This is a genomic window from Mesorhizobium sp. B263B2A, assembly GCF_020165775.1.
GTDB lineage: Bacteria > Pseudomonadota > Alphaproteobacteria > Rhizobiales > Rhizobiaceae > Mesorhizobium > Mesorhizobium opportunistum.
In genome coordinates this window covers 1-54,844 of the sequence record NZ_JAIUIU010000032.1, presented here as the reverse complement: position 1 = coordinate 54,844, position 54,844 = coordinate 1, and the positions used below count along the sequence as shown (strand labels likewise).

51 protein-coding genes, 1 pseudogene and 1 riboswitch are annotated in these 54,844 nt (G+C 63.9%); of the genes and pseudogenes, 34 read left to right on the top strand and 18 right to left on the bottom strand.

Translation table 11 applies throughout. The features are described 5' to 3' along the window. Together LB568_RS30045 and LB568_RS30040 are read right to left on the bottom strand one after the other, a co-directional pair. Positions 1 to 119, bottom strand: a pseudogene (locus LB568_RS30045) (DUF680 domain-containing protein); the annotation flags it as partial. Between the two features lie 78 nt (positions 120 to 197). Continuing rightward, positions 198 to 413, bottom strand: a complete 216-nt coding sequence (locus tag LB568_RS30040) for a DUF680 domain-containing protein (protein WP_013891623.1) — start codon at positions 411 to 413, stop codon at positions 198 to 200. 488 nt (positions 414 to 901) lie between these two features. Next, positions 902 to 1,104: riboswitch (cobalamin riboswitch) on the top strand. Positions 1,105 to 1,217: 113 nt separating this feature from the next. Between LB568_RS30040 and LB568_RS30035 the strand changes: the two genes are divergently transcribed. The 7 genes from LB568_RS30035 (at position 1,218) to LB568_RS30005 (ending at position 8,397) form a co-directional block, all read left to right on the top strand. Further along, on the top strand, positions 1,218 to 2,465 hold the full coding sequence (locus LB568_RS30035; protein WP_224732044.1) for an aromatic ring-hydroxylating oxygenase subunit alpha: 1,248 nt from the start codon (positions 1,218 to 1,220) through the stop codon (positions 2,463 to 2,465). Positions 2,466 to 2,521: 56 nt separating this feature from the next. Then, entirely contained in the window at positions 2,522 to 3,622 is a 1,101-nt protein-coding gene (locus LB568_RS30030) for a hybrid-cluster NAD(P)-dependent oxidoreductase (protein ID WP_224732043.1), read from the top strand. A 147-nt stretch (positions 3,623 to 3,769) separates the two neighbouring features. Continuing rightward, entirely contained in the window at positions 3,770 to 4,201 is a 432-nt protein-coding gene (locus LB568_RS30025; protein WP_140573978.1) for a PqqD family peptide modification chaperone, read from the top strand. 51 nt (positions 4,202 to 4,252) lie between these two features. After that, positions 4,253 to 5,302 (top strand): serine kinase, encoded by a 1,050-nt coding sequence (locus tag LB568_RS30020; RefSeq protein ID WP_224732042.1) that lies wholly within the window; start codon positions 4,253 to 4,255, stop codon positions 5,300 to 5,302. A gap of 196 nt (positions 5,303 to 5,498) precedes the next feature. Further along, a complete protein-coding gene (locus LB568_RS30015) occupies positions 5,499 to 6,248 on the top strand; it encodes a glycosyltransferase family 2 protein (RefSeq protein ID WP_224732041.1) in 750 nt (249 codons plus the stop codon). Then, positions 6,233 to 6,925 (top strand): glycosyltransferase family 2 protein, encoded by a 693-nt coding sequence (locus LB568_RS30010; protein WP_224732040.1) that lies wholly within the window; start codon positions 6,233 to 6,235, stop codon positions 6,923 to 6,925. The genes LB568_RS30015 and LB568_RS30010 overlap by 16 nt, the downstream gene beginning before the upstream one ends. Continuing rightward, a complete protein-coding gene (locus tag LB568_RS30005) occupies positions 6,925 to 8,397 on the top strand; it encodes a nucleotidyltransferase family protein (protein ID WP_224732039.1) in 1,473 nt (490 codons plus the stop codon). The genes LB568_RS30010 and LB568_RS30005 overlap by 1 nt, the downstream gene beginning before the upstream one ends. 73 nt (positions 8,398 to 8,470) lie before the next feature. On the opposite strand, the gene LB568_RS30000 is transcribed toward LB568_RS30005, so the two are convergent. Continuing rightward, complete coding sequence (locus LB568_RS30000; RefSeq protein ID WP_224732038.1) at positions 8,471 to 9,100, bottom strand: alpha-ketoglutarate-dependent dioxygenase AlkB family protein; 630 nt, start codon at positions 9,098 to 9,100, stop codon at positions 8,471 to 8,473. A 248-nt stretch (positions 9,101 to 9,348) separates the two neighbouring features. On the opposite strand from LB568_RS30000, the gene LB568_RS29995 reads away from it, so the two are divergent. Then, on the top strand, positions 9,349 to 11,556 hold the full coding sequence (locus LB568_RS29995) for a TonB-dependent siderophore receptor (protein ID WP_224732037.1): 2,208 nt from the start codon (positions 9,349 to 9,351) through the stop codon (positions 11,554 to 11,556). 79 nt (positions 11,557 to 11,635) lie between these two features. Here LB568_RS29995 and lysM read toward each other — a convergent pair whose 3' ends face one another. The 5 genes from lysM to LB568_RS29970 form a co-directional block, all read right to left on the bottom strand. Continuing rightward, complete coding sequence (lysM, locus tag LB568_RS29990; RefSeq protein ID WP_224732036.1) at positions 11,636 to 12,100, bottom strand: peptidoglycan-binding protein LysM; 465 nt, start codon at positions 12,098 to 12,100, stop codon at positions 11,636 to 11,638. Between the two features lie 91 nt (positions 12,101 to 12,191). Further along, the gene (gene arfB, locus LB568_RS29985) at positions 12,192 to 12,629 is read right to left on the bottom strand and encodes an alternative ribosome rescue aminoacyl-tRNA hydrolase ArfB (protein WP_013891634.1); all 438 of its coding nucleotides are present in this window, start codon (positions 12,627 to 12,629) and stop codon (positions 12,192 to 12,194) included. Between the two features lie 155 nt (positions 12,630 to 12,784). Continuing rightward, entirely contained in the window at positions 12,785 to 13,309 is a 525-nt protein-coding gene (locus LB568_RS29980) for a TetR/AcrR family transcriptional regulator (RefSeq protein WP_224732035.1), read from the bottom strand. 56 nt (positions 13,310 to 13,365) lie between these two features. Continuing rightward, positions 13,366 to 13,902, bottom strand: coding sequence for a dihydrofolate reductase family protein (locus tag LB568_RS29975; protein WP_224732034.1), 537 nt, complete (start codon positions 13,900 to 13,902; stop codon positions 13,366 to 13,368). Between the two features lie 258 nt (positions 13,903 to 14,160). Further along, on the bottom strand, positions 14,161 to 15,771 hold the full coding sequence (locus LB568_RS29970) for a phosphoenolpyruvate carboxykinase (protein ID WP_013891637.1): 1,611 nt from the start codon (positions 15,769 to 15,771) through the stop codon (positions 14,161 to 14,163). Between the two features lie 343 nt (positions 15,772 to 16,114). Here LB568_RS29970 and LB568_RS29965 point away from each other — a divergent pair, with 343 nt between their 5' ends. The 13 genes from LB568_RS29965 (at position 16,115) to LB568_RS29905 (ending at position 34,096) form a co-directional block, all read left to right on the top strand. Then, positions 16,115 to 16,816, top strand: a complete 702-nt coding sequence (locus tag LB568_RS29965) for a response regulator transcription factor (protein ID WP_010912942.1) — start codon at positions 16,115 to 16,117, stop codon at positions 16,814 to 16,816. Positions 16,817 to 16,966: 150 nt separating this feature from the next. Further along, positions 16,967 to 18,751 carry a sensor histidine kinase gene (locus tag LB568_RS29960; protein ID WP_013891638.1) on the top strand — a complete coding sequence of 595 codons (1,785 nt, stop codon included), beginning with the start codon at positions 16,967 to 16,969 and terminating at the stop codon, positions 18,749 to 18,751. After that, on the top strand, positions 18,748 to 19,212 hold the full coding sequence (locus LB568_RS29955; protein ID WP_412033937.1) for an HPr kinase/phosphorylase: 465 nt from the start codon (positions 18,748 to 18,750) through the stop codon (positions 19,210 to 19,212). The genes LB568_RS29960 and LB568_RS29955 overlap by 4 nt, the downstream gene beginning before the upstream one ends. Positions 19,213 to 19,376: 164 nt before the next feature. After that, positions 19,377 to 19,778 carry a PTS sugar transporter subunit IIA gene (locus LB568_RS29950; RefSeq protein ID WP_013891640.1) on the top strand — a complete coding sequence of 134 codons (402 nt, stop codon included), beginning with the start codon at positions 19,377 to 19,379 and terminating at the stop codon, positions 19,776 to 19,778. Next, complete coding sequence (locus tag LB568_RS29945) at positions 19,775 to 20,071, top strand: HPr family phosphocarrier protein (RefSeq protein WP_013891641.1); 297 nt, start codon at positions 19,775 to 19,777, stop codon at positions 20,069 to 20,071. Before LB568_RS29950 ends, LB568_RS29945 begins: the two co-directional genes overlap by 4 nt. A 182-nt stretch (positions 20,072 to 20,253) precedes the next feature. After that, on the top strand, positions 20,254 to 21,654 hold the full coding sequence (gene ahcY / locus LB568_RS29940; protein ID WP_224732033.1) for an adenosylhomocysteinase: 1,401 nt from the start codon (positions 20,254 to 20,256) through the stop codon (positions 21,652 to 21,654). A 199-nt stretch (positions 21,655 to 21,853) separates the two neighbouring features. Beyond that, positions 21,854 to 24,409, top strand: a complete 2,556-nt coding sequence (locus LB568_RS29935) for a sensor histidine kinase (RefSeq protein WP_013891643.1) — start codon at positions 21,854 to 21,856, stop codon at positions 24,407 to 24,409. Positions 24,410 to 24,418: 9 nt separating this feature from the next. Beyond that, a complete protein-coding gene (gene tsaE, locus LB568_RS29930; protein WP_224732032.1) occupies positions 24,419 to 25,930 on the top strand; it encodes a tRNA (adenosine(37)-N6)-threonylcarbamoyltransferase complex ATPase subunit type 1 TsaE in 1,512 nt (503 codons plus the stop codon). Next, a complete protein-coding gene (locus tag LB568_RS29925) occupies positions 25,927 to 26,655 on the top strand; it encodes a nucleotidyltransferase family protein (RefSeq protein WP_013891645.1) in 729 nt (242 codons plus the stop codon). Before tsaE ends, LB568_RS29925 begins: the two co-directional genes overlap by 4 nt. Then, a complete protein-coding gene (addB, locus tag LB568_RS29920) occupies positions 26,652 to 29,786 on the top strand; it encodes a double-strand break repair protein AddB (RefSeq protein WP_224732031.1) in 3,135 nt (1,044 codons plus the stop codon). Before LB568_RS29925 ends, addB begins: the two co-directional genes overlap by 4 nt. Continuing rightward, complete coding sequence (gene addA / locus LB568_RS29915) at positions 29,783 to 33,283, top strand: double-strand break repair helicase AddA (protein WP_224732030.1); 3,501 nt, start codon at positions 29,783 to 29,785, stop codon at positions 33,281 to 33,283. Before addB ends, addA begins: the two co-directional genes overlap by 4 nt. Before the next feature lie 75 nt (positions 33,284 to 33,358). After that, a complete protein-coding gene (trxA, locus tag LB568_RS29910; RefSeq protein WP_013891648.1) occupies positions 33,359 to 33,682 on the top strand; it encodes a thioredoxin in 324 nt (107 codons plus the stop codon). Positions 33,683 to 33,814: 132 nt separating this feature from the next. Then, positions 33,815 to 34,096, top strand: a complete 282-nt coding sequence (locus LB568_RS29905) for a cupin domain-containing protein (RefSeq protein ID WP_023765617.1) — start codon at positions 33,815 to 33,817, stop codon at positions 34,094 to 34,096. A gap of 21 nt (positions 34,097 to 34,117) precedes the next feature. Here the strand turns inward: LB568_RS29905 and LB568_RS29900 are convergent, their stop codons facing one another. The 6 genes from LB568_RS29900 to LB568_RS29875 all read right to left on the bottom strand — a co-directional run bounded on the left by LB568_RS29900 (position 34,118) and on the right by LB568_RS29875 (position 39,794). Further along, a complete protein-coding gene (locus LB568_RS29900; protein WP_224732029.1) occupies positions 34,118 to 34,537 on the bottom strand; it encodes a VOC family protein in 420 nt (139 codons plus the stop codon). 25 nt (positions 34,538 to 34,562) lie between these two features. Further along, complete coding sequence (locus LB568_RS29895; protein ID WP_224732028.1) at positions 34,563 to 35,888, bottom strand: bifunctional folylpolyglutamate synthase/dihydrofolate synthase; 1,326 nt, start codon at positions 35,886 to 35,888, stop codon at positions 34,563 to 34,565. A 119-nt stretch (positions 35,889 to 36,007) separates the two neighbouring features. Continuing rightward, positions 36,008 to 36,934 carry an acetyl-CoA carboxylase, carboxyltransferase subunit beta gene (gene accD, locus LB568_RS29890; RefSeq protein ID WP_013891652.1) on the bottom strand — a complete coding sequence of 309 codons (927 nt, stop codon included), beginning with the start codon at positions 36,932 to 36,934 and terminating at the stop codon, positions 36,008 to 36,010. Between the two features lie 79 nt (positions 36,935 to 37,013). Beyond that, entirely contained in the window at positions 37,014 to 37,853 is an 840-nt protein-coding gene (trpA, locus tag LB568_RS29885; RefSeq protein ID WP_224732027.1) for a tryptophan synthase subunit alpha, read from the bottom strand. 2 nt (positions 37,854 to 37,855) lie between these two features. Further along, on the bottom strand, positions 37,856 to 39,106 hold the full coding sequence (gene trpB, locus LB568_RS29880) for a tryptophan synthase subunit beta (RefSeq protein ID WP_013891654.1): 1,251 nt from the start codon (positions 39,104 to 39,106) through the stop codon (positions 37,856 to 37,858). A gap of 28 nt (positions 39,107 to 39,134) precedes the next feature. Then, the gene (locus LB568_RS29875) at positions 39,135 to 39,794 is read right to left on the bottom strand and encodes a phosphoribosylanthranilate isomerase (protein WP_224732026.1); all 660 of its coding nucleotides are present in this window, start codon (positions 39,792 to 39,794) and stop codon (positions 39,135 to 39,137) included. A 112-nt stretch (positions 39,795 to 39,906) separates the two neighbouring features. Between LB568_RS29875 and LB568_RS29870 the strand changes: the two genes are divergently transcribed. The 5 genes from LB568_RS29870 to LB568_RS29850 all read left to right on the top strand — a co-directional run bounded on the left by LB568_RS29870 (position 39,907) and on the right by LB568_RS29850 (position 44,303). Then, on the top strand, positions 39,907 to 40,125 hold the full coding sequence (locus LB568_RS29870; protein WP_224732025.1) for a hypothetical protein: 219 nt from the start codon (positions 39,907 to 39,909) through the stop codon (positions 40,123 to 40,125). Between the two features lie 167 nt (positions 40,126 to 40,292). Further along, positions 40,293 to 41,336, top strand: coding sequence for an ABC transporter substrate-binding protein (locus LB568_RS29865; protein ID WP_224732024.1), 1,044 nt, complete (start codon positions 40,293 to 40,295; stop codon positions 41,334 to 41,336). 206 nt (positions 41,337 to 41,542) lie between these two features. Beyond that, positions 41,543 to 42,229: an ABC transporter permease gene (locus LB568_RS29860; RefSeq protein ID WP_224732023.1), complete on the top strand. Its 687-nt coding sequence runs from the start codon at positions 41,543 to 41,545 to the stop codon at positions 42,227 to 42,229. Continuing rightward, on the top strand, positions 42,226 to 42,954 hold the full coding sequence (locus tag LB568_RS29855) for an ABC transporter ATP-binding protein (protein ID WP_224732022.1): 729 nt from the start codon (positions 42,226 to 42,228) through the stop codon (positions 42,952 to 42,954). Before LB568_RS29860 ends, LB568_RS29855 begins: the two co-directional genes overlap by 4 nt. An 11-nt stretch (positions 42,955 to 42,965) precedes the next feature. After that, positions 42,966 to 44,303 (top strand): LLM class flavin-dependent oxidoreductase, encoded by a 1,338-nt coding sequence (locus LB568_RS29850; RefSeq protein ID WP_013891660.1) that lies wholly within the window; start codon positions 42,966 to 42,968, stop codon positions 44,301 to 44,303. 27 nt (positions 44,304 to 44,330) lie between these two features. Here LB568_RS29850 and LB568_RS29845 read toward each other — a convergent pair whose 3' ends face one another. The 4 genes from LB568_RS29845 to LB568_RS29830 form a co-directional block, all read right to left on the bottom strand. Then, positions 44,331 to 45,089 (bottom strand): M48 family metallopeptidase, encoded by a 759-nt coding sequence (locus tag LB568_RS29845; RefSeq protein ID WP_013891661.1) that lies wholly within the window; start codon positions 45,087 to 45,089, stop codon positions 44,331 to 44,333. Between the two features lie 99 nt (positions 45,090 to 45,188). After that, positions 45,189 to 45,671, bottom strand: coding sequence for a DUF2852 domain-containing protein (locus LB568_RS29840; protein WP_013891662.1), 483 nt, complete (start codon positions 45,669 to 45,671; stop codon positions 45,189 to 45,191). Positions 45,672 to 45,788: 117 nt separating this feature from the next. Beyond that, positions 45,789 to 46,931 (bottom strand): benzoate/H(+) symporter BenE family transporter, encoded by a 1,143-nt coding sequence (locus LB568_RS29835; protein WP_023765625.1) that lies wholly within the window; start codon positions 46,929 to 46,931, stop codon positions 45,789 to 45,791. 5 nt (positions 46,932 to 46,936) lie between these two features. Beyond that, complete coding sequence (locus LB568_RS29830; RefSeq protein ID WP_224732021.1) at positions 46,937 to 47,704, bottom strand: alpha/beta hydrolase; 768 nt, start codon at positions 47,702 to 47,704, stop codon at positions 46,937 to 46,939. Positions 47,705 to 47,923: 219 nt separating this feature from the next. Here LB568_RS29830 and infC point away from each other — a divergent pair, with 219 nt between their 5' ends. The 8 genes from infC to LB568_RS29790 all read left to right on the top strand — a co-directional run bounded on the left by infC (position 47,924) and on the right by LB568_RS29790 (position 54,835). Beyond that, complete coding sequence (gene infC / locus LB568_RS29825; protein WP_010912915.1) at positions 47,924 to 48,460, top strand: translation initiation factor IF-3; 537 nt, start codon at positions 47,924 to 47,926, stop codon at positions 48,458 to 48,460. A gap of 157 nt (positions 48,461 to 48,617) precedes the next feature. Next, a complete protein-coding gene (locus LB568_RS29820; RefSeq protein WP_013891665.1) occupies positions 48,618 to 49,244 on the top strand; it encodes a methyltransferase family protein in 627 nt (208 codons plus the stop codon). A gap of 182 nt (positions 49,245 to 49,426) precedes the next feature. Continuing rightward, positions 49,427 to 49,630, top strand: coding sequence for a 50S ribosomal protein L35 (gene rpmI / locus LB568_RS29815; protein ID WP_006201248.1), 204 nt, complete (start codon positions 49,427 to 49,429; stop codon positions 49,628 to 49,630). Between the two features lie 92 nt (positions 49,631 to 49,722). Then, positions 49,723 to 50,124: a 50S ribosomal protein L20 gene (gene rplT / locus LB568_RS29810; protein ID WP_006201247.1), complete on the top strand. Its 402-nt coding sequence runs from the start codon at positions 49,723 to 49,725 to the stop codon at positions 50,122 to 50,124. A 147-nt stretch (positions 50,125 to 50,271) separates the two neighbouring features. Further along, positions 50,272 to 51,369: a phenylalanine--tRNA ligase subunit alpha gene (pheS, locus tag LB568_RS29805; RefSeq protein WP_140574025.1), complete on the top strand. Its 1,098-nt coding sequence runs from the start codon at positions 50,272 to 50,274 to the stop codon at positions 51,367 to 51,369. After that, on the top strand, positions 51,366 to 51,788 hold the full coding sequence (locus LB568_RS29800) for a GFA family protein (protein ID WP_224732020.1): 423 nt from the start codon (positions 51,366 to 51,368) through the stop codon (positions 51,786 to 51,788). The genes pheS and LB568_RS29800 overlap by 4 nt, the downstream gene beginning before the upstream one ends. Further along, positions 51,785 to 54,193, top strand: coding sequence for a phenylalanine--tRNA ligase subunit beta (gene pheT / locus LB568_RS29795; protein ID WP_224732019.1), 2,409 nt, complete (start codon positions 51,785 to 51,787; stop codon positions 54,191 to 54,193). The genes LB568_RS29800 and pheT overlap by 4 nt, the downstream gene beginning before the upstream one ends. A 39-nt stretch (positions 54,194 to 54,232) precedes the next feature. Next, on the top strand, positions 54,233 to 54,835 hold the full coding sequence (locus LB568_RS29790; RefSeq protein ID WP_013891669.1) for a nucleotidyltransferase family protein: 603 nt from the start codon (positions 54,233 to 54,235) through the stop codon (positions 54,833 to 54,835). Positions 54,836 to 54,844: the final 9 nt, after the last annotated feature.

Sequence of the window (54,844 nt, the reverse complement as noted above, 5' to 3'; positions counted from 1 at the left end):
TTGTCGGTCGAAGTCACGGCAGGCTGGTTGGCGCCATTGGAGCCATAGTTGTCGCTGCCGGCGAAAGCGCCGCCGGAAACGGCCAGGACGGCGGCGGCAGCAAGGATGATCTTCTTCATTTCAAGTCTCCTGAATTTTGATGAATTTTTGAGTTCGCCAGGACGGCGGGCAAGCCGCCGTCAACTGGCGATCAGCCGTTAGTGGTTACCGAAGAGGTTGTGGTCGGCACCCTGGACAGGCGTCTGAGCAGCCGGTTCCGACTTCTTGACCGAAGCGGTGTACGAGCTGTCGACGGCAGTGGCTGCAGGGGTCGCATTCGAACCGTAATGGTCCGAACTATAATGGTCGCTACCAGCGAAGGCGCTGCCGGAAATGGCCAGAAGGGCGGCGGCAGTGAGAATGATCTTTTTCATTTTGGGTACTCCAGTATTTTTCCGTCCGTCTAGCGGCGTGTCTTGGGATGAAATCGCGTCGTTCGGACAGCCCCGATGTGGGAAAGCCAGATGGTCGTTTCCAATCACGAAGTTGTTCCGCGTGGACCATGAATCCACCACTTGAAATTGTACCACCGGCTTCCACATCAATTTTTTTCTTTTTGATATCAATCGATTAGATAAGACCAAGGGAGCCATCACCAACTGTGTCGGAGCCCAGCGTTCACAACATCCTGCACGCACCGTCAACAGAAACGAACCGTTCGGTTCGATTTTAGACTCCGCTAATAGTCACTTTTCGAAACTGTTAACCTTTTTTGGCTCCGGCCAAGGATCGAAAAACAACGTTGGCGTGCTGGCGACGAGCCGGTTTCAAAGTCGCGATCCTTGTCCAGACGACTTGCATGCGTGTCGCGCCGCATGGATGCGATGTCGTTTTCATGCCGACGCCGCGATGCGTGCCGTGATTAGATCACGCCATCTCAGGTGCCGCTTCGTGACGACGGAGTGGAGAATTGGGAAGCCGGTCAGAATCCGGCGCTGCCCCCGCAACGGTGGTGGAGTTCAAGTCGCAACGGGAGACCACTGGGCGAAAGCCTGGGAAGGTGTCGCGATGGTCCGCAAGGACGACTCCAGAGCCCGGAAACCAGCCCGAGATTGCTAGAACTCGACTGATCGCGGTGGGCGGTCAAGGGGCGGATGATGCATGCCCGGTTGTCGCCGGCCTGCGTCCGATCCTTCCTCCATCACCACCAGTTCAGTCCTTGGGTATGAGGACAGGACATGGATGTTCGCAACGACATGCTGAGGCTCTTGAACAGCCGCAGACAGGGCTTTTCGCTGGAACAGCCCTTTTACACCGATCCGGACTACTTCAAGCTCGACATGGAGCTGATCTGGTATCGCGACTGGCTGTTCATCGGCCATGATTGCGAGTTGCCCAAGCCAGGCAGCTTCATCACCGCGCAGATCGGCGACTATCCGGTCGTGCTGGTGCGCGATCAGCAGGGCAAGATCAACGCCTTCCACAATTCCTGCCGCCATCGCGGCAGCCGCGTCTGCAATACCGACAAGGGCATGGCCGCCAAACTGGTCTGCCCCTACCACCAGTGGACCTATGAGCTGGATGGCCGCCTGCTGTTCGCCCGTCAGATGGCCGAGGGTTTCGACAAGAGCCAGTTCGGGCTGAAGCCGGTCGCCTGCGAAAGCGTCGCCGGCTATATCTTCATCTGCCTGGCGAAGGAGCCGGCCGACTTCGCGCCGATGCGGGCGATGATCGAACCCTACCTCAAGCCGCACCGGCTCGGCGAGGCGAAGATCGCCCTCGAGAGCACGATCATCGAGAAGGGCAACTGGAAGCTCGTCTGGGAAAACAACCGCGAGTGCTATCATTGCGCGGGCAATCACCCGGAATTGTGCAAGACATTCCCGGAAGCACCGACCGTGACCGGCGTGCAGGGCGCCGACAGCGATCCGGAGATGCTGGCGCACTGGGCGAAATGCGAGGCGGCCGGCCTGCCGAGCAAGTTCCGCATCGATCCGGCCGGACAGTATCGCGCCACCCGCGCGCCGCTGCTGCGCGATGCCGTCAGCTACACGATGAACGGCAAGCGGGCGGTGAGGAAGAACCTCTCCGACAGCGTCTCGGCCGACCGCATCGGCACCTTGATGCACTATCACTACCCGACGACATGGAACCATATCCTCATCGACCATGCCGTGACCTTCCGCGTGCTGCCGATCAGCGCCACGGAAACCGCCGTGACGACCAAATGGCTGGTCCACAAGGATGCGGTCGAGGGCGTCGACTACGATCTCGCCGAACTCACCCATGTGTGGACCGAGACCAACGACCAGGACCGCCGCATCGTCGAAGAGAACGCCTTCGGCATCCTGTCACCAGCCTATGAGCCCGGCCCTTATTCGGAGTTGCACGAGGGAGGCGTCATCCAGTTCGTCGACTGGTACGCCCGCTTCATCGGTCCGCGCCTTGCCGAAGACGGCAAGCCGGCGCTGCGCAGCGTCGCGTGAGCTCATGTCGCCCAACGCGACATGAGCAGGGCAAGAAGGACCAGAGGATGAATGCGATGACCGATCTTGGCCTCTATCGCCATCTCGACCAGATGGCGCCGTGGAACGACCGGCTCCAGGTGCTGGAAGTGATCGGCGTCAGCGACGAGGCGCCCGACGTGAAGACCTTCACCTTCCGGTCCGACAACCAGACCTGGTTCCGCTACAAGCCGGGCCAGTTCGTGACGCTGGAGCTGCCGACTTCGGACGGGCCGCTGATGCGCACCTACACACTGTCGTCGTCACCGTCGCGGCCATTCTCGATCGCGGTGACGATAAAGGCGCAGGCCGGCAGCATTGGCACGCGCTGGATGTTCGACCATCTGGTGCCCGGCTCGCACGTCAAGGCCTACGGGCCGGCAGGCGATTTCTCGCTGCACAGCCATCCGGCGGCCAAATATCTGTTCATCTCGGCCGGTTCGGGCGTGACACCGATGATGTCGATGCTGCGCTGGCTGAACGACTGCGCGCCCTGGACCGATGTCGGCTTCGTCAATTGCGCGCGGCGCGCGGAAGAGATCATCTTCCGCAAGGAGCTCGAACTGCTCGGCGGCCATATGCCCGGCCTGTCGCTCGGCTTCATGATCGAGGAGCGGTCGAGCCGCGAGGGCTGGTACGGCCATATGGGCCGCATCGACGCGATCCGGCTGCCATTGCTGGCGCCGGATTTCCGCGAGCGCGAAATCTTCTGCTGCGGCCCCGATCCCTTCATGCGCGCCGTGCGCGGCATGCTTGAAGCCGCCGGCTTCGACATGACGCAATACCATCAGGAGAGCTTTGCAGCCCCTGCCGTGGAGGAGGTCCCGGCGCCGTTCGCGGCGCCCGCGGAAGGCGGCACGGTTGTTCCGGTCGAAGCGGCAACGCCAATCCGCTTCTCGCTTTCGGAGGTCGACGCCGAATGCGTCGCCGGCCAGACGGTGCTGCAGACGGCGCGCGCTTCGGGCGTGCGGATTCCCGCCGCCTGCGAATTCGGCCTGTGCGGAACCTGCAAGGTGAAGAAGGTCTCCGGCGATGTCGAGATGAGCCACAATGGCGGCATCCTCGATCATGAGATCGACGACGGCTTCATCCTAGCCTGTTGCTCCAAGCCGCTGTCGGCACTGGAAATCGAGGGGTAACCGGCAGGCAAGGCCTGCGGCTGCGCTCGCCGGGCCTGCGGGCCATCTTGCCAAAAACCCTGCAAATGGTTAGACGCCTCTACAACGGTAGGGTTGACCGTGAGGGCCGACGATCATCTGCGCGGCCTGCTTCGGCGGGGAGCAAACATGCGACAATCCGGCATCTATGCCATAGCGAGCAAGGACATCGTCTTTGAATCCTTCGACGGCGAAGCCGTCGTTCTCGACCTGACGACGGGCAAATATTTCGGCTTCTCGGATTCAGGCAGCAGGCTTTGGGATGCGCTGTCGTCCGGCGTGCCTGCCTCCGAACTGGTCGGCGCCGCGACGGCAGCCGGCGCGCTGGGTGCCGCCGAGATTGACGGCTTTGTTTCACAATTGCTCGAATTCGGCTTGCTGGCGGCCGTGACCGATGCCGCGGCAAGACCGGTTCCCAGCGAATTGCTGGCTCAGCTTGCGGGTGCCAGCGAGCCCCTCAAGGTCGATATCCATGACGACCTTGCCGATCTCATCGTCGTTGACCCCATCCACGAGGTCGAGGAACCCCTCGGTTGGCCCGCGGTGAAGCAGGCCCCCTGAGCACGCGCATCAGGCACTCTCGTCGCTGGACGGCGTCGGAACAGGCAAACCATGCCGAAAGTCACTCTCGAGAACCTGGCGTACTACGCACGTCATGTACTGGCGCAGGCCGAGAGCAGCGCTGCGCATTATCCGCTGACGCGCACGGTGGGCCTGCCGCATCTGGAGCTGACCGCGCATCTGAGCGCCGGCGCGTTGGCGGATGCCGTCGTTCATGGCTTTGTCGCGGCTCCGGGCACCCGAGCGGCTGCCGACACCTGCCGTATCTTCGTCGCACATCCCGGCATGGACGGCATCGCAGCGCCGGCCAGTTGGGGCCAAGGACCCTTCACGGAGCATGCCTTCGCCAGCCGGCTGGCGGAAGCCGGACTGCGCGGCAACCATTTCCACGACCTGGATTTCTGGCAGTTCTACGACCCTGATCGCCGTCTGGGCGTGCAACTGATGACGGCCGATGACAGGTTCCCGCCTTGGGAGCCGGGGGCGCCGCTCCGCCCCTTCCTGCATTGGGAATATGCGGCGCGCGGCATGCGGCTGGCCCATGCGGGCACGCTGGGTGTCGGCGGCAAGGGCATTCTCCTCGCCGGAGCAGGCGGCGCCGGCAAATCGGGAACGGTTGTCGCCGGCCTGCTCAACGGGCTCGACAGCGTCGGTGACGACTATGTGCTGATCGACCTTGCCGGCGGGCCGACCGCGCACCCGTTGTTTGCCACGCTCAAACAGGATCCCGCGGGTTTCGAGCGGCTGGGCTTGAAACATCGGCTGAAATCCTATGGTCCGCTCAACTGGCAAGGCAAGCACCAGTTCCGCATCGATGACATCGCGGCACGGCCAATACCCGCGCGGCTGGACATCGTCGCGTTGATGGTGCCTCATATCAGCGGGGGCGAGGCAAGCTCGATCATGCCCGTGTCGCGCAAGGACGCAATGATTGCACTGGCGCCGTCCGGCATCTCGCAAATGCCTGGCGAGCGCGAGAGCGGCTTTCGCTTTTTCAGCGACCTCACCCGGCGGCTGCCATGCTACCAGCTCTCGCTGGGGACGCGCCCACAGGAAATCGCCGGCACGATTTCGGATTTCATCATGCGGAGCAGCGCGTGAGATTGCCTGTCGCCAAGGTTGTCCGCAATCGCGTGCGCCATGTTCGTTTCCGCCTTACGATCGCTGCTCAGGCAAGGGGACGACTACGCCGACTGGCGATTCATGTGATATGTCGAATGGCGAAATCAATCTTCACCAGGCATTCAGCCGCAGCAGATCAGGTGTCCATGACCACACTTCTGATCCGGAGCGACATATGAAGCTGAGCGTGATCATGCCGGTCTACAATCGCGAACAGTTCGTTGGCCTCGCGCTGCGCTCGCTACTCAGGCAACGCGAAAATGTCGATCTCGACATTATCGTCATCGACGACGGGTCGACCGACGGCTCGGCAGCCGTCGTGCGGTCGTTGATCGACCAGGCCCCATGCATTCGTCTTTTCCAGCAGGCCAATGGCGGGGTCACCAAGGCACGCAATGCCGGGCTGAAACAATTGCTGCCGCAGACGCGCCTGGTGTCGTTTCTCGATTCCGACGACATCTCCCCGAAAGGGCGCTTCGCGGATATCGCCTGCTTCGAAGAGGACCCTGGCCTCGACCTGACCTATTCGCGCATGACGCTGGTCGACAAGATCGATGACGAGACGCTGGAGCCGGCCGCCGACAGCCACGCCATCACCGTGCGGGGGATCCACCTGTCAGCCGGGATCTTTGCACGTGACCTCATCGAGCGCACCGGCGGCTTCGACGAGGACTTCAAGCAGGCGGAGGACACTGACTATCTGTTGCGCATCTTCGAGAGCCAGGCAAAATACATCATGCCCGATACGATAGCTCTCTATTACAGGCGTCATCCCGGCAACATGACCAAGGAAGCCGATGTGCCCTTTCGCGAGTTCGTGCGCGCCATTCACAAGTCGATGAAGCGCCGCAAGGCCGACCCGAGCTTGCGCCGGCTCGAGGGTATCTTCGACTTCAAGGATCTCGCGCAGTGGCGGTTCCTGTAATGGCGGGCTACGGCGTCGTCATTCCGGCTTTCAACGCGGCCGCAACCATCGGCGCGGCCCTGAACTCCGTTCTGACCCAGACGAACAAGGCGGAAGCCATCATCGTGGTCGATGACGGTTCGACCGACGATACGGTTGCCGTGATCGAGGCGATGAACCTGCCGGTGACGGTGCTGCGGCAAGAGAATGCAGGCCCCGGAAGCGCCACCACCAGGGGTTTTGACGCGCTCTCGACCCCATTCGTCGCGACGCTCGACGCCGACGATCTGTGGCTGCCGGACAAGATCGAAAAACAGCTGGCCTGCCTCGACCGTGATCCCGGAACAGCGGGCGTCTTTGCGCACTGGCGGACATTTCGCGGCGACAGGCCCGATTTGCCCGAGACGGCCAGCGTGGCAGGCTGGTCGCGCACGACGATGGTGATCCGCCAGGAGGTGGTGACGGCCGTCGGCCCCATTGTCGACCCACAAGGCGGCCGCGGCGAGATGATCGACTGGATCGCCCGGGTTCGCGAGGCAGGCTTTGTCCTTGCCATGCTCGACGACGTGCTGGCCTTGCGCCGCATCAGGCCCGGCAGCCTCTCCTATGGACGCGACCCGGCGCGCGATCGCGGCTATCTCGAAGTCGCAAGGCTGGCCATGAAAAGGCGCGCGCAAGGCAGAGCGGGTGGCGGCTGATGGCCAAGGCTGTCCGCCGCATCACCCGCCGGTTTCCCGACTATGGCTGGTCCTGGCCGACCGGGGGTCTCGACCAGTTGCTCAAGGCGGCACTGCTCGATGACGAGGAAGCGGCAAGCCAATGCGCGATGCACTGGTTGGCCGCGAACGACATCGATCTCGTCTCCTTCCGCGAACACCGGCTGCTGGCCGCCATTTCGGACCGATTCGGCAGGAAATTGGCTGGCCATGCCGCCTTCCCACGGCTCGTGGGCCTGCAGAAGATGCTGTGGACCAAGTCGCGGATGGCGATGCGCGAAGCCGAACCGGCACTGAAGGCGATGGCGGATGCCGGATGCATGGTGATGCTCATCAAGGGCGCCAGCCGAATTGCCCTCGACGCGGCGGCGCAGCGCGGCCGGGTGGCGCACGACATCGACATACTGGTGCGGCCGCAGGACATGCAAACGGCCTTCGATGTGCTGCGCGACCGCGAGTGGCAGATCGCCACCGGCGTCAGCCCGCAATATCTGAGGACAAGACTGGCCTCGCTGCGCTCGATGAACTTCTTCAAGGGCAATTTTGGCGACATCGACCTGCACCAGCTTGCCTATGACGGTTCGCAGCAGAGCGATGAAGACGACCTCGCCATCTGGCGGCGGGCGGATACCGCCATTTTCAGCGGCGTCGGCGTGCTGGTACCGTCGCCCGCCGACCGGATCGCGCTTGCCATCGCGCATGGCGGGCTCGACGCCCACACGCACAGCGACTGGCTGGTCGATTGCACCGTGGCCATTCGCGGCGGCGATGTCGACTGGGACGTGTTCCTCGATGTCGTGGCCAGGCGCGGCCTTGCCGTTGCCGCGGCGGTGGCGCTCTCCTACCTCGCGCTTGAAATTGGCGTGGCGGCGCCGGACAGGGTGCTGGCCCATGTGCTGGAGATGGCCGACAGCGCCGGCCCCTCGCGCTGGTCCGGCGTGCTGCAGGCCAAGCCACGAACCGATTTCGGCAGGCTGGTCTGGCTGTCGCGCGGCCTTGCCAAGCAATTGCGGCTTCGGCGCAAGAGCGGCCGGCTGCGGCAGGAACCGCCCGCCAAGGCCTGGCGGAGCAAGCCGGCCCGCCCCGAACCGCTGAATGCATCGTCGCCACCGGCGTTCTCCCAGGCCATACCCTGTCCGCGAACGGCGGGGGACATGATGCTGGACATCACCGTCAGGATCAGTGTGCCACCGGTCCGGCGCCGCATCGAGATGGAGATCAATGCCGATGACGACCATGTCGCGCGCCTGCGCGCCATGGCCATCAGCCGATCCGGTGGAGAAAGGGTTCTGCGTTTTCGCGGCAAGGTGACGCTTGACGGCGAACGGCAGGCCATGACGCTGGAGGCGCGACCCTCCCGGCAATTCCGCCGGTGGGACGATGCGGAGACCGTCGCCACCTATGGCGCGCTGCCGTTCCAACTGATCTCGGCGACATTTTCGCCGCTGCGCTGACAAAAACGCCGCGCCGTCACCTGGCTCCATGGTGACGAGGATGCCCGGCGGCAGAAGCCTCCTCCAGTATGGCTCATGCGGCACCCTCGTCCGGCTTGGTCACCCGCCGCAATGTCAAATTGATCCGCCCACCGTTTTTCAGCAGTGCCGAGGTCGACGGGTAGATGCGGTCGACGCCGTGGAAGGCGAGACGGCCCTCGCCGCCGAGCACGACAACATCGCCGCTCTTCAACTTGAAGGATTTGGTGCCGCCGTCACGCGTCGTCTGGCCGACCCTGAACAGGCAATCGTCGCCCAGCGAAACGGAGACGACCGGCGCCGAGAAATCCACCTCGTCGCGGTCCTGGTGCAGGCCCATCTTCGCTTCGGCCGTGTAGAAATTGACCAGGCAGGCTTCCGGCGGATGCCGATAACCGGAGACCTGTCGCCACAGGTCGAGCAGACGGTCCGGAATAGGTGGCCACGGCATCCCGGTCACCGGATGCGTCGGCTGGTAGCGATAGCCTCGTTCCTTGTCGGTGACCCAGCCAAGCGGGCCGCAATTGGTCATCCGCACGCTCATCTCCTTGCCGGTGCGCGGCATCGCCGGCACGAACAGCGGAGCCTGCTGGACGATGCTTCTCACATCCTCGACCAGCGCCTCCTGGGCGGCGCGCGGCAGATAGGCCGGCATATGGCGGACGCCCTTGGGTAGGACGAGCATTGGATTGCCTCGCATGGCGATGGTTCGTCGCCCCAACATGCCACTATCGAACACAAACGGCGACCCGAAAGCCGTCGATCGCCGGCAGGCCCCACGCCTGGGAAACTGGCGACGAATTCATCTGCCGATTTGTAGCGGCGACGGTTGACTGGGAAACATGACTCCAATAGTCAACATTTTAACTTGAGTATTTCAGACAACAATTCGAATGCGGGCGGCGGAAGTGACCGCCTGCTGCGAACAGTGGAATGAGGCATATCAAAGTGGCGTTTCATCAGGGATTTAAGGGGGGTTCTCGCGACCGGGCCTGGTATCACGGCGGGCTTGTCGCCACGACGTGCCTGTCGGCGCTGCTTGCCGCCGGTCATGCAGCCGCCCAGCAAGCAGGCGCCGAGGCAGGCGACGGCACGGCAGTGCTCGAGCCGATCACGGTCAGCGGCAAGGGCGGCCGGGTCGCTTCCCGGGATGACGACAAGACGGTGGCCGCCAAGCGCAGCTCCGGTGCGACCAAGACGGATATGCCGCTCATCGAAACGCCGCGCTCCGTCTCGGTGGTGACGCGCAAGGAGATCGAGGAGCGCGGCGCGCAGGACATCATCGAAGCGGTGCGCTATTCGGCGGGCGTCAGCACCGGCGCCTATGGCTTCGATCCGCGCTTCGACCAGATCTATATCCGCGGCTACGACGCCACGACGCTCGGCGATTACAAGGACGGCCTGCGCCAGCCCTACATCAATTACGGCACGTTTCGCACCGACCCGTATTCGCTGGAACGCGTCGAGGTCATCAAGGGACCGGTGTCGGTGCTTTACGGGGCGGGGACGCCGGCCGGCATCGTCAACAAGGTGCCCAAGCTGCCCACCGAGGACAGGATCCGGGAAGTCGAACTGCTTTATGGCACGAAGGACAGGGCGCAGGCCGCCTTCGATTTCGGCGACCCTGTCACGGAAGGCAGCGACGACTTCCTCTACCGGATCGTCGGCCTGGCGCGAAACGGCGACACCAATTTCGACATCGCCGACGACCGCTATTTGCTGCAGCCGTCGCTGACCTGGAACCCCGATGCGGCGACATCCTTCACCATCTACGGGCTGGTGCAGGCCGACGAGACCGATTCTAATGTCGGCGCGATCACCGACCCGTCTGGAAAGGTCCATGCCTTACGCGAGAGCGATCCGGACTATGACTATCAGAAGATCCGGCAGCAGCAGGTCGGCTACAAGTTCGAGCACGATTTCGGCAGCGGCATCACGTTCCGCCAGAACCTTCGCTACTCCCACCTCGACCTGAGGTCGCGCTATCTCGCGATCTCCAGTTGGACAGGCACGGTCGCGCATCGTTATGCGACTTCGATCCGTGACGAAATGAACGTGTTCCAGGCCGACAACCAGGTCGAAGCCAAGTTCGACACAGGAGCACTCGCCCATACGGTGCTACTCGGCCTCGACTATACGAACCTGACCTCGTCCTTCGGTTACGGGTTCGATGCGGCCGATCCCGCCTACGATTTCGATGTCGCCAATCCAACCTACGGTGTGTCCGGGCCGACGCCGGGCACCGCGTTCTCGGCTTCCGATGCGGATCTGCGCCAGACCGGCGTCTATGCGCTGGATCAGGTCGAGCTGGACAGATGGCGCTTCACGCTTGGCGGGCGCCAGACATGGGTCGAGCAGACACGCGACTACGCAACCGGCGATTCCGAAGTGGTCAACAAGAACGCCTTCAGCATGCAGGCCGGCGCGCTCTATCTGTTCGACAATGGCGTCGCACCCTTCGCGAGTTATGCGACCTCGTTCGAGCCGGTCACGAACCGTTCAGCGGACGGCCCCGGCATTCTCCAGCCGACGAAGGGCGAGCAATTCGAACTGGGGATCAAATACCAGCCGCCGGGAACCGACATCCTGCTGTCGGCGGTCGCCTATCATCTCGTCGAGAAGAACAAGCCGGTCGTCGTCGACGCCAACCTGGGCACCTACCGGGCGCTGGGCGAAGTCACCAGCAATGGTTTTGAGCTGGAGGCGCGCGCGGCCATCATGGACGGCCTGGATGTCATCGCGGCCTATAACTACAACCATGCCGAGATCACGGGCGGTGATCCCGACTCGACGGAGATCGGCAAGGTTCCGGCCGTCACGCCCGAGCATGTCGCGAGCCTCTGGGCCAACTACAAGTTCGGCGAGGGCAGTGCGGTTCCGGGGCTTTCGGTCGGAGCCGGCGTGCGGTTGCTCAGCGCCACCTATACCGACACCACCAATACCACCAAGAATGATGCCGCGGTCTATTTCGATGCCTCGGCGTCCTATGATTTCGGCGCCATCGACAAGAAGTATGAAGGTGTCAGCGCCGCCTTCGCCGTCCGCAACATCGCCGATGACCGCGCGACGGTGTGCAACAGCGGCTATTGCTACATGGGCCAGGGCCGCAACATCACGGCTTCGCTGAAGCGCCGCTGGTAGAATCGAAAACGCCGCGCATCCTTTGAGATACGCGGCGCTTGATTTCGCCGTCTCGAAACTGCGCGACCTGGTGGTCGCGTCAGGGGATGCGCAGGACCTGGCCCGGGTAGATCTTGTCGGGATGGGTCAGCATCGGCTTGTTGGCCTCGAAGATGACGGTGTTCTTGGCGCCCTGGCCCTTGCCGTAGCTTTTCTCGGCGATCTTCCAGAGGTTGTCGCCCTTCTGCACGGTGTAGAAGGTCGGCTCCTTGGCGGGGGCGGCCGACTTGCCGGCGTCCGGTGCGACCTGCAGCTCGTCGGCCTGCACCTTGGAGACGCCCAGCGTGTTGCCGACGGCGATGACCGCCTTTTCGAAGATCGACTGGTCCTTGACGACGCCCTTCAGCACCGCCGTATCGCCTTGAACGACGACTTGCACGCCATCGGTGCCGAGCTTGTGCGAATCGAGTTCCTTTTTGAGCGTGTCGGCCGTGGGTGCGGCTTCGTCGTCGCCGCCGATGCCCAGTTTCTTGCCGACGCTCTTGACGAAATCGAACATGCCCATCGTTGGTCTCCGTTGCTGTGGTGGGTGACCGCAGCTTGCCACCTGCAACCCAGAATTGGAAGCCGCCCGCGCCCTGCAGCTTTCGCGGTGCTTAATCGTTCTCTACCCGGCCGCGCAGCTTCTTGATCGTGCCGCGACCGGCCTTGCTCTTCAGCCGCCGTTCCACCGCGCCTTTCGAGGGCCGCGTCTTCTTGCGTGGCGGCGGTGGCGGCTCGGCGGCCTTGGCGACCAGTGCGGTCAGCCTTGCGCGCGCATCGGCGCGGTTCTGTTCCTGGGTGCGGAAGCGTCCGGCCTCGATGACGATGACGCCGTCCTTGGTGGCGCGCTGGCCGGCAAGCTTGATGGTGCGGGCCCGCACGCGTTCCGACAGGCCCGCGGCGTTTTGCGCATCGAAGCGCAGCTGCACCGCCGTGGCCACCTTGTTGACGTTCTGGCCGCCGGGACCCGACGAGCGGATGAAATCCTCGTGCAGGTCGCCCGGATGGATCACGGCTTCGCCGGATATGATGATGTCGTCGTCGATCGGCATGCCGCAGTCATGGCGCGGCGGGCCGAAAAAGAAAAGGCCCGATCGAAACCCAGCCCCCTAACCAAAATGTGGTCGCAAAGCTGGGACATGCGTCCACTTTGCGACGATTGCTTGAGATGTTGGGGAGCGTCGTGGAGCAGGCAAGCCGGGCCTGATCAGTTTGATCTGTCGAGACTATCCAACAGTTCAGCCAAGGCGCTCGCATATTCCTTGTCCCCGATACTCGTTTTTTGGCCGTCCTCATTTTCGGATCGCCGACTCATAGCGGTGGCGAGCGCTGCGCCATGCGTGAAGTCGACGAGAATGCTCACCCATAGCTGTGATCGCGACGGCGGTAGGCCAAGTTCGCGTAGCAGTGTCCTCAGGTCGTCGGTGATGCGCTTCGCTTGATCGGGAAAGACGGATGGTCTGCTGAAAATAGTGAGCGTCAGGCCGGGGTGTTGCACCACCTGCGATTGATAGGACTGCAAGAGCTCCTCCAGCCGCGTTCGAGCACTTCCTTTCTGTGGAGCGGCGACACCCGCATAGACCCTTTCCGACAGCGCCCTGATCAGCCCGTCTCGATCGCCAAAGTGGTGGTAGATGGTCATCGGATTGATCCCCGACCTCTTGGCCAGGGCACGCATGGTCAGCGCTTCGGCACCTTCACCGTCCAGAATCTCAAGTGCCGTGGAAAGCATCGCCCCGGGGGTGACGCCTACCTGATCACGGGGTGGTCGTCCGCGCTGCCGTGCGGTCACGCTGCCAACCGATAACGCGATTGAACGAGCCCAGAAGGAAACGATCGGGTCTCTTCGTGGATCAGGCAAATGTCCGATGCTGTCGGACCGAACAAGGAGCGGCCGCTACCGAGCAGGATCGGCACCCGCGTGATTGTCATGTCGTTGATCAAACCTAGTTGCAGGAAGGACTGGATAACCAGCCCACCGTCTACATAGACGTGGCGGCATCCCTCGGCCTCCAGCATCGTCATTGCCTGCTCAGGGGACTTTCCAGAAAAACGGACTCTGCCTTCAAGCTCGTCAGGAACCGGCTGATCCGCGAGCGTGGCTGAGAGAACAAGAACCGGACGCCTATAAAACCAGGGTCTCACGTCTCGGACGGCTTCGAAAGTGCCGCGCCCCATGATGACTGCGTCGACCTTTTCAATGAAATCATCCATGCCGTGGTTTTCAGACGGATCGTCGCGTTCGAGCAGCCATTCGATTTCGCCGTCGTCCCTGGCGATGAATCCGTCAAGGCTGGTTGCAATGAATACATGACCTTTGATCATCCCACACCTCGATAATTATACCCCGTATAATTATCGAGGAAGCCGCGGACGTCAATCCGCAGCGACTGGATAGAGTTGGATTTTCGCCTGTTTCAGATTTTTCCAGTAAGAGAAAACCCCATAAAGCCTTGCGACTTATGGGGTTCAGCGAAAGCCTCAAAATGACGTCCACATTTCAGTTAAGGGCTGGCGATCGAAACCGGACCTTCAATGGTGCTGGCAATGTGCCAACGGCTTGGATGCCAAGCGATTGGACCATTATTCCGCCGCTTCCTGCATACGGGGTGCCGCACCCAGTACGACGGCATCGACATGGCTTTCGAATTTCTCGAAGTTGACGGCGAACATGCCGACCAGCCTTGCTGCCTGCCGGTCATAGCCAGCCTTGTCGGCCCACGTCGAGCGCGGATCGAGAATGGCGCTGTCGACGCCAGGCACGGTCACCGGCACCTCGAAGCCGAAATTGGCGTCGGTGCGGAATTCGGTTGCCTTCAACGAGCCATCGAGAGCGGCGGCAAGCAGCGCGCGCGTCGCCTTGATCGGCATGCGCTTGCCGGTGCCGTAGGCGCCACCGGTCCAGCCGGTGTTGACCAGCCAGCAATCGGCGCCGTGAAGGGCGATGAGCTCGCGCAGCAGATTGCCGTATTCCGAGGGATGGCGCGGCATGAACGGCGCACCGAAGCAGGTCGAGAACGTCGCCTCGGGCTCGGTGACGCCCTTTTCGGTTCCGGCCACCTTGGCGGTGTAGCCGGACAGGAAGTGATACATCGCCTGCGCCGGCGTCAGCCGCGCGATCGGCGGCATCACGCCGAAAGCGTCGGCGGTCAGCATGATGATGTTCTTGGGATGGCTGGCGCGCCCGGTCTTCGAGGCATTGGGTATGAAGTCGAGCGGGTAGGCGCAGCGCGTGTTCTCGGTCAGCCGGCCGTCGTTGAAATCCGGCGCGCCATCGGCGTCGAGGATGACATTTTCCAGCACGGTGCCGAAGCGCTGCGTGGTGGCGAAGATCTCCGGCTCGGCTTCGGCCGACAGCTTGATCGTCTTGGCGTAGCAGCCGCCTTCGAAATTGAAGATGCCGTGCGGCCCCCAGCCATGCTCGTCGTCGCCGATCAGCGTGCGCGACGGATCGGCCGACAACGTGGTCTTGCCGGTGCCCGACAGGCCGAAGAAGATGGCGGCGTCGCCGCCGGCACCTTCATTGGCCGAGCAGTGCATCGGCATCACGCCTTTTTCCGGCAACAGATAGTTGAGCATGGTGAACACCGACTTCTTCATCTCGCCGGCATAGGAGGTGCCGCCGATCAGCACGATCTTGCGGGTCAGGTCGACGGCGATCACCGTTTCGGTGCGGCTGCCGTGGCGGGCGGGATCGGCGCGGAAGGACGGCAGGTCGATAATCGTCATCTCGGGCAGGAACTGCTCGAGTTCCGCCTTGCCCGGACGGATCAGAAGATTGCGGATGAACAGCGAGTGCCAGGCGAATTCGGTGATCACCCTGGTGGGCAGCTTCAGCTCGGCATCGGCGCCGCCGACCAGGTCCTGTACATAAAGATCCTTGTCCGCGGCGTGGGCGCGGAAATCGGCGAGCAGCGTTTCGAACTGGGCTGGCGAGATCGCCCTGTTGTTGTCCCACCAAACATGCGGCTCGGTGGCAGCGTCGCGGACCACGAACTTGTCCTTGGGAGAACGGCCTGTGTGCTGGCCGGTCTCGGCGACCAGCGCGCCATGCGCGGTCAGCCGGGCCTCATTGCGCCGGATCGATTCCTCATAAAGGGCAGCCGCACCGAAATTGTAGCGCACCACGCCAGAGGTTTTCAGGCCGATACGATCGATCGCGCAAGCAGGATTGCGTGTGCCGACTTCCGACATGGGTGTCCCTTCTTAGATTTTCCGCATCTTTGCCGGCGCATTTCCGGCATGCCCACTACGCAGGCTAATATGGTCAGAACCAGAAAAGCCAAATGATATCAAATCATTAATCGATTTAAATATTTTGAAAGTTGTTTAAATCGTTTATATATGCGAAAAGTTTCACGGTTGCCCAAAGGATTGGCGATGTTCGTTCGTCCAATCCATGTCGAGGTTGGATTGTGGCCGGCGGCACCCCGCGCGTGACAGCGGACAAGGCCTATGCCACATTTTGTACCTAATTTGTCCTGCAAAAGCCCCTTCTCTACTAAAGAAGGGACAGCTCATGAGGGAGCCGCTTGAAATGGCAACAATCGCGCTTGTCGATGACGACCGCAACATTCTGACGTCGGTGTCGATCGCCCTCGAATCCGAGGGATATCGCGTCGAGACCTATACGGATGGTGCGTCCGCGCTGGAAGGCCTGGCGGCGCGCCCGCCGAATCTTGCCATCCTCGACATCAAGATGCCGCGCATGGACGGCATGGAGCTTCTGCGCCGAATGCGCCAGAAGTCCGACCTGCCGGTGATCTTCCTGACCTCCAAGGACGACGAGATCGACGAATTGTTCGGCCTCAAGATGGGCGCCGACGACTTCATCCGCAAACCGTTCTCGCAGCGCCTGCTGGTCGAGCGGGTACGGGCCGTCCTGCGCCGAGCCAGCGCCCGCGAGGCCGCGGCAAAAGCGCCCAGCCAGCAGGCCCGTTCGCTCGAGCGCGGCCAACTCGTCATGGACCAGGAACGCCACACCTGCACCTGGAAGGGCGAGCCGGTGACGCTCACCGTCACCGAATTCCTGATCCTGCATTCGCTGGCGCAGCGCCCCGGTGTGGTAAAAAGCCGTGATGCGCTGATGGATTCGGCCTATGATGAACAGGTCTATGTCGATGACCGTACGATCGACAGCCACATCAAGCGGCTGCGCAAGAAGTTCAAGGCTGTCGACGACGACTTCGAGATGATCGAAACCCTTTACGGAGTCGGATACCGGTTCCGCGAGGCGTGAATAGGCAGTAGGCAGTAGGCAGTAGGGAATAGTCAGTAGTCCGTTTTTGAATGGTGCGAGCGGCCACTCACACATGGCCACGATCTCAACCACTTCTCTATTCCCTACTGCCTGCTCACTACTCACTAATTAGGCGGGAGCTGCTATTCGATGGCAGTGGAAGCACAGCGAAGCAGGCCGACGGGCGCCGCCAGGCGGCCGTCGCGCATCATGCCGTCCTTCGTTTCGAAGATCACGGTGCCGATGCGCCGCTTCCTCGGCCACCACATCTTTTCCAGCCTGACGCGACGCATCCTGTTCCTCAACCTTGCCGGACTGGCTGTTCTGGTCACCGGCATCCTCTACCTCAACACTTTCCGCGACGGGCTGATCGACGCCCGCGTCGAAAGCCTGATGACGCAGGGCGAGATCATCGCCGGCGCGATCGCGGCGTCGGCGACGGTCGAGACCGATTCGATCAGCATCGACCCGGAAAAGCTGCTTGAGCTGCAGGCCGGCGAGAGCCTCGGGCCTGGTTCGGACCAGCTCGACAATCTGGACTTTCCGATCAATCCGGAGCGTGTCGCGCCGGTGCTGCGGCGGCTGATCTCGCCGACGCGGACGCGGGCCCGCATCTATGACCGCGACGCCAATTTGCTGCTCGATTCGCGCCATCTCTATTCGCGCGGCCAGATCCTGCGCTACGACCTGCCGCCGGTCGAGGAGGAGGAGCCCGACCTTGTCGAGCGCATCCAGAAGTTCATCTTCGACTTCTTCCGCAACACCGACCTGCCGGTCTATCGCGAGCAGCCGGGCGGCAATGGCGCTGCCTTCCCGGAAGTGGTCAAGGCGCTGACCGGCAGCCCGTCGACCATCGTGCGCGTCTCGGAACAGGGTGAGCAGATCGTTTCGGTGGCGGTGCCGATCCAGCGCTTCCGCGCCGTCCTAGGCGTGCTGATGCTGTCGACCGAAGGCGGCGACATCGACAAGATCGTCGCCGCGGAGCGCAAGGCGATCCTGCGCGTGTTCGGCATCGCGGCTCTGGTCACCGCCATCCTGTCGATGCTTTTGGCTTCCACCATCGCCAACCCGCTACGCCGGCTGTCTGCCGCGGCGGTGCGGGTCAGGCGCGGCGTCAAGAGCCGCGAGGAGATCCCGGATTTCTCCGACCGCCAGGACGAGATCGGCAATCTGTCGATCGCCGTGCGCGACATGACCAACGCGCTCTATGCGCGCATCGAGGCGATCGAGAGCTTCGCCGCCGATGTTTCACATGAATTGAAGAACCCGCTGACCTCGCTGCGCAGCGCGGTGGAAACCTTGCCGCTGGCCAAGAACGACAATTCGCGCAGCCGGCTGATGGAGATCATCCAGCATGACGTCAGGCGGCTGGACCGGCTCATCACCGACATTTCCGACGCCTCGCGTCTCGACGCCGAGCTCGCGCGCGAAGACGCCGGAACGGTGGACCTGAAGAAATTCATCACCGACCTCGTCGCCGTGTCGCGCGAGGCAACGCGCAACAAGAAGGCCGTCGAGATCGAGTTCAAGGTCGCCAAGCTGCCGCAAGGCGTCAAAGGCTATTTCGTCGTCGGCCACGATCTGCGCATCGGCCAGGTCATCACCAATCTGATCGAAAACGCCCGCTCCTTCGTTCCCGAGGACCATGGCCATATCAGCCTGTCGCTGGCGCGTGCCGGCAAGTTCAACATCCTCACCATCGACGACAACGGTCCCGGCATCCGCGCCGACAACATCGACCGCATCTTCGAACGCTTCTACACCGACCGGCCGGCCGGCGAGGCGTTTGGCCAGAATTCGGGCCTTGGCCTGTCGATCTCCAGGCAGATCGTCGAGGCCCATGGCGGCACGCTGACCGCCGAAAACATCCCCGGCACCAAGCCCGGCGAGATCAAGGGCGCGCGCTTCGTCGTGACGCTGCCGGCCGATGCGTGATTGCTGGTCCAGTCGTGCGGCCTGAAAACATTCACGCTACGGGCTTGCTGATCGGCGAGCGCGGCATTCTCGTCAGCGGGGCTTCGGGTTCGGGCAAGACGACGCTGGCGCTGGCGCTGATCGACCATTGCCGCCAGCGCGGCCTGTTCTCACGGCTCATCGGCGACGATCAGCTTTTCGCCGAGGCGCATGCGGGGCGGCTGGTGTGCCGCGCGCCCGCCACCATAGAAGGTCTCGCCGAGGTGCCGGGACTTGGGCCGCGGCCGCTGGCGTTCGAACCTGCCTGCGTCGTCGACCTGCATGTGCGCCTGCTGCCGGCTGGGGAAATCGCCCGCTTCCAGGAGGACGCCAGCGACGACATCGCCGGCTGCGCGGTACCGCGGATCGATCTTGCCGAGCGCAATGTCCAGGCTGCCTTGCCGGCCGTGATGGCGCGGCTGTCGATCATGCCTTTTCTATGATCCACCCCCGGTTTTTTGCTGCAATGCGTCAAAATGGCATGGGCCGGCGCAATTTTGGGCTTGTCAACGGGCCTCGCGTCGACAAGATAGCGCTCCCGCCGCCTGGAATGGCTGGCGAGCATAAAATGCGCCTGTGAAGCGGCGATGACGGGAGCCACCAAAGAATGATCGGACTCGTGCTTGTAACGCACGGTCAACTGGCCACCGAGTTCAGACATGCCGTCGAACATGTCGTCGGGCCACAAGACAATTTCGAAACCGTGGCGATCGGTGCCGACGACGATATGGAGCAGCGTCGCCGCGACATCATCGACGCCGTGGCCCGCGTCGACACGGGGGCGGGCGTGATCGTGCTGACCGACATGTTCGGCGGCACGCCGTCGAACCTTGCCATCTCGGTGATGGAGTCCGGCCGCACCGAAGTGATCGCCGGCATGAACCTGCCGATGCTGATCAAGCTGTCATCGATCCGCAAGGGCGACAACATGGCCGCAGCGCTCGACGAGGCGCAGGCCGCCGGCCGCAAATACATCAACGTCGCCAGCCAGCTTCTGAGCAGCAAATGAACGCACTATCCCCGGAAAAAGACCAGATTGTCCGGGAGTTTCCGATCGTCAACCAGCGCGGCCTGCATGCGCGCGCCTCGGCGAAGTTCGTCCAGCTCGCCAGCGGTTTCGACGCCTCCGTCCATGTCGAGAAGGACGGCGTCAAGGTCGGCGGCACGTCGATCATGGGCCTGATGATGCTTGCGGCCAGTCCTGGATACTCGATCCGCGTCACCGCCAGCGGCCCGGAAGCGCTTGAGGTCATGGACGCGCTGGAGCAGCTCGTCGCCTCCCGCTTCGGCGAGGAAAGCTGACCCGAAGGCCCAGCCTAAGCAGCCTCTAGGGACATGCAGGGATAAAGATTTCTTTATATCCCATTGTCGTCTTGGCGCCGATCTGCTAGTCAGGCCGGCAATTCGCGCCCTTCCACGCGCCAACCAACGCGGGCGCATCCGCAACCAATTCGCACGCACAACACTTCGCACGGAGCACTGCCATGACGGGTAGCAAGGACTATGTGGTCGCCGACATCTCGCTTGCCGGCTGGGGCCGCAAGGAACTGGATATCGCCGAAACCGAAATGCCGGGCCTGATGGCCTGCCGCGAGGAATTCGGCGCAAAGAAGCCGCTCACGGGCGCGCGCATCACCGGCTCGCTGCACATGACCATCCAGACCGCGGTGCTGATCGAGACGCTGAAGGCGCTCGGCGCCGATATCCGCTGGGCGTCCTGCAACATCTTCTCGACCCAGGACCACGCGGCCGCGGCCATCGCCGAAACCGGCATTCCGGTGTTCGCCGTCAAGGGCGAGAGCCTGGAGCAGTACTGGGACTACACCGACCGGATCTTCCAGTGGACCGATGGCGGCCTCTCCAACATGATCCTCGATGATGGCGGCGACGCCACCATGTACATCCTGATCGGCGCCCGCGCCGAAGCCGGCGAGGACGTGCTGTCCAATCCGCAGAGCGAGGAAGAGGAATATTTCTACGCGCAGATCAAGAAGCGCCTGAAGGCCTCGCCCGGCTTCTTCACCAAGCAGAAGGCGGCGATCCGCGGCGTCACCGAAGAGACGACCACCGGCGTCAACAGGCTCTACCAGTTGCAGAAGAAGGGCCTGCTGCCCTTCCCGGCCATCAACGTCAACGACTCGGTCACCAAGTCGAAGTTCGACAACAAGTATGGCTGCAAGGAATCGCTGGTCGACGGTATCCGCCGCGGCACCGACACGATGATGGCCGGCAAGGTGGCGGTCGTCTGCGGCTATGGCGACGTCGGCAAGGGCTCGTCGGCCTCGCTCAAGGGCGCCGGCGCCCGCGTCAAGGTCACCGAGGTCGATCCGATCTGCGCCCTGCAGGCGGCGATGGACGGCTTTGAAGTCGTCACGCTCGAAGACGCGGCTCCAACCGCCGACATCGTCATCACCACCACCGGCAACAAGGATGTCGTCACCCTCGACCACATGCGCTCGATGAAGGACATGGTGATCGTCGGCAACATCGGCCACTTCGACAATGAGATCCAGGTGGCGTCGCTGCGCAACCTGAAGTGGACCAACGTCAAGCCGCAGGTCGACATGATCACCTTCCCGGACGGCAAGCGGATGATCCTTTTGTCGGAAGGCCGCCTGCTCAATCTCGGCAACGCGACCGGCCATCCGAGCTTCGTCATGTCGGCGTCCTTCACCAACCAGGTGCTGGCGCAGATCGAGCTGTTCACCAAGGGCGAGCAGTACCAGAACCAGGTCTATGTCCTGCCCAAGCACCTCGACGAGAAGGTCGCGCGCCTGCATCTCGACAAGCTCGGCGCCCGCCTGACCGAACTGTCGGGCGAACAGGCCGCCTATATCGGCGTCACGCCGCAGGGTCCTTTCAAGCCGGAACACTACCGCTATTAACCAAAGCGAAATTTACTACCAGATATTGACGCCGGGCGATTGACTTTCGCCCGGCTTTATTTTTGCGCGCGATCAGCCTTCACGGCGATTCGGCGAGGGTTTATTGTCAGGTGATTCGCGACGCTTCCGGCCCGAGAGGGGATCAAGAGAGGCGCGTATCAGGGCGGTCTTGCATTCAGTCGGCGGAGAGGACCAAGACATGCCGGGGCAATACCCGCACGGAGCGGGACAGGCCGTTTCCGGCGGCCATGACGATTCGGGGACCACTGGCTCCGCAACCCGGCGCGAGCGTCTTTCATGGCGTGGCCGCGCGGGGCTGCTGCTTGCCGGCTCCATGCTTGCCGGCCCGCTGTTTGGCGCGGCGGCGCGTGCCCAAGCTGCCGGTGTATCGACGGCCGGTCTTTCGATCAGCACGATCGAGGTCATGCAGCTTGCCGTGTTCGTCGGCGTGACGGGCACGGCATTTCTGTCGGCCATCGTCCTGATCCGCGAACGCGCCCGCACCTCGGCGGAGAATGTCGAACTGAGAAGCCGCGTCGCCGACGTCAACGCGGCGCTGCGCCGTTCGGAGGCGCTGCTCAATCTGCGCGACCAGCGCGTCATCGTCTGGGCCTCGGAAAACAAGAAACCTGAGCTCGTCGGCATATTGCCGGTCGAAAGCGGCGCACCGGAGGAACGGGCGGCGTTCCTCGCCTTCGGCCGCTGGCTGATGCCGCGCTCGGCGGCGGCGCTCGAACATGCCATTGCCGCGTTGCGCGAAAAGGCCAGGCCCTTCGACCTCGTCATCGAATCGCAGGCGGGTGCCCCGCTCGAAGTGCATGGCCGCAAGAGCGCAGCGCATGTGCTGGTGCGGTTTGTGTCGCTTTCCGAAACACAGCGCAGCCAGGCGCGGCTGAAGATCGAGAACCACCGGCTGGCCGCCGACCACGACACGATGATCGGCCTGCTCGAAGCGTTGAAAATGCCGGCGTGGCTGCGCGACGAGCATGGGCGCCTGAAATGGGTCAACCGCGCCTATGCCGACGCGGTCGAAGCCGAGAGTGCGGAAGCCGCCGTGCGCGACGCCAAGGAATTCCTCGGCGGCCAGGCGCGCGAGGCGATCGAGGCCCAGCACAAACTGCATCCGGTTTTCGAGCAGTCGCTCTCCACGGTGATCGAAGGCGACCGCCGGGTGTTCGCGGTGACCGACTTCGCCAGCGCCGACGGTTCGGCCGGCCTTGCCTGCGACACCAGCGCCATCGAGTCCATTCGCGGCGAGTATGAACGCACCGTGCGAAGCCACGCCGACACGCTCGACCAGCTCAACACCGCGGTCGCCATCTTCGACACCGACGAGAAACTGCGCTTCTTCAACCAGGCCTTCCAGAAACTGTGGGGGCTGGACAGTGGCTTCCTGCACAGCGCGCCCGACAACGCTCTTTTGCTCGACCGGCTGCGCAGCGAAGGCAAGATCGCCGAGCAGCCCGAATGGCGCCGCTGGAAGGAAGGCCTGCTGGGCGCCTACCGCGCGGTCGAATCGCAGGAGCACTGGTGGCACCTGCCGGATGGCAAGACCATCCGCGTCGTCGCCAACCCGCAACCCAAGGGCGGCGTCACCTGGGTGTTCGAGAACCTGACCGAGAAAATGGATCTCGAAAGTCGCTACCGGACAGCCGTGCGTGTCCAGGGCGAAACGCTCGACAATCTCGCCGAGGGCGTGGCCGTGTTCGGTCCCGATGGCAAGCTTCGGCTGTCGAATCCGGCCTTCGCAACGCTGTGGGGGCTGGATGCCGAAGCGACCAAGCCGAATGTGCACGTCTCCACCATACGTGACCTTTGCGACCGGCAAGCGGTGGACAGCCCCTGGCCCAGCTTCGTCGCCGCCATCACCGGCTTCGACGACGAACGCCGCGACCGCCACGGCCAGACCGAACTCAACAACGGCACCGTGCTGCGCTACGCCATGATCCCGTTGCCCAACGGGCAGGTGATGATGACTTTCGTCGACGTCACCGACGGCGTCCGTGTCGAACGCGCGCTGAAGGACAAGAACGAGGCGCTGGAAAAGTCCGACCAGCTCAAGAACGACTTCGTCCAGCACGTATCCTACGAGCTGCGTTCGCCGCTGACCAATATCATCGGCTTCACCGAATTGCTCTCGCTACCGACGACCGGGCCCTTGACGCAGAAGCAGCGCGAATATGTCGAGCATGTCGGTTCTTCGTCCTCGGTGCTGCTGACCATCGTCAACGACATACTGGACCTCGCGACGGTGGATGCCGGCATCATGCAGCTCGACATTTCCGAGGTGCATGTCGACCGCACCATCGCGGCGGCCGCCGAACTGGTTGCCGACCGGTTGCAGGAACATTCGATCCGGCTCGAGGTCGATGCCAAGGCTGCGCCCAAGACGTTCCACGGCGACGAGACCCGCATCCGCCAGATCCTCTACAATCTGCTCAGCAACGCCGCCAACTACGCGCCGGAAGCCAGCACCATCCGGCTCGCCTGCCGCCATCTGGCGGACGGCGTGGAATTCTCGGTTCATGACGATGGGCCCGGCATGCCGCCCGATGTGCTCGATTCGGTGTTCCGCCGCTTCGAGCCGCGCGCCAATGGCGGCCGCCGGCGTGGCGCCGGCCTCGGCCTGTCGATCGTCAAGAGCTTCGTCGAGCTGCATGGCGGCGGCGTCCGCATCGAAACCGGCAAGGACAAGGGCACGACCGTCATCTGCACTTTCCCCGACATGCCCGGCATCCGCGCCGCGGCCGAGTAGCGCGCTTCGATGACGGCCCTGGTGCTGGAGCGTTTGCTCGCTGACGAGACAGAGACGGCGCGGTTGGGCGAGGACCTGGCGCTGGCGCTGCGCGCGGGTGACGTGCTGGCGCTCAAGGGCGAACTCGGCGCCGGCAAGTCGACGCTGGCGCGGGCCCTGATCCGGACGCTGGCGGACGATGCCGGTCTCGACGTGCCGAGCCCGACCTTCACCCTGGTGCAAAGCTACGACACGCGCATTCCGGTCCATCATTTCGATCTCTACCGCCTGTCCTCGGCGGCCGAACTCGACGAACTCGGTTTCGACGAAGCGCTGACGCAAGGAGCGGCCCTGGTCGAATGGCCTGAACGGGCCGAGGGTTATCTGCCGAAGGCATCGCTGTTGATCGAGCTTGTGCAGCATGGCGAAGGGCGGCAGGCACGATTGTCGGGGCAAGGGGCAACCTTCGACCGCGCCGCACGGTCGCTGGCCATGCGCGATTTTCTGGAAAGCGTCGGCTGGGGCGAGGCACAACGTCGCCATTTCATCGGCGATGCCTCTGCCCGCTCCTATGAGGTCGTGTCGCTTGCCGGCCGGGAGCCGCGGGTGCTGATGAACTCGCCACGATTGGTGCTCGGCCCGCCGGTGCGCGACGGCAAGCCCTATGCGGTGATTGCCCACACCGCCCAGTCGGTGTCGGCCTTCGTCGCCATCGACCATGCCTTGAAGGCCGGCGGCGTCAGCGTTCCCGATATCCATGCCGAGGACCAGGAGCAGGGATTCCTGCTCATCGAACATCTCGGCTCGGAAGGGTTTCTCGGCGGGGATGGCGAGCCGCTGGCGGAGCGCTACGCGGCGGCCGCCGAACTGCTGGCCATGATGCATGGCAAGACCTGGCCGCGTCGCCTCGAAGCCGGGCCGGGCAGGTTCCATACCGTACCGCCATTCGACCGCGCCGCGATGATGATCGAGGCCGACCTGCTGGTCGACTGGTACGTGCCGGCGATATCGGGCGGTCCGCCAAGCGACGATTTGCGCGCCGGCTATACCAGGGAGTGGAACGCGCTTTTCGACCGGCTGCGGGCCAGTGAATACACGCTGATGCTGCGCGACTTCCATTCGCCCAACATCATCTGGCGCGGCGACCGCTCCGGCCATGACCGGCTGGGCATCGTCGATTTCCAGGATGCGCTGATCGGGCCTTCAGCCTATGATCTGGCGTCGCTTGCCATGGATGCCCGCGTCACCATATCGCCCGGGATCGAGAGACGGACACTCGATGCCTATATCGCGGCGCGCCATAAGGCGGGCGCCTTCGACGAGGCGAGTTTCCTGGAATCCTATGCAATCATGGCCGCGCAGCGCAATTCCAAGATCCTCGGCATTTTCGTGCGGCTCGAAAAGCGCGACGGCAAACCCTATTATCTGAAGCACCTGCCGCGCATCCGCGACTATCTGCGCCGGGCGCTGTCCCACCCCGCGCTCGGCAGCCTGCGGGAGTTCTACGATGCGCACGGGCTGCTGGAGGAACGTGCGCTGTGACAGCGAGACCAGACACAGCCATTGTACTCGCCGCCGGGCTCGGCAAGCGCATGCGGCCGATCACCGACACCATCCCCAAGCCGCTGGTCCGGGTCGCCGGCAAGACCTTGCTCGACTGGGGTCTCGACAGCTTGGCCGCCGCCGGTGTCGGCAAGGCCGTGGTCAACGTCCACTATCTCCCCGAACAGATCGTCTCCCATGTCGCCCAGCGCCATGTGCCGCGCGTCATCATTTCCGATGAAAGCGAGCGACTGCTCGATTCCGCGGGCGGAATCGTCAAGGCGCTGCCGGAACTGGGTGCGCAACCCTTCTACATCCTCAACGCCGACACGTTCTGGATCGACCATGGTCCGCTCAATCTCGGCCGCCTCGCCCTTGCATGGAACGCAGCGAAAATGGATATTCTGCTGATGCTGGCGGATCTCCATCAGGCGACCGGACATTGCGGCTCCACCGATTTCCTGGTGGCGCCGGACGGCGCCTTGCGGCGTTCGAATGGAGACCCGGCGGGCCTGATCTATGCCGGCGCGGCGATCATCCATCCGCGCCTGTTCGCGGACGCATCCGCCGAACCGCATTCGCTCAACGCCTATTTCGACAAAGCCATTGCAGCCGGCCGCCTGTACGGCATGCCGATGCACGGCCACTGGATCACCGTCGGCACGCCCGATGCCATCCCGCTCGCCGAAGCGGCAGTCGCCGGCGCGCTATACGAGTCGCAATGAGCGGCCCAAGCCGCGTTTTCTCCATTCCCTCCGGAGCGCCGTTTCTGCCGACGCTGGCCGAGGCGCTGCTTGCCGGCCGACTGGTTCCAGGCTTTCGCTTCGACGGCGATCCGCTCGCTTTGGCCGACGTCACCATCTATGTGCCGACGCGCCGCGCGGCGCGGGCCTTGCGCGGCGTCTTCGTCGACAGCCTGAAGGCGCGTGGCGGCGGCGGTTCGGCGATCCTGCCCGTCATCCGGCCGCTCGGGGAATTCGACGAGGACGAAGCCGCTTTCGAGGCAGAGCCGTCGGCGGCAATCGATCTTGCGCCACCGATCGGGGCGACCGAACGCCTGTTGCTGCTGACGCCGCTGGTGCGCGCCTGGAAACGCCGGCTGCCGGCCCATGTGGCCAAACTCTTCGCCGAGGAGATCGTCATCCCGGCCTCGACCGCCGACGCGATCTGGCTGGCGCGCGATCTCGCGGGGCTGATGGACGAGATCGAGACGGAAGGCACGGACTGGGCGAAGCTTGAAGGCCTGGTGACCGGCAATCTTGCCGGATGGTGGCAGGTGACGCTTGAGTTCCTCGGCATCGTCACCGATGCCTGGCCGAAATTCCTCGAAGAGCAAGACCGGTCCAATCCGGCCGCGCATCGCAGCGCGCTGATTAGGGCTGAAGCCGCGCGGCTGCGGCGCAATCCGCCCGCCGGGCCGGTGATCGCCGCCGGCTCGACCGGTTCGATCCCCGCGACGGCTGAACTGCTTGCCGCGATTGCCCGCTTGCCCGGCGGCGCCATCGTGCTGCCCGGACTCGACCGGACGCTGGACGAAGCGTCCTTCCAGGCGCTTGTCGCACCCGGCGCGCGGCCGGCCGTGCTCGGCCATCCGCAATACGGCCTGGCCAGGCTGATCGGCAAGATCGGCGTGCTGCGCGGCGATGTCGAGGAGATCGGCGTGGCCGAACCCCGGCTGGCGCTCCGCGCGGCCCTTGTCGGCGAGGCGCTGCGGCCGGCCGAAACCACCGAATTGTGGGCCGAGACGCGTAACGCATTTTCCGCGCCGGACATTGCCGCTGCCTTCGCCGACGTGACGCTGCTCGAAGCCGCCAGCGAGCGCGACGAGGCCGTCGCCATCGCCGTCGCGCTCAAGCGAGCGGTCGAAGAACCGGGCCAAAGGGCTGCTCTCGTCACCGGCGACCGTGCGCTGGCGCGACGCGTCTCGGTCGAACTCAAGCGCTTCGGCGTCGTCGCCGATGATTCCGGCGGCACGCCGCTCGCCAACAGCCCGGCGGCAAGCCTGCTCAGGCTGGCGCTCGAAGCGGTGTTCCGGCCAGGCGATCCGGTCGGTCTCTTGTCCCTGCTCAAGCATCCCCTGCTCTGTCTGGGTCTGGGGAGAGCCGACGTGCGCCATGCGGCGGAACTGGTCGAACTGGTGGCGCTGCGCGGCGGCACCGGCCGCCCCGACATCGCTTCGCTGCCGGACTTGTTCGAGGCCCGCCTCACCAACCTCGACGAAGGCAGCCGGCCGCCCTTCTGGGTTGCGCGGCTGACCGTGCGCGCCATTGAAAGCGCGCGGGATTTGCTCGAACGTCTTAACCGAGCGCTGGCACCGCTTGCAGCGTTTCGCGGCCAGGCGACCGCCGACCTTGCCGCGCTGGTCGAAGCCAGCGTGGTGGCGCTGGAGCATCTCGGCCGCACCGCCGATGGCGGGCTTGGCGAACTCTACGCCGGCGATGCCGGCGAAAAACTCGCCGAATTGCTGCGCGGGCTGGTCGCGGCTCCAGCGTCGCTGTCGTTCGCGGCGAACGAGTGGCCCGACGTGATGGGCGCGCTGATCGCACCCGAAACGGTCAAGCCGGCACAGGGCACCGACCGGAACATCGCCATCTGGGGTGCGCTGGAAGCGCGGCTGCAGGATGTCGACACGCTGGTCATCGGCGGGCTCAACGAAGGCGTGTGGCCGCGCAAACCCGAGAGCGACCGTTTCATGTCGCGGCTGATGAAGACCGGCATCGGCCTCGAGCCGCCCGAACGGCGCATCGGCCTTGCCGCGCACGATTTCCAGATGGCGATGGGTGCGAGGAAGGTGCTGTTGGCGCGCTCGGCGCGTTCCGGCGATGCACCGGCGGTCCCGTCACGCTGGCTGCAGCGGCTGCTGACCTTCATCGGCAACGACCAGGCGGCAACTCTTCGCCGGCGAGGCGACGAGCTGCTCGCCTGGGCGCGCGCGCTGGATACCGGCCCGAAGCAGGATTTCGCACCACGGCCGCAGCCCAAGCCACCATTGTCTGTGCGCCCAACACATTTCTCGGTCACCGAGATCGAGACCCTGCGCCGCGACCCCTACGCCGTCTATGCCAGGCGGATCCTCGGCCTGATGCCGCTCGAGCCGCTCATCCGCGATCCCGGTGCGGCCGAGCGCGGCACGCTGTTCCATGCCATTCTCCACCTGTTCTCCTCCAGCGTGGCCGACCCGCGCGCGCCGGACGCGCTTGCCGGCCTTATCGCTGCCGGGCGCGCCTGTTTTGCCGAGGCCGCCCTGCCGCCCGATGTCGAGGCGGTGTGGTGGCCGCGCTTCGAAAAACTCGCCGCCAACATCGTCGAATGGGAGCGCACCCGCGCCGACGCGGTGATACGGCGGCATGCCGAGGAGCGCGCCGGAAAAACCGTCGTCGGCCAGTCCGGCGTGACGCTGTCCGGCTATGCCGACCGCGTCGACCTGCTGGCCGGCGGCATGGCCGACATACTGGACTACAAGACCGGCTCCTCGCCCTCCAAGGCACAGGCACACACGCTGCTGGCGCCGCAGCTGGCGCTCGAAGGCGCACTGCTCAGGCGCGGGGCCTTCAAGGATCTGGGCGCATGCGAGCCCTCGCAACTGGCCTTCATCAGGCTGAAGCCGAACGGCGAGGTGTTCGAAGAGTCCATTCTCGAGCACAATCGCCAGCCGCGAACCGCTTCCGATCTGGCCGAAGAAGCCTGGGCACGGCTGGAAAAGCTGCTGATCCATTATGCCGACCCGAAGACCGGCTATCTGTCGCGGGCGCTGCCGTTTCGCGAAGGCGAGACCGATGGCGACTACGACCACCTCGCCCGCGTGCTCGAATGGTCGGCCGGCGGCGATGCCGGTGACGAGGGAGGGGAGGCATGAAGAAGGCCTATCCCATCCCGAGCGACACCGCGACCAGCCAGGCCCGTGCAGCCGATCCCCAGAACTCCGCCTGGGTGTCGGCCAATGCCGGCTCCGGCAAGACCCATGTGCTTGCCCAGCGCGTCATTCGGCTGCTGCTCAACGGCACCGATCCGTCGAAGATCCTGTGCCTGACCTATACGCGCGCCGCGGCCGCCAACATGTCGAACCGGGTGTTCTCGACGCTGTCGGAATGGACGTCCCTTGGCGACGCGGATCTCGCCGCCAGGATCGAGGCGCTGGAAGGCCGCCGGCCCGACCGCGACACCATGCGCCGTGCACGCCGGCTGTTCGCCGAGGCGCTGGAGACGCCGGGCGGGCTGAAGATCCAGACCATCCACGCCTTCTGCGAATCCGTGCTCCACCAGTTCCCGCTGGAAGCCAACATCCCGGCCCATTTCGAGATGCTGGACAGCCAGATGGAAGCGTCGCTCTTTGCCGCCGCGCGCCGGGAGATGATTTCGGCCGCCAGTGATGCGGATTTGACCGAGGCCTTCGCCACCGTGCTGGAACGCGGCGGCGAAGCCGGGCTCGATGCCTTGCTGGGCGAGATCGTGCGCAAGCGCGACGGCTTGCGTCATTTCCTCGATGCGGTCGGGCGTGACGGCTTCCAGCCCTTGTTCGATGAATTCCGTTTCCGTCCTGGCCAGACCGCCGAGGGCATAGCGGCCTCGGCCTGGCCGCTGCCCGGCTTCCTGCCGGACTATTTCGCCGGTTTTGCCCGGACCGCCGAATCGACCGACGCCAGGTCGGTGCTCAACAACATCCTGCCCTATGCGCGCCGGGCCTTCGCCGAGAGCGATCCCGTTCGCCGCCTGCAGCAGCTTGCAAGGGCCTTCCTCAAGACCGATGGCGATCCCTACGATCCGGCAAAGGCCTTCAAGAAAGCGCTGACCGACCGGCTGCCGGATCTGGCCGAGCGTTACCTGTCGGCATCCAGCGCCATCATCGAGACCGTCGACCGGCTGGCGCTGTTCCGGATGCTGGAAGGCACGGCTGCCGCGCTGACCATCGCCGACTGCCTGATCGCCCGCTACGAGGTGCTGAAGCGCGGCCGCGGCTTTCTCGACTTCAACGATTTGATCACCCGCACGGTCAACCTGCTGGCGCGGCCCGATGCCGGCCCGTGGGTGCAATACAAGCTCGACCAGGGCATCGACCACATCCTGCTCGACGAGGCGCAGGACACCAGCCCGGATCAATGGGAGGTGGTGAAGCGGCTGGCGGAAGAATTTTTCGCCGGCTTCGGCGCCCGCGACCGTGTCCACCGCACGGTGTTCGCCGTCGGCGACGAGAAGCAGTCGATCTATTCCTTCCAGGGTGCGGCCCCGGATTCCTTCGCCGACAGCCGGCTGTTGTTCGCCAGGCGGGTGCGCGACGCCGAGGCGTCTTTCGCCGACCTCAAGCTGACCTGGTCGTTCCGCTCGACCGACGATGTGCTTTCCGCCGTCGACCGCGTCTTTGCCGATCCTGTCGTGCGGCGCGGCATCAGCCACGATCCCGACCCGCTGAGCCATAAGGCGATCCGCACCGACGCGCCGGGCTATGTCGAGGTGTGGCCGTCGATCGGTGCCGATATCGTCGACGAGCCCGACGACTGGACGCAGGCGATCGACCACGCCCACGCGCCGGCGGTGCGGGTTGCCGAGAATGTCGCGGCCACGATTGCCGGCTGGATCGGCAACGGCGAGATCATCGAGGGCCGTGGCAAGCGGTTGCGGCCCGGTGATGTGCTGGTGCTGGTGCGCAAGCGCGACAGCTTCGTCCACGCGCTGACGCGGGCGCTCAAGCGCCGTGATATTCCGGTCGCCGGCGCCGACCGGCTGAGCCTGCCCGGCCACATCGCGGTCAAGGACCTGATCGCGCTTGGCCGCCTCCTCATCCAGCCGCAGGACGATCTGTCGCTTGCAGCCGTGCTGCGCAGCCCGATCTTCGACCTGCCGGAGGAGACGCTTTTTGCGCTCGCCGCGCAACGAGCGCCCGGCCTGTCGCTGGCCGCGTCGCTGCGCCAGCATGCCGGCGAAAGCGAAGCGCTGGCGCTAGTCGTCGCCCAACTCGACATCTGGACCGATGAGGCCGCCTTCAAGCCGGTGTTCGAATTCTATGCCGGCCTCCTGGCACGTGATGGCGTGCGCCGCAAGATGATCGCGCGGCTCGGCCCGGAAGCCGGCGACATTCTCGATGAGTTCCTGAGTTTCTGCCTTGCCGAGGAACGAACCGGCCTGCCCGGGCTGGAAGCCTTCCTGTCGACGCTGGAAAACGCCGGGCCCGAGATCAAGCGCGAGATGGACCAGACCCGCGACGAGGTCCGCGTCATGACCGTGCATGCCGCCAAGGGCCTGGAAGCGCCTGTCGTGTTCCTGGTCGATGGCGGCTCCGCCCCGTTCAGCGACCAGCATTTGCCACGCCTGATGCCATTCGACGGCTCGGGCTGGGTCGGCAAGGGTTATCTCTGGCGTTCGGCCAGCGATGTCGCGAACGGCTTCTCCAAGGCGGCGGCGGCGCGGGCACGCGAACTCGCCGACGACGAATACCGCCGGCTGCTCTATGTCGGCATGACTCGCGCCGAGGACCGGCTGATCGTCTGCGGCTATCACGGCAAGCGGGCGCCGAACACCGGCACCTGGCATTCGATCGTCAGCCGTGCGCTGATCGGGGCGCCGGAGAGCGAACAGCGTGCGCATCCTGCCGGCGGCGAGCCGGTATACCGTTTCCATGTCACCGAGCTGCCGCCAGTGGCGCTCGCCACGGCAGAGCAAGCGAGGCAAACGGACGCTTTCGGCCCGTTGCCGACGAACCTGTTTCGACCCTTGCCGCCCTTCGAGGATCTGCCGCGGCCGCTCTCGCCATCCGGCGCCTCGGCGCTGATCGAAGAAGGCAAGGAAACGGTGGTCGACAAAGCTTCGCCGGTGCTCGATGCCGATGGCGAGCCAGGCTTTGCCGTGCTGCGCGGGCTCGCGCTGCATAAATTGCTGCAAATGCTGCCCGGCATTGCCGAGGACCAACGGGAGGGCGCGGCGGCACGCTACCTCGCGCGAACGGGTGCGGAATGGCCGCCGGCAGAGCGCGAAAAAGCCCTGGCCTCGGTCACCGCCATCCTTTCCGACCCCCATCTCGGCCAGCTGTTTGCGCCATCCTCGCGCGCCGAGGTCGCGATCATGGGCAGCCTGGAGGTAAGGGGTAAAAACCGCTCGATTTCCGGCAAGATCGACCGGCTGGCGGTGACAGCGGACGCGGTCTCGATCGTCGACTACAAGACCAACCGGCCGGCGCCTGCCTCCCTGGCGGAGGTCCCGCCGGCCTATCTGCTGCAGTTGGCGCTCTATCGCGCCCTCTTGCAGCCGCTTTATCCAGGGCGCGAGGTCAAGGCGGCCCTGCTGTTCACCGAAGCGCCACGGCTGATCGAACTGCCGGCCGGGGCCATGGATGACGCCCTTGCCCGACTCACGGGAGCGTGACACAAGACCTGCTTGAAGAAGGGCGCGAGAACCACCACATTTGGTGCGACGAAAACTTTCGAAAGGATTTTCCGCATGACCACGGTCAAGGTCGACAAGAGCAATTTCCAGGCCGATGTGCTTAACGCCAACGTACCGGTCGTCGTCGATTTCTGGGCGGAATGGTGCGGTCCCTGCAAGATGATCGCCCCGGCGCTTGAAGACATCGCCACCGAACTTGGCGCGAAGGTGAAGATCGCCAAGCTGAACATCGACGAGAACCCCGAACTCGCCGCACAGTTCGGCGTGCGTTCGATCCCGACGTTGATGATCTTCAAGGGCGGCGAAGTGGCCGACATGAAGGTTGGTGCCGCGCCCAAGACCGCGCTCTCGCACTGGATCAATGGCAGCCTCGCCTGACCCCCGGAAAAATTCGGATTGAAAAGCCCGGCCTCGCGCCGGGCTTTTTGTTGGCGTCATCGCTGGGCTTCTCTGGCCCTCACGTCCGGGCACTCCATGTCTTCTGTTGGCAGCAGATAGAGGGAGAACGTCATGACCGGATCCGCCAAGGCCACCGTCTTCATCGACAATGAGCGCGTCATCGTCACCGAATACCGCTTCCAGCCGGGCGACAATACCGGCTGGCACCGCCATGGCCACGACTATGTCGTGGTGCCGCTGATGGACGGCAAGGTGAAACTGGTGACCAAGGATGGCGAATCCTTCGCCGAAATGAAGAAGGGCTCGCCCTATTTCCGCAAGGAGGGTGTCGAACACGACGTCATCAACGCCAATGAGGGCGAATACGCGTTTATCGAGGTCGAGCTGAAATAAGCCGGTCGCACCGCTGAGCGATCACCAGTCGGCGATGCGGTCGCCACCGACGAATTGCGCGCTTTCGTCGGTGTATTCGAACAGCTCGATCTTCACCCCGTTGGGATCGCGGATCCAGGCATGGTAGGTGCTGTCGCAGGCGTGTTTCTTGGCCGTAACCTCGATGCCCTTTGACTTGATATGGGCAATCGCCGCATCGATGTTTTCCACCTCAAGGCAGAAGTGGTTGATCTGGTTCTGCTCGCTATATGCAGTGCCATCCTTCTGGAACACCTCGACATGGCTGCGGCCGCCGCAATTGAGATAGAAGCCGAACACCTTGCCGTCGCGCACGAAATTGAACTGCGTGTCGAGGCCGAGCACATCGCGATAAAAGGCTCGCGTCGCTTCCAGGTCATGCGCGAAGATGCAGACATGGGCGAGCTGCTTGACCTTGATCATGACCGGCTCCTTGCAGTGAATGGCCTCAGGTCGGTGGCGTGCCGTTCTCGTCCAACACCGCGCCGGCCAGGTAGAGCGAGCCGCCGATCAGGATACGCGGCGGCGGGCCGTCCCAGGTGTCGCGAAGTAGCATCAGGGCGTTGGCGACGGAACTCATCGGCTCGGCCGTCAACCCGGCCTCCGTGGCGCGGATCGCCAGTTCGTCATTCGGCACGCCGGCATCGCTCGTATTCACCGGCACGGTGTAGACATGCCGGACGAGGCCCTTGAAGGCACGGAAATAGCCGCTCTGGTCCTTGGTGTTGATCATGCCCGAGATGAGAAACAGCGGACGCGGGTTCTTTTCTTCCTGTTCGGCCAGTGCCTCGGCAACGACCACGCCGGCGCCCGGATTGTGACCGCCGTCGAGCCAGATATCGGCGCCCCTTGGCGCCAGGTCCGCCAGCCGGCCCGGCGCCAGTTTCTGCATACGGCCGGGCCAGGCGACATTGGTCACCGCCTTTTCGGCGGCGCGGTGGCTGATCTCGAAGCCGGCTGCCTTGACCGCGGCGATCGCCGCAGCCGCGTTGGCGACCTGGTGGCGCCCGGGCAGGCGCGGCAGCGGCAGGTCCATCAACCCGTCCTCGTCCTGGTAGACCATGCGGCCGTTTTCCTCGAAGGCGAGGAAATCCTGGCCGTAGACGAAGGTCGGGCATTCCAGCCGCTCGGCGGTTTCGATCAGCACCTGCAGCGCTGTCTCGCTTTCCTGAGCGCCGATCACCACCGGGCAACCGCGCTTCATGATGCCGGCCTTTTCGGCGGCGATCAGCTCGACCCGGTCGCCGAGATAGGCCTCATGGTCCATCGACACCGGCATGATCACCGACACGGCGGGCCTCTCCACGACATTGGTGGCGTCGAAGCGGCCGCCGAGGCCGACCTCGATGATGGCGGCTTCGGCCGGGTGTTCGGAAAACAGGATGAAGGTGACGGCGGTGAGTATCTCGAAGACGGTGATCTTCTGGCCGTCATTGGCCTTGGCGACACGGGCGATGGCCTCGGCGAAGACATCGTCGTCGACCAGCCTGCCGCCCCCTTCGGCGGCAAGCCGGTAGCGCTCGTGCCAGCTGACCAGATGCGGCGAGGTGTGGACATGCACGAGGCGGCCGGAAGCCTCAAGCAACGCCCGCGAGAAGGCGGCGCAGGAGCCCTTGCCGTTGGTACCGGCGATATGGATGACCGGCGGTAGCAGATCCTGCGGATTGCCAAGCCGCTCCAAGAGCCGCGTGATGCGGTCGAGCGAAAGGTCGAAGCCTTTCGGGTGAAGCGCCATCAGGGCTTCGATTTCGCGGTCGGCGGCGAGCGTCGTCATGACAGATTCCCTGAGCATGGCCCGAGAACCAGAATCGATCCCGGAATGGCCATGGCAATCAAGAGGCTACAGCGCGCGACTGCCCTCGTGCAATCACGGTCGCGGCGTGTCGTGTCGCGTCAGGCCTGCGGCCGTGCCTCGGCGGAGACCACCGCCGGCGGCAAGATTTCCGGCTGTAGCGGCTTTTGCTCTTCCGGCATCTTGAGCAGCATCTTCAACAGCCGTGAGATGGTCTGGCGCAGTTCCAGCCGCGACACCACCATATCGACCATGCCATGCTCCATCAGATATTCGGAGCGCTGGAAGCCGTCCGGCAGTTTCTCGCGGATGGTCTGTTCGATGACGCGCGGCCCGGCAAAGCCGATCAGCGCGCCGGGTTCGGCGATGTGGACGTCGCCCAGCATGGCGTAGGAAGCGGTGACGCCACCGGTGGTCGGATTGGTTAGCACGACGATGTAGGGAAGGCCGGCTTCCTTCAGCCGGTCGACACCGACCGTGGTGCGCGGCAATTGCATGAGGGACAAAATGCCTTCCTGCATGCGGGCGCCGCCGGAGGCGGCGAACAGGATCAGCGGCCGCTTGCGCTGCAAGGCGACTTCGAAAGCATGCACGATGGCGTCGCCCGCAGCCATGCCGAGCGAGCCGCCCATGAAGGCGAAGTCCTGCACCGTCACCACCACCGGCAGCCCTTCGACGGTGCCCAGCGCGTTGACGATCGCATCCTCCAGGCCGGTCTTGGCCTTGGCGTCCTTCAACCGGTCGGTGTAGCGCTTCTCGTCGCGAAACTTCAGCGGATCCTGCACCACCTTGGGGTTCTCGAGCTGCTCGTACTTGCCGTCGTCGAGGAAGTATTTCAGCCGCTCCTTGGCCGAGATCTTCATGTGGTGGCCGGAAGACGGGATGACGAACTGGTTGGATTCCAGGTCCTTGTGGAACACCATCTCGCCGGTCTCGGGATCCTTGATCCAGAGATTCTCGGGCATGTCGGTGCGACGGCCGAGCATCGAATTGATCTTCGGGCGAACGTAATTGGTGATCCAGTTCATCGCTTCGGCTCCTGTCCTGACGAAGAGTTAGTGCAGGCCACGCGGGAGAACGACATGCACAAGACCAGAGGTAGGGAAACTATTCGGCAGCAGCAAGGCGAGCCGAGCGCACGCCTTGCGCCAGCCCGCTGACCAGTGTGGCGACAGCCTCGGCCGGGTCGGCGGTCTTCTCGCCCTTCGGCCCCAGCACATTGGCGACCGCATTGACGATCGCCGTGCCGACGACAACGCCATCGGCGTTGGCGCCGATCACGCGCGCTTGCTCGGCGGTCTTGACGCCGAAGCCGACGCAGACCGGCAGGTCGGTGTGGCCCTTGATGCGCTGGACCGCCGCCGCCACCTTGCCGGTATCGGCGAGCGCCGAGCCGGTGATGCCGGTCATCGACACGTAGTAGACGAAACCCGACGTGTTCTGCAGCACCTTGAGCAGGCGCTTGTCGTCGGTCGTCGGCGTCGCCAGGCGGATGAAGTTGATGCCGGCTTTCAGTGCCGGAATGCAGAGTTCCTCGTCCATTTCCGGCGGCAAGTCGACGACGATCAGCCCATCGATACCGCTGGCGATGGCGTCCTTGAGGAAGCGATCGACGCCGTAGATGTAGATCGGGTTGTAATAGCCCATCAGCACGATCGGCGTTTCATTGTCACCGGAGCGGAAGTCGGCCGCCATCTTCAGCGTCTTGACCAGCGTCTGGCCGCCTTTCAGCGCGCGCAAGCCTGCCGCCTGGATCGCCGGGCCGTCGGCCATCGGATCGGAAAACGGCATGCCGAGCTCGATGACGTCGGCGCCGGCCTTGGGCAGCGCCTTCATGATCGACAGGGAGGTGTCGTAGTCGGGGTCGCCGCCCATGAAATAGGTGACGAGTGCCGGGCGGCCTTCGGCTTTCAGTTTTGCCATGCGGCGGTCGATGCGGGTCACCATGATCAGATCTCCATGCCCAGCATCGAGGCAACCGTATGCACGTCCTTGTCGCCACGGCCGGAGAGGTTGACGATGACGATCTGGTCCTTGTCCATGGCGGGCACGATCTTCACCGCGTGGGCAATGGCGTGGGCGGATTCCAGCGCCGGGATAATGCCTTCGACGCGGGTCGTCAGCTTGAAGGCCTCCAGCGCCTCGTCGTCGAGGATCGGCACATAGTCGACGCGGCCGGAGTCGCGCAGCCAGGAGTGCTCGGGGCCGACGCCGGGATAGTCGAGACCGGCCGAGATCGAATGGCCGTCCATGATCTGGCCGTCGGCATTCTGCAGGAGGTAGGTGCGGTTGCCGTGCAGCACGCCCGGCGCGCCGGCGTTCATCGAGGCGCAATGCTCGATGCCGTCGAGGCCGCGCCCGCCGGCTTCGATGCCGATGATGCGGACCTCCTTGTCGTCAAGGAAGGGATGGAACAGGCCGATGGCATTGGAGCCGCCGCCGACAGCCGCGATGATGGTATCCGGCAACCGGCCTTCCTGCTCGAGGATCTGCGCGCGCGCCTCGGTGCCGATGACCGACTGGAAGTCGCGCACCAGCTCCGGATAGGGATGCGGGCCGGCGGCGGTGCCGATCAGGTAATAGGTATCCTCGACATTGGTCACCCAATCGCGAAGGGCCTCGTTCATGGCGTCCTTCAAGGTGCCGTGGCCGGCTGTCACCGGCCGCACTTCGGCCCCGAGCAGCTTCATGCGGAAGACGTTGGGGCTTTGGCGGGCGACGTCGGTGGCGCCCATATAGACGACGCAGGGAAAGCCGAAGCGGGCGGCGACGGTGGCGGACGCCACGCCGTGCTGGCCGGCGCCGGTCTCGGCGATGATGCGCTTCTTGCCCATGCGCTTGGCAAGCAGGATCTGGCCGAGGCAGTTGTTGATCTTGTGCGAACCGGTGTGGTTCAGATCCTCGCGCTTGAAATAGACCTTTGCGCCGCCGCCCAGGCCCTTCGCCGCGGAAACCTCGCGAAGATGCCTGGTCAGGCCTTCGGCGAAATAGAGTTTCGAGGGCCGGCCGGCATAGTGGGTCGAAAGATCCGTCAGTTCAGCCCTGAACTCCGGATCGTCCTTGACCTCGTTCCAGTGCCGTTCGAGGTCGAGGATCAATGGCATCAACGTTTCGGCAACGAAACGACCGCCGAAGATGCCGAACATGCCCTGTTCGTCGGGTCCGGTGCGGAAGGAATTGGGTGTCGCCGGCTTGTTCATCGCCGATCTCCTGGTTTGAAAGAGTTGTTCAGGCGGCGCGATCGTCGCGTGCTGCCCTGACGGCCCGGAAAAACTGTTCGATCAGCCCCGGATCCTTGACGCCCGGCGCACTTTCCACGCCCGAGGAAATGTCGATTGCGGGCGGATTGGCAAGGCGAAGGGCATCACCGATATTGGCGGCGTTGAGCCCACCGGAAAGCATGTAATCGACGCCGGCGTCAAGGCCGGCGAGAATGCGCCAGTCGAAGGTGACGCCGTTGCCGCCCGGCAGCTCGGAACCCTTCGGCCGCTTGGCGTCGAACAGGAACCGGTCGGCGACGCCGATGAACGGCCTTATCCGGTCGAGATCGGCGGCCTCGCTGAGCGGCAGCGCCTTCATCACCGGCAGGCTATGGCGGGCCTTGACCTCGGCCACCCTCTCGGGCGTTTCCGAACCGTGCAGCTGCAGCATGTCGGGCTGCATTTTGGCGACGATCTCGTCCAAGAAGGCGTCGCCGGCGTCAACCGTCACCGCGACGGCCAAGGCCTTGCCGCGCGCGGCTTCGCGCAGACGCCCGGCCTCGGCCGGTTCGAGATAGCGCGGGCTCTTGGCAAAGAAAATGAAGCCGACATGGCTGGCGCCGCCGGCAAGGGCCGCGGCCATTGCCTGGTCGGTCTTCAAGCCGCAGATCTTGATGTCGAGCGCCATGACGCGGGAATTGGCATGAAACGCGCCAAGAGTCGAGAAAAAGCGTGCTGTTTGCCGGCAACGCCAAAGGCGCTACCTATGGGTGGAGTGAATGCCAGGCGGGAGCACAATCATGGCCGACAGAACCGTTGCCGAATTGAGGCAGAAGATCGTGCAGGCGCGCGAGGTCATCGCCCACCTGATGGACAAGGCCGCCTTCAACGGCGCCGAGGCGCACCGGGCGCTGGATTATTTCGGCAGCGACGCCTTCGACCGCAACTTCCTGCCCTGGCCGCATCATGCCGACGAGGGGCTGCGGCCGGATGAGCTCAATGCGGCGAACGACGATTGAATGGCAGGCGAATGCCGTGACATCCGATAGTGAAGGACCTTGACGCCGGATAGCTCCGATCGTTGCGAAAGGTAGTCCGATCCTGCCCGGAGGCGTTCTCCCCGGAACAGAAAACTCAGTTTCGCCGGATACACAAAATTTGATTCCTTATTAAATCTATATTTTTTATGCACTTTAACCCGGCGGGCGTTCAAGCGCCGCATGACGCAAGCCGGGATCGCATCATCATGGACAGACGCAGGTTTCTCTCCTTTGCCTCCACATTCTCGCTCGGGCTCGCCTTTGGGCCCCCGGCAAGGGCCGCGTTGACAGTCGATCCGGACACAACGCTTGCCGTCGCTGACCAGAGCGAATTCGTGCGGAACCTCCTCGAGGCCAGCGGCGAGGCGCCGAAGCTCGGCTTCAAGGGAAGTTTTCCAAACTTTGCAGGCGGGCCGGCCATTCTCGAAGCGATCCGCGCCGGCGCTCTGGATATCGCCTATGTCGGCGATACGCCGCCGATCCAGGCGCGAGCGGCCGGTACGCTGCTGCCCATCGTCGGCACGTTTACGCGTCAGGTCGCGCAATACCACCTCATCAGCCGTCCGGGACTGGTCATCCACAAGTTGGCGGAGCTGAAGGGCAAGAAGCTGAGCTATGTCGAAGGCTCCGGACGCCAGGTCTTCCTGATCGAGGCGCTGAACCGCGCGGGCGTCTCGCTGAAGGATGTCGAGCTCGTAAACCTTCGCGTTGCGGATCTGCCGGATGCTGTTCGATCCGGGGCAGTTGATGTCGCCGTGCTTACGGAGCCCCATGTGACGCGTCTTGTCAAACAGGTCGGGGCTTCCCCAGTCCTCGACCCTCTGGAACGTCAGATCCTGCCCAGCACCAGCTATTTCTATGCCCGGCCCGAAGTTCTGACCGATCCCCAGAAAGCGGCGGCCATCGGGAGCTTCCTTGGCGCCTTCGCACGCGCGGCCAAATGGGCCAATGCGAACAAGCAAGCTTGGGCGAAACATTATTATACCGACTTCCAGCGGCTCACCCCGGACGACACCGCCGCTGTCGTTGCGGGCGAATCTCCGCTCGTGCTGCAGACCGCGGCAGAGGCAATTCCCCATCACCAGAAGCTGATCGACATCCTCTACCAGGCCGGACTGCTCAAGGAGCGCTTCGGCGCGAAGAGCTTTTTCGTCGACACCTACGATTCGATCGTGTCGGCCGAACGCTGAGACGCATCGGAAGATAGACAGGAGGAACCGTGACAGAGTTCATTTCGGACCGTCCCTTTCCAACACATGTTCGCAAGGCGTCGGCAGGCGGCGGCCGCGAAGCCAGAACCTCGGGAAGCATACGCCTCGCGCCGTCTCGGCTTCCTCCGGGTGCGAGATTGCTTGGTCCCGCTCTCGTGGTCCTGGTTTGGGAGGCCGCGTCCCGCATGGGCATTCTTTCCCCCTATACGCTGACAGCACCGTCCACGGCCGTCGTGACGGGTTACGAACTGTTGGCGGACGGCAGCTTGCTGCCGCATCTGCTGGCCTCGGCCGGTCGTGCCTATGCAGGGCTTTTCCTCGGCGTCACGGTCGGCGTCATCCTGGCGCTTCTTTCCGGCCTGACCCGGAGCGGCGAGGCGCTTATCGACGGGGTTGTGCAGATAAAACGCGCCGTCCCGACGCTGGCACTGATCCCTCTCGTCATCATCTGGCTGGGGATCGGCGAGGCCATGAAGATATTCCTGATCTTCACGGCCGTTCTCGTGCCTGTCTACATCAACACCCATGCGGCCATCAGAGGCATCGACATCGGCCATGTCGAACTGGCGCGAACCCTTGGCCTGACGCGCTCCGAATTCATACGCAAGGTCGCACTTCCCGGCGCTCTGCCCGGCCTATTCGTGTCGTTGCGTCTTGCCGTCACGATCTGCTGGACGACGCTGGTCGTTCTTGAGCTGATCAACACCCAGACCGGCATCGGTTACCTGATGAACCGCGCCCGCGACTGGGGCCAGACCGACGTGATCGTGGTCGGGATATTCATCTACGCAATTCTTGGCCTCGTCTCCGACGCCCTGGTTCGGCTGATCGAAGCGCGGACGCTCGCCTACCGGAGGGCTCTGGGAACATGAACGTTCACACTGCCTCGTTCGGGCCGGTGTTGTTGCGCAACTTGTCCAGAGGTTTCGGACAAAAGACGATCCTGAACGACATAACGCTCGAAATACCAAGGGGCCAGTTCGTTGCGCTACTCGGCGAATCCGGCTCCGGAAAAACGACCCTTTTGCGTGCGCTTGCCGGTCTCGACGACGATGCCGTGACGCAAGGCGACTTCCGCACGCCCCGAAACACTTCCGTTCTGTTTCAGGATGCAAGGCTTCTGCCCTGGATGAACGTCATCGACAACCTGACGCTCGGCCTGAGAAGATCCAATGCAAGGGCCGCGGCATCCGCCATGCTGGATTCCGTGGGGCTCGGCGACAAGGCGGATGTCTGGCCGGCCACGCTGTCCGGCGGCCAGAAGCAGCGGGCGGCGCTGGCCCGTTCCCTGCTTCGCCAGCCGGAACTGCTGCTCGCCGACGAGCCGTTCGGCGCGCTCGATGCCCTGACCCGCATGCGCATGCATGGCCTGTTGTTCCGTCTGGTCGAACAACACAAGCCGACGGTCGTCCTCGTTACGCATGACGTCGACGAAGCCCTGCTCCTGTCCGATCGGATCCTTGTTCTGAAAGACGGCCGGATCGCCGAAGACCATCAAGTCGCCCTGCCGCACCCGCGAAGCCCAGGCGACCAGACGTTTGTCGACCTTCGGCAGACCCTGCTGCGCAGTCTCGGCGTTGAAACCAATCTAATGTGAGGGAAAGCTCCATGGCGCGTAAAATGCATTTCAACCTCTTCCTCATGCCGCGCGGACATCATGAGGGCGCCTGGCGTCATCCGGATTCAACGCGACGCGCCCTTACCGACCTGGAGCTCTATGTCGAGGCCGCCCGGATCGCAGAAGCCGCGAAATTCGACGCCGTATTCCTCGCGGACGTTCTTGTCGCGCCCAACAATGGTGGCCTGGTGGCGACGGGCGCTCTTGAGCCTATCACGCTGCTTTCAGCCCTGGCGGCCCGCACCAGCCAGATCGGCCTCATCGGCACGGCATCCACCACCTACAGCCTGCCTTTCACGCATGCGCGCCAGTTCGCTTCCCTCGACCATCTGTCCGGGGGACGCGCAGGCTGGAACATCGTCACCTCCTGGGCGCCCCAGGCGGGCGCCAACTACGGCCTGGAGCAGGATGTCGCCCATGGCGACCGCTACGCGCTTGCGGACGAATTCGTGGAGGCGGTCGATGCCCTGTGGCGTAGCTTTCCCGCAGAGGCCATCGTGGATGACCGGGACGCCGGGCAGTATCTCGATCCCAGGCTGATACAGCCGGCAAACTATCGGGGCAGCCATTTCCGCACGCACGGACCGCTCAACGTGCCAAGCAGCCCGCAAGGGCGACCGGTATATGTGCAGGCGGGACAATCGGAAACCGGGCGGGCCTTTGCGGCGCGATGGGCGGAGGCCATTTTCACGGCGCACCTTGCCAAGGAAACCGCGCAATCGTTCTACGCGGACGTGAAGGGTCGAGCCGCCGCTTTCGGCCGTCGCCCGCAGGATATCGTGGTTCTGCCCGGCATAAGCGCTGCAATCGGATCGACGACCCACGAGGCGAAACAGGTCTGGGAAGAACTCGACGCGCTGACAAGCCCGCAAATCGGGCTGGTCCGCCTTTCGGCGCGGTTCGGCGGCCATGATTTCTCCGGTATTCCGCTTGACCGGCCGCTGACCCGCGGGGATTTTCCCGACCCTTCCCAGGTGGAGGCGTCCAGAAGCCGGGCGACCGGGTACATCGACGTCGCGCTCAAGGAGGGGCTGACCCTCCGCCAATTGCTGCAGAAGCTGGCTGGGGCGCGTGGACATTTCACGGCGACGGGAACGCCCGAGCAAGTCGCCGACATCGTTGCGGACTGGTTCCACTCCGGCGCGGCCGACGGCTTCAACGTCATGCCGCCGATCGTGCATAAGCAATTCGAGCTGTTCGCGACGGAGGTGGTGCCGATCCTGCGCAAACGTGGACTGTTCCGCGAGGATTACGAAGGAACGACCCTTCGCTCACATTTCGGCCTGGACCCTATCCGGCAGGACATACCGCTCGCGCATTCGGCGTGATTGGCGAGGTCCGCGTAGCCGAGCAGCCTACTCGAACATGATCGCCTGCAGGGCCCCGCCATTGCGCTTCAGCCAATCCTTGCAACGGTCGGTGTCGGGGCAGAGTTTCTCGCACAATTTCCAGAATTTCGGACCGTGGTTCATCTCCTTGAGATGCGCCACCTCATGGGCGACGAGATAGTTTATCACAGGCTGCGGTGCCATCATGATGCGCCACGAGAAGGACAGGTTGCCCTCCGAGGTGCATGACCCCCAGCGGCTGGAGGTGTCCTTGTAGCGGATCGCCTTGGCGCGCTTGCCGAGCGCCCCGGTGTGCTTGACCACCAGCTTCTCGATCTCCTTCTTGGCCTCGCGCTTCAAGAAATCGGCGATGCGGCGCGGCAGGTGGATCCGGTCGCCATGCACGATCAGCAGCGGGCCGCGCTCGTCGCGCGACACCGTGACGGTGCCGCGCTTCGACGGCTCATGGACGATGCGGTGCGGCACGCCGCGTATCGGGATCCTGATGCCGGGCCGCACCTGCGGCCGGGTCGGCACCTTGGCCAGCCGCTGCTCCAGCCAGTCCTGATGGCGCTCGAGGAACCTGTCCACCTCGCCTCGGCGCAGGCCCGGCGGGACGGTGATGCGCAGGCCCTGGCCGCCGGAATCGATGCGCAGCGTCAGGCGCCGCGCCCTGGCGCTCTCGACGATCTTGAGCGGCAGCGTGCGGCCGGCGACACAATATTCCCGCTCCACGGCGGGCGTGGGCTTGGGCTTCGTCAGATTGCGAAAGAATCCGATGGTCATGGCGGGACGATACGCGATTCGAGAAAAACGAATAGAACAAAAAAGAAACGGCGCCGCTCACGCGACGCCGTCATCATACCTTGGCCCTGTCGCTAGGCTTCAGTCGTCGAGCAGGTTCGAACCTTTGCCACGCTTGGTGGTGGTCGTTCCGGTGCTCGGATCGGTCTTCGTCGGGGCAGTCGACTTGTTGCGGTTCGCCATGAAGCGATCGAACTCGTCCTGGTCCTTGGCGCGGCGCAATTCGCGGGCATACTCGTCGAACTGCGTCAGCATCTCGTCGAGCTTGCGGCGCTCTTCGTTCAAGCGCTCAAGTTCCTTTTCGCGCCAGTCGTCGAAAGCGACGTTGCCGGTGCGGGCGGAGCCGTGACCCCAGCGCGCGGCCTTGTCGGAACCACGGCGGCAGCCGGCGAAGATGCCGTCGGTCGCGCGGTTGACGTCACGCTTGAAGCCGTCGAGCCGGTCGCCCCAGATGATGTAGGCGAGCATGGCGAAGCCGAGCGGCCAGAACACCATGAAGCCGATCACCATCAAGGCGATGGTTGCCGGCGTCCAGGCCGGGCGGATCAATGCAGATGTGTTCATTTTCTCCCATTCCTTCGGTTGGAGACAGCCAGGACCGGCTGTGTGGAATCGAAATGGGAAGGCAAAAACGGCGATTCAAGACAATGTCCGCCAAAACCGGACAAAGGCCTGAAATGATTATCGCTTTTTGAGCGTATCGAGGAAAAGCACGACCAGGCCGGCAATCAGCCCCCAGAATGCGGCGCCGACGCCGAACAGCGTAAGCCCCGAGGCGGTGACGACAAAAGTGACCGTGGCGGCCATGCGCTGCCCTTCGTCCTTCAACGCTATGGCCAACGCGTTGGCGAGCGATGCCATCAGGGCGAGCCCTGCCACCAGCACGATCAGGCTCTGCGGCAGGACGGCGAAGATCGCCACCAGCGAGGCGCCGAAAATCGCGAAGATGAGATAGGCGAGCGCATAGAACGGCCCGGTCTTCCAGCGCTCGGCCGGATCAGGATGGACGTCCGGCCCGGTGCAGATCGCCGCCGAGATCGCCGCCAGATTGGTGGTCGAGCCGCCAAACGGCGCCGACAGCAGCGAGAAGAGACCGGTGACGCCAATCAGCGGGCCGGGCTCCGGGTGGTAGCCGGCGGCGCGCAGCACGGCGAGGCCCGACAGGTTCTGCGAGGCCATGGTGACGAGATAGAGCGGCAGCGCCAGGCCGATCATCGCCTTGGCGGTGAAATCGGGCGCGATCAGCGTCAGCGTCGACAGTTCCGGTGTCGGCAGGCCGCCGACACGGCCGGTCAAGAAGGCGGCGAGACCGCCCCCGATCAGCACCGCCAGCACCGACAGCGCCGGGTTGAACAGGCGGATGATGAAGAAGGCCGCGATCAGCGGCAGGATCAGCCAGGGGTCGACGGGAACGGTCTTGACCGCGTTGAGAGCGAAGGTGACGACGATGCCGGCCAGCATGCCGGAAGCAACCGAGGGCGGTATCCTGGAGATCAGCTGCGTCAACGGCTTGAACAGGCCGGTGGCGATCAACAGGATGGCGGTGACGATGAAGGCGGCGACGGCCTCGCCGATCGAAAAACCGCTCGACGCCGCCATCAGCGCCAGGCCCGGCGTCGACCAGGCGGTGATGACGGGCATTTTCGTGCGCCAGGACAGCCACAGGCTCTCGATGGCCATGGCAAGGCAAATGGTCGTCACCCAGCTCGCCGTCTGGATTTGCGTCGCGCCGACCGCGTGGGCGGCGGCAATGACGATGGCCAGTGTGCCGCCAAAGCCGACAATGGCCGCGACAAAGGCTGAGATCGGGATGGAAAGGCGCATGCTCATCAGCCCCGCTTGGCCATGTCACCGACCGACCGCACCAGCATGTCGAGATCCTGCGGCCGCGACAGGCGGTGGTCGCCGTCAGGAATGAGCGACAATGTGACATCGTCGGCCGGCAGCAGGCTGACCAGCTTCAGCGCGTGGCTCGACGGCACGTCCGCATCGGCCAGGCCCTGCAGGATGTGAACCGGGCAATGGGTGTCGATCGGGCCGGTCATCACACGGTTGTGACGCCCGTCCTCGATCAAGGCGCGCGTGTAGATGTAGGGCTCGGCGGAATAGTCGGACGACTCGGCGAAGAACCCCTTTTTTGCGAGGTCGCGTTTCTGCGCCTTGGTCAGCACCGGTTCGACCAATTCGGCGGTAAAATCCGGCGCCGGCGCCAGCAGCACCAGGCCGACGACGCTTACGTCGCCCGCCTTGCGCAATTCCTGCACCATGCGCAGCGCGATCCAGGCGCCCATCGAGGAGCCGACCAGGATCTGATTGCCCCTTGTGAAATGGCGGAACACGGCAAGGCTCTGCGACAGCCATGTCGAAATCGTGCCGTCGGCAAAGGCGCCGCCGGATTCGCCATGGCCCGAATAGTCATGGCGCAGGAAAGCCCGGCCTTCGGTCGCGGCCCAGTCCGACAGCGTCTCAGCCTTGGTGCCCAGCATGTCCGACTTGTAGCCGCCGAGCCAGACAATGCCCGGCGTGGAACCCGTCGAATGGCGCACCGCGATGCGCGATCCATCGACATCCAGAAAGATTGGCGGCGTGGCGGTCATGACTTATTCCTCGGCCCTTTTTCGGCGCGGGGTTCTTGTGACACAGCCACAGGCGTGGCGAAAAGTGCTCACGATGCTCTTTGTTTGGTGCAGGCCCGCGATCAGGGTGATTTTCTGTCAATGCTGTGCTATTGACTCCGCCCGCGCGCTCACCACATTGACGCGTCCACACATCAGACCGACAAAACCCGGAACGAAACGGCCAAGGAGACCACGACCATTCGCAGACCTTTCAAAGCAGCGGCGCCGACCAAGGATGGGCCGCGCTCCAACCGTGATATCCGGGTTCCCCGGGTCCAGCTTATCGACGCAGAAGGCCAGAACCGCGGTGATGTTTCCATCAACGACGCATTGCTGCTCGCCGAAGAGGCTGGGCTCGATCTCGTCGAAATATCGCCCAACGCGGTTCCTCCCGTCGTAAAAATCCTCGACCTCGGCAAGTTGAAATACGCCAACCAGAAGAAGGCGGCCGAGGCGCGCAAGAATCAGAAGGTCATCGAGATCAAGGAGATCAAGATGCGCCCGAACATCGACAGCCACGACTACGAGACCAAGATGAAGGCGGTTCGCCGCTTTTTCGAGGAAGGCGACAAGGTCAAGCTGACGCTGCGCTTCCGTGGCCGCGAGATGGCGCATATGGAGCTCGGCATGCAGCTTCTGAACAAGGTGCGCGAAGAAGTGGCTACCATCGCCAAGGTCGAGGCCGAGCCGAAGCTCGAAGGCCGCCAGATGATGATGGTGCTGGCGCCGCGCTAAGGCGTGCGGAACATCTGAGATCACGATAAAGTCAGGCGTGGCCAGCGCTCCAAATCCGCCTGAATTGTCTTGCAGAGCGTCCCGGCGATCGGCGGGACGCCTGTTTCTCGGCTAAAGCCGCGATCGCCGGCTAAGCTCCTCGACGATCGGACACCCCTTGGACAACGAACTCAAATACGGGCTGGGCAATTACCAGCAGATGCGCCGGCTCGTGCTTGCCGTGCTCGTGGTGGTGCTGTTTCTGGCACTGCTGTTTGGTCAGTCGACCTTCCCACCCGACACGCCGGTGCATGAGACGATCGAGATGTTCGGCGTGCTGCTGATCTTCCTCGGCATCGTCGGCCGCCTCTGGGCGACGCTCTATATAGGCGGGCGCAAATCGTCCGAAGTAGTGACGGGCGGACCCTACTCGATCACCCGCAACCCGCTCTATGTGTTCTCGACACTGGCCGCGGCCGGCGTCGGCGCGCAGATCGGTTCGTTCTCCGGCATCATCCTGTTCGCGCTGTTGTGCGCGGGTGCGTTCCATATCGTTATCCTGCGCGAGGAGAAATTCCTCAAGGAAGCGCTCGGCGCACCCTATGCCGCCTATCTGGCGCGGGTGCCGCGCTTCTTCCCGAACCTTTCCCTCTACCAGGAAGGCGATACCGGAAGCTTCAAGCCGCGCCTGCTGTTGACCACGCTGCTCGATGGCCTGGTGTTCCTCGTTGCGCTGCCGGCCTTCGAACTGATCGACGGCGCCCAGCAGTCGGGCATGCTGCCGGTGTGGTTCACGCTGCCCTGACCGAGACCGCAAAGGCGCAGCGCGGTGGGTGTTGCACACAGGCCCGCTTTGACGTATAGCACCGCCGTTCAAGAAAACCGCCCGGCAGGGCATGCCGTGGCGGTTTCATTTGCTTTTCGGGCTTTGGTCGGCCCGAAGCGAACAAGAAGCGCGATAGTGCGCCAACGAGACGGAGTAGCAAAATGCCCAAGATGAAGACCAAGTCGGCCGCCAAGAAGCGGTTCAAGATCACAGGTACGGGTAAAGTCCTGTCGGCTGCGGCCGGCAAGCGTCACGGCATGATCAAGCGTTCCAACAAGTTCATTCGAAATGCCCGCGGCACGATGGTTCTGGCTGAACCGGATGGCAAGAAGGTCATCAAGAATTTTCTGCCGAACGGCCTCTAAGGCGTTCGGTCTGGACAGCGTTTGTTTTACGCAATTCCGAACGGAAAACCGCAACACACTTTTCCTGGAATTGCTTTTAAGGAGATCATGACATGGCACGCGTAAAGAGAGGCGTCACCTCGCACGCCAAGCACAAGAAGGTCCTGAAAGCCGCCAAAGGCTTCTACGGCCGCCGCAAGAACACCATCCGCATCGCCAAGCAGGCGGTGGAAAAGTCGCTGCAGTACGCTTACCGCGACCGCAAGAACCGCAAGCGCTCGTTCCGCGCACTGTGGATCCAGCGCATCAACGCCGCGACGCACGAGCACGGCCTGACCTATGGCCGCTTCATCGACGGCCTCAACAAGGCCGGCATCGAGATCGATCGCAAGATCCTGTCCGACATGGCCATTCATGAGCCGCAGGCTTTCGCCGCGCTGGTCGCCAAGGCCAAGGTCGCGCTCGAATATCTGAAGAACACCACGCCGAACGCTTTTGAAAGCGCTGTCGCCTAAGACCAGCGCTTCCCAAGCATTCGCAATTCTGATTTGGGGAACCCGCGCTGGCTCGGCCGGCGCGGGTTCTTTTTTGACCCTGATGTAACCAAAATGGTGACAACGAAACCAAAATGGTGTCGGTCGCCCGATCAAGAGAGTTTCGCCGTGAACGCCACCGCTGGAAATCTTGAAGCCCTGGAAGATTCGCTTCTGTCCGACATCGCATCGGCCGCCGATGAGCCGGCGATCGAAGCCGTGCGCATCGCGGCCTTCGGTAAGAAGGGCACCGTGTCCGAGATGCTGAAAACGCTGGGCGCCATGACCCCCGAGGAGCGCCAGGTCAAAGGCCCTGCTATCAATGGCCTCAAGAACCGTGTCACCGAGGCGCTGACCGCCCGCAAGGCCGAGTTGAAGGACGTGGCGATCGCCGCGCGGTTGGCCGCCGAAAAAGTCGACGTGACGCTGCCGGTGCGGCAATCGCCGGCCGAGCGCGGCCGCATCCATCCGATCAGCCAGGTCATCGACGAGATCGCGGCGATCTTCGGTGACCTCGGCTTCGCGATCGCCGAAGGGCCGGATATCGAGACCGACTATTACAATTTCACCGCGCTGAATTTCCCGGAAGGCCACCCGGCGCGCGAGATGCACGACACTTTCTTCTTCCAGCCGGACGAGAAGGGCGAGCGCAAGCTTTTGCGCACGCACACCTCCCCGGTGCAGATCCGCACCATGGAGAAGCAGAAGCCGCCGATCCGCATCGTCATTCCGGGCAAGACCTACCGCCAGGATTCCGACGCCACCCACTCGCCGATGTTCCATCAGGTCGAAGGACTGGTGATCGACAAGTCGGCCAATGTCGCCAACATGAAGTGGGTGCTGGAGGAGTTCTGCAAGGCCTTCTTCGAGGTGCCCTCGGTCAAGATGCGCTTCCGGCCGTCCTTCTTCCCGTTCACCGAGCCAAGCCTCGAGGTCGACATCCAGTGCGACCGCTCGCGGCCAGGCGAAGTGCGCTTCGGCGAAGGCTCCGACTGGATGGAGATCCTCGGCTGCGGCATGGTGCACCCCAACGTGCTGCGTGCCGGCGGGCTTGATCCCGACGAATACCAGGGCTTTGCCTGGGGCATGGGCATCGACCGCATCGCCATGCTGAAATACGGCATGCCGGACCTGCGCGCCTTCTTCGATGCCGATGTCCGCTGGCTGTCGCATTACGGCTTCCGGCCGCTCGACATGCCGACCCTGTTCGGGGGCCTGAGCGCGTGACAGCCGCCCACACCGGCGGCTGCCGCTGCGGTGCCGTGCGGTTCGAGGTCTCCGTCGAACCGCATCACGTCAGCTATTGCCACTGCGGCGATTGCCGACGGGCCAGCGGCGCGCCCGTATCGGCCTTTGTCGGCTTCCCGGTCGACAAGGTGGCGTTTACGGGCAAGGCGTTGAAGATGTACGAGAACGGACCGGTGACGCGTTCGTTCTGCGGCATCTGCGGCTCGCCGATCGCCTATGTCGATGACCGGCTCGAAGACGACATCTACTTCGTGCTCGGCGCCATGGACAGGCCGGCCGATTTCCAGCCGACGCAGCATGCCTATGTGAGCGAGCAGCTTCCTTTCCTGCATATGTCCGACGACTTGCCGAGACATTTGAAAACAAGCGTCAAAAGACCAGACGGAACAATCCAATGAAATTCACCCTCTCCTGGCTCAAGGACCATCTCGAGACCGACGCCTCGCTCGCCGAAATCGTCGAGCGGCTGACCTCGATCGGCCTCGAAGTCGAGCATGTCGACGACAAATCGAGCCTGAAACCCTTCGTTATCGCCAAAGTGCTGACGGCGGTGCAGCATCCCGATGCCGACCGGCTGCGCGTGCTGACGGTCGACACTGGCGACGGCAAGCCGCCGGTGCAAGTGGTGTGTGGAGCGCCGAACGCCCGCGCGGGCCTGATCGGCGCCTTTGCCGCGCCCGGCACCTATGTGCCCGGCATCGACGTGACGCTGACGGTCGGCAAGATCAGGGGTGTCGAAAGCCATGGCATGATGTGCTCCGAGCGCGAACTGGAGCTTTCCGACGAGCATAATGGCATCATCGACCTGCCCGAGGATGCGCCGGTCGGCACCAGCTTCGCGACCTATGCGCATCTCGACGATCCGGTCATCGAGATCAATCTGACGCCGAACCGGCCTGATGCGACCAGCGTCTACGGCATCGCCAGGGACCTGGCGGCGAGCGGACTTGGCCGCCTCGTCGGTGGCGCGATCATGCCCCATGCCGGCAGCGGCATGTGCCCCGTCAAGGTGAAGATCGTGGCGCCGGAGCTCTGTCCCGGCTTCGCGCTCAGGCTGGTCAAGGGCGTGAAGAACGGCCCGTCGCCGAAATGGCTGCAGCAGCGGCTGATCGCCATTGGCCTTCGGCCGATCAGCGCGCTGGTCGACATCACCAATTACGTCACCTTCGATCGTGGCCGGCCGCTGCATGTGTTCGATGCCAGGAAGGTCGCCGGCAACCTCGTCGTGCGCCGCGCGCGCAATGGCGAGAAGGTGCTGGCGCTCGACGGCCGCGAATACACGCTGACGCCGGAGATGTGCGTCATCGCTGACGACGATGGCGTCGAGTCGATCGCCGGCATCATGGGCGGCGAGCATTCCGGCTGCGACGAGAACACCACCGACGTGCTGGTCGAATCCGCGCTTTGGGACCCGATCACCACCGCCCGCACCGGCCGCACGCTCGGCATCATCACCGATGCGCGCTACCGCTTCGAACGCGGCGTCGATCCCGAATTCATGGTGCCAGGCGTGGAACTGGCGACGAAACTGGTGCTCGATTTCTGCGGCGGCACGCCGACGGAGATCGAAGTGGCCGGCTATGGCGGCCACCAGCCCAAGATGGTCTCCTTCCCGCTGTCGGACATTAGGCGCCTGACCGGGATCGAGGTGCCGAGAGCGGAAAGCCTGGACATTCTCTCGCGCCTCGGTTTCACGGCGGACGGATCGGGCGATGTCGTCAACGTCACGGTGCCCTCGTGGCGCCCCGATGTCGACGGCAAGGCCGACCTGGTCGAGGAGGTGATGCGCATCCACGGCGTCGACAACATCGCGCCGCAGCCGCTCGGCGCGCATGACGCGGTCAATGCAAAGATCCTCACCACGCTGCAGGTGCGCACCCGCACGGCCAAGCGCGCATTGGCAGTGCGCGGCATGATGGAGGCCGTCACATGGTCGTTCATCCCGGCCAGGCATGCCGAATTGTTCGGCGGCGGCCAGACAGCGCTCAAGCTCGCCAACCCGATCGCCGCCGACATGTCCGACATGCGGCCCTCGCTGCTTCCGGGGCTGATCGCCGCTGCCCAGCGCAATGCCGACAAGGGCATCGGCGACGTGGCACTGTTCGAAGTCTCGGGCACCTATGAGGGCGACGGCGCCGACCAGCAGCGCCGCGTCGCCGCCGGCGTGCGCCGCGGCACCGCCAAGCTCGACGGCTCAGGCCGCAACTGGGCCGGCAATTCCGGCGCGGTTGGCGTGTTCGACGCCAAGGCCGATGCGATCGCGGCGCTCGAAGCCTGCGGCGCGCCGGTCGACCGGCTGCAGATCGAGCCCGGCGGTCCGGCCTGGTACCATCCCGGCCGCTCCGGCACGATCAAGCTCGGGCCGAAAACGGTGCTGGGCACCTTCGGCGAGTTCCACCCGAAGACGCTGGAAGGGCTCGACGTCTCCGGACCGCTGTGCGGCTTCGAAGTGTTCGTCGACGCCGTGCCCGAGCCGAAGGCCAAGCCGACGAAGACCAAGCCGAAGCTGGAGCTTTCCGCCTTCCAGGCGGTGAAGCGCGACTTCGCCTTCGTCGTCGATAGATCCGTCGAGGCCGGCACGCTGGTGCGCGCCGCCCTTGCCGCCGACAAGAAGCTGATCACTGGTGTCTCGGTCTTCGACATCTTCGAGGGTGCATCGCTCGGCGCCGACAAGAAATCGATCGCCATCGAAGTGTCGATCCAGCCGGTCGAAAAGACGCTGACCGACGAGGATTTCGAGGCGCTCGCCAAACGCATCGTCGAGAATGTCGGCAAGCAGACCGGTGGTGTTCTGCGCGGCTAGAACTTGCGGAGCGATGGCGAATCGCCCTCAAAAAGGGCGATGGACCATCTGCGCTATTCCGGGCTGCCGTTCGAAGCACAACGAGCGGTGTTTCTCGATATCGTCTCGGCGGACCCGCTGGTCCAGGACGCGCTGGTGCGGGCGCACTCGCTCGACCTGCCGGACTGGCTGGTGGTTTCCGGTGCGCTCTACAACAGCGTCTGGAACCATCTGACCGGCAAGCCTTCGAGCTACGGCATCAAGGATGTCGACTTGTTCTATTTCGATGATGCGGATTTATCCTACGAAGCCGAGGACGCCATCATTCGCCGGGCGGCACAGCATTTCGAAGGGCTGGCATTGCCGGTCGAGGTGCGCAACCAGGCGCGGGTGCATCTGTGGTACCCGCAGAAGTTCGGACAGCCCTGCCCGCGCTATACGAGTTCCAGCGACTCGGTTGGGCATTTTGCCTCGAAGACCCATGCGGTCGGGGTGCGATACGGGGGTGACGGGCAATTGGAGTTGGTGGCGCCGTTCGGGGTCGACGATATCTTTTCGTTTCGCATCACACCGAACCGGGTGATGGACAACCAGCGCACGCATGATGCGAAGGGGGCGCGGGCGAGGGAATGTTGGCCGGAGATTGCGGTGGTGCCTTGGTGACAGGCAGGG

What these genes read in the sequence shown, in the direction of transcription:
- LB568_RS29905 (WP_023765617.1), top strand. Translation starts at nt 33,815, where the DNA reads ATGACCGGATCCGCCAAGGCCACCGTCTTCATCGACAATGAGCGCGTC.
- addA (WP_224732030.1), top strand. Translation starts at nt 29,783, where the DNA reads ATGAAGAAGGCCTATCCCATCCCGAGCGACACCGCGACCAGCCAGGCC.
- rplT (WP_006201247.1), top strand. Translation starts at nt 49,723, where the DNA reads ATGGCACGCGTAAAGAGAGGCGTCACCTCGCACGCCAAGCACAAGAAG.
- LB568_RS29845 (WP_013891661.1), bottom strand. Translation starts at nt 45,089, where the DNA reads ATGACCATCGGATTCTTTCGCAATCTGACGAAGCCCAAGCCCACGCCC.
- arfB (WP_013891634.1), bottom strand. Translation starts at nt 12,629, where the DNA reads ATGCCGATCGACGACGACATCATCATATCCGGCGAAGCCGTGATCCAT.
- LB568_RS29950 (WP_013891640.1), top strand. Translation starts at nt 19,377, where the DNA reads ATGATCGGACTCGTGCTTGTAACGCACGGTCAACTGGCCACCGAGTTC.
- LB568_RS29855 (WP_224732022.1), top strand. Translation starts at nt 42,226, where the DNA reads ATGAACGTTCACACTGCCTCGTTCGGGCCGGTGTTGTTGCGCAACTTG.
- LB568_RS30015 (WP_224732041.1), top strand. Translation starts at nt 5,499, where the DNA reads ATGAAGCTGAGCGTGATCATGCCGGTCTACAATCGCGAACAGTTCGTT.
- pheT (WP_224732019.1), top strand. Translation starts at nt 51,785, where the DNA reads ATGAAATTCACCCTCTCCTGGCTCAAGGACCATCTCGAGACCGACGCC.
- LB568_RS29980 (WP_224732035.1), bottom strand. Translation starts at nt 13,309, where the DNA reads ATGCTTTCCACGGCACTTGAGATTCTGGACGGTGAAGGTGCCGAAGCG.
- LB568_RS29850 (WP_013891660.1), top strand. Translation starts at nt 42,966, where the DNA reads ATGGCGCGTAAAATGCATTTCAACCTCTTCCTCATGCCGCGCGGACAT.
- LB568_RS30040 (WP_013891623.1), bottom strand. Translation starts at nt 413, where the DNA reads ATGAAAAAGATCATTCTCACTGCCGCCGCCCTTCTGGCCATTTCCGGC.
- LB568_RS29895 (WP_224732028.1), bottom strand. Translation starts at nt 35,888, where the DNA reads ATGACGACGCTCGCCGCCGACCGCGAAATCGAAGCCCTGATGGCGCTT.
- LB568_RS29860 (WP_224732023.1), top strand. Translation starts at nt 41,543, where the DNA reads ATGGGCATTCTTTCCCCCTATACGCTGACAGCACCGTCCACGGCCGTC.
- lysM (WP_224732036.1), bottom strand. Translation starts at nt 12,100, where the DNA reads ATGGGCATGTTCGATTTCGTCAAGAGCGTCGGCAAGAAACTGGGCATC.
- LB568_RS29865 (WP_224732024.1), top strand. Translation starts at nt 40,293, where the DNA reads ATGCACTTTAACCCGGCGGGCGTTCAAGCGCCGCATGACGCAAGCCGG.
- LB568_RS29965 (WP_010912942.1), top strand. Translation starts at nt 16,115, where the DNA reads ATGGCAACAATCGCGCTTGTCGATGACGACCGCAACATTCTGACGTCG.
- LB568_RS30025 (WP_140573978.1), top strand. Translation starts at nt 3,770, where the DNA reads ATGCGACAATCCGGCATCTATGCCATAGCGAGCAAGGACATCGTCTTT.
- trpA (WP_224732027.1), bottom strand. Translation starts at nt 37,853, where the DNA reads ATGGTGACCCGCATCGACCGCCGCATGGCAAAACTGAAAGCCGAAGGC.
- LB568_RS29935 (WP_013891643.1), top strand. Translation starts at nt 21,854, where the DNA reads ATGCCGGGGCAATACCCGCACGGAGCGGGACAGGCCGTTTCCGGCGGC.
- addB (WP_224732031.1), top strand. Translation starts at nt 26,652, where the DNA reads ATGAGCGGCCCAAGCCGCGTTTTCTCCATTCCCTCCGGAGCGCCGTTT.
- trxA (WP_013891648.1), top strand. Translation starts at nt 33,359, where the DNA reads ATGACCACGGTCAAGGTCGACAAGAGCAATTTCCAGGCCGATGTGCTT.
- LB568_RS29840 (WP_013891662.1), bottom strand. Translation starts at nt 45,671, where the DNA reads ATGAACACATCTGCATTGATCCGCCCGGCCTGGACGCCGGCAACCATC.
- LB568_RS29945 (WP_013891641.1), top strand. Translation starts at nt 19,775, where the DNA reads ATGAACGCACTATCCCCGGAAAAAGACCAGATTGTCCGGGAGTTTCCG.
- LB568_RS29830 (WP_224732021.1), bottom strand. Translation starts at nt 47,704, where the DNA reads ATGACCGCCACGCCGCCAATCTTTCTGGATGTCGATGGATCGCGCATC.
- LB568_RS29790 (WP_013891669.1), top strand. Translation starts at nt 54,233, where the DNA reads ATGGACCATCTGCGCTATTCCGGGCTGCCGTTCGAAGCACAACGAGCG.
- LB568_RS29995 (WP_224732037.1), top strand. Translation starts at nt 9,349, where the DNA reads ATGAGGCATATCAAAGTGGCGTTTCATCAGGGATTTAAGGGGGGTTCT.
- trpB (WP_013891654.1), bottom strand. Translation starts at nt 39,106, where the DNA reads ATGAACAAGCCGGCGACACCCAATTCCTTCCGCACCGGACCCGACGAA.
- LB568_RS30020 (WP_224732042.1), top strand. Translation starts at nt 4,253, where the DNA reads ATGCCGAAAGTCACTCTCGAGAACCTGGCGTACTACGCACGTCATGTA.
- LB568_RS29875 (WP_224732026.1), bottom strand. Translation starts at nt 39,794, where the DNA reads ATGGCGCTCGACATCAAGATCTGCGGCTTGAAGACCGACCAGGCAATG.
- LB568_RS29835 (WP_023765625.1), bottom strand. Translation starts at nt 46,931, where the DNA reads ATGCGCCTTTCCATCCCGATCTCAGCCTTTGTCGCGGCCATTGTCGGC.
- LB568_RS30035 (WP_224732044.1), top strand. Translation starts at nt 1,218, where the DNA reads ATGGATGTTCGCAACGACATGCTGAGGCTCTTGAACAGCCGCAGACAG.
- LB568_RS29970 (WP_013891637.1), bottom strand. Translation starts at nt 15,771, where the DNA reads ATGTCGGAAGTCGGCACACGCAATCCTGCTTGCGCGATCGATCGTATC.
- LB568_RS29870 (WP_224732025.1), top strand. Translation starts at nt 39,907, where the DNA reads ATGGCCGACAGAACCGTTGCCGAATTGAGGCAGAAGATCGTGCAGGCG.
- LB568_RS29975 (WP_224732034.1), bottom strand. Translation starts at nt 13,902, where the DNA reads ATGATCAAAGGTCATGTATTCATTGCAACCAGCCTTGACGGATTCATC.
- LB568_RS30030 (WP_224732043.1), top strand. Translation starts at nt 2,522, where the DNA reads ATGACCGATCTTGGCCTCTATCGCCATCTCGACCAGATGGCGCCGTGG.
- ahcY (WP_224732033.1), top strand. Translation starts at nt 20,254, where the DNA reads ATGACGGGTAGCAAGGACTATGTGGTCGCCGACATCTCGCTTGCCGGC.
- LB568_RS30005 (WP_224732039.1), top strand. Translation starts at nt 6,925, where the DNA reads ATGGCCAAGGCTGTCCGCCGCATCACCCGCCGGTTTCCCGACTATGGC.
- LB568_RS29900 (WP_224732029.1), bottom strand. Translation starts at nt 34,537, where the DNA reads ATGATCAAGGTCAAGCAGCTCGCCCATGTCTGCATCTTCGCGCATGAC.
- LB568_RS30000 (WP_224732038.1), bottom strand. Translation starts at nt 9,100, where the DNA reads ATGCTCGTCCTACCCAAGGGCGTCCGCCATATGCCGGCCTATCTGCCG.
- tsaE (WP_224732032.1), top strand. Translation starts at nt 24,419, where the DNA reads ATGACGGCCCTGGTGCTGGAGCGTTTGCTCGCTGACGAGACAGAGACG.
- rpmI (WP_006201248.1), top strand. Translation starts at nt 49,427, where the DNA reads ATGCCCAAGATGAAGACCAAGTCGGCCGCCAAGAAGCGGTTCAAGATC.
- LB568_RS29960 (WP_013891638.1), top strand. Translation starts at nt 16,967, where the DNA reads ATGGCAGTGGAAGCACAGCGAAGCAGGCCGACGGGCGCCGCCAGGCGG.
- accD (WP_013891652.1), bottom strand. Translation starts at nt 36,934, where the DNA reads ATGAACTGGATCACCAATTACGTTCGCCCGAAGATCAATTCGATGCTC.